The following is a 55675-nucleotide window of genomic DNA, read 5'->3' as shown; positions in this document are numbered from 1 at the left end:
GGCAGATACGGCCCCAGGCTGGGCGGTATGGCCGCCAGCAGCCCGCGCGACATGGCCTCGACCATGCCCGTGCCGGACAGGATGCCGGTGAAGATGCCGGCCGCGAAGATCAGCGCCACCACGGCCAGGGCGTTGCCCGAGTATTCGGAGATGAGGTGCCGCTGGTGCGCCAGGTTCGGGTAGTTGATGACCATCGCGATGGCGAAGCCGATCATGAACAGCACCGGCAGCGGCAGCAGACCCATCACCAGGGTGACCATCAACGCGGTGGTGAGCGCGAAGTTCACCCACAGCAGCCTGGGGCGGCGCAGGTCGGCGGTTTCGGGGCCGGCCATGGTGGGCAGGTGCTCGCCGGTGCTTTCGTCGTCGCCCTGCGCGCCCTGCGCGCCCTGCGCGCCCGGCAGCGTCGCCTGCGCATTGCCGGGCAATGCCACGCGGCCCAGCCGGCGGCGCTCGCGCAGCCCCAGCCAGAAGGCGATGGCCATCAGGCTCAGGATGGCGATGCCCATGGCAGGCACCATCGGCACGAACACGTCGCCCGGGTCCACGTGCAGGGCGCTGGCGGCGCGGGCCGTGGGGCCGCCCCAGGGTGTGAGGTTCATGATGCCGCTGGCCAGCAAGGCCACGCAGGTGAGGTTGAGCGGGTTCATCTTCAGCCGCTTGTAGAGCGGCAGCATCGACGCGATGGTGATCATGTAGGTGGTCGAGCCGTCGCCATCGAGCGAGATCAGCAGCGCCAGCGCGGCCGATCCCATCACGATCTTGAGCGGGTCGCCCTTGACCAGCTTCAGGATGAAGCCGACCACCGGGTCGAACAGGCCCGCGTGGATCATCACGCCGAAATAGAGGATGGCGAACATCAGCATCACGCCGGTCGGCGCGATCTTGCGTATGCCTTCCAGCATCATCGCGCCCATCGTGGGGCCGAAGCCGCCCACCAGGGCGAAGACGATGGGGATGATGATGAGCGCGACCAGCGGCGAGAGGCGCCGGGTCATGATGAGCGTCATGAACGTCAGCACCATGCCGAATCCGAGCAGGGTCAGCAGCATGACGGGGTTCTCCGGGGCAGGGGCATGGGGATGTCTCCGTGATCTCTTGGATGCATTGCGGCGGGTGGTAAGCCCGGTGAGAAGGAATCTGCGCGGCCTGGCAATGCGGCCTGTGCCACGCGACGGGGGTGAACCTTATGAGTCGACCCTGTCGTGCACCTGTCATGGCGTGGGCCATAGGTGGATGTGCTGATGGGGTAAACCCGGGGGTGGCCGGCCATCCCTCCGGGCGATTGCGGCGATACTGCCGGCCTTCGCGCCCGCCTCAAGCCCACCCTCGCGTTCCGTCCGTCCGCCTCCAGCGCCCACCGCCATGCCCTGCCGCCCACTCGCCGTGACCCCGCCCGCCGCCTGCCGGCCGTCCTGCCCCGGGGCCTAACTGCCATGCGCATCCTGGTGGTGGAAGACGACACCGACCTGGCCGAGGCGGTGGTGCGCCGGCTGCGGCGCCAGGGCCATGCGGTGGACTGGCAGTCCAACGGCCGCGAGGCCTGCGAAGTGCTGGGCTATGCGCAGTTCGACCTGCTGCTGCTGGACATCGGCCTGCCCGGCATGGACGGCCTCGCGCTGCTGGCCCACCTGCGCCGGCAGGGCAACAAGACGCCGGTGCTGATGCTCACCGCCCGCTCCGACATCGAAGACCGCGTGAACGCGCTGGACGAGGGCGCCGACGACTACCTCGACAAACCCTTCGACTTCCGCGAGCTGGACGCGCGCTGCCGGGCGCTGCTGCGCCGCCCGCAGGGGCAGGCGGCGGGCCTCTGGACCGTGGGCGGCCTGGCCATCGACAGCGCGGCGCGCCGGGTGAGCCTGGGCGGGCAGGAACTGGACCTGCCGCACCGCGAATTCAGCCTGCTGGAGATCCTGGTCGGCCGGCTCGGGCGGGCGGTCAGCAAGGACGAGATCGCCGGGCGGCTCTTCGACTTCGATGACGACGTGGGCCTGAACGCCATCGAGGTGTATGTGGGCCGACTGCGCCGCAAGCTGGCCGGCAGCCAGCTGCAGATCACCACGGTGCGCAGCGTGGGCTACCGCGCCGACGTGGTGGCGGTGGTGGCGGTGGCGCCCGCCAACCCGGCCGGGGCCCCGCGGGCACCTTCCCCATCCCCCGATGGCCACGCAGGCTGACCCCGCCGGGCCGGTGGCGAGACCGCCGGGGCCGGCCCCGGTGCGCACGCTGCCCGCCGTGCGCCGCACGCTGCTCACCGCCATCGCCACGCTGTTCGCGCTGGCCACGGTGGTGCTCTTCTTCGCGGCGCGCAGCTACGGCCAGAGCGCGGCCGACCGGTCCTACGACCACCTGCTGCGCGCCTCGGCCCTGTCCATGGCCGACAGCGTGGCCTTCGTGCAGGGGCGCTGGCAGGTCGATCTGCCCTACGCCGCGCTCGACCTGCTGGCCATGGCGCCGCAGGACCGGGCCTTCTACCGCATCGCCGGGCCGGACGACGCGCCCATCACCGGCTATGCCGACCTGCCCCGGCCGCCGGCCGCGAACGCCGCCCAGGCCCCGGCGGGTGATGCCGACGGCCTGCAGCCCGTGTTCTTCACCGCCCCCTATCGCGGCGCCGAGGCGCGCTTCGTGGTCGTGCCCCGCGCCATCGCGGGCGGGCCGGGCTCGGGCCGCTTCTGGGTGCAGGTGGGCCAGACGCGGGAGGCGCGCGACGCGCTGGCGGGCGACATCGTCTGGCGCGCCACCGCCGCCATCGCCGCGCTGATGGCCTGCGTCTTCGGCCTGCTGTGGCTGGGGGTGGACCGCGCCCTGCGCCCGCTGGCGCAACTGCAGCGCGAACTGCTGGAGCGGGATGCGGGCGACCTGCGCCCCGTGGCCAGCGCCGTGCCGCGCGAGCTGGCCCAGGTGGTGGGCGCGCTCAACGGCTTTATGGGGCGGCTCGCGCTCAACCTCGACGCGCTGCGCACCTTCATCGCCGAGGCCGCCCACCAGATGCGCACGCCGCTGGCGGCGCTCATCGCCCAGGCGCAGGAAGGGCTGGACGACGACGACCCGCGCGCCCAGCGGCGCAGCCTGCAGGCCGTGGAGCGCAACGCGCTGCGCCTGCGCCGGCTGCTCAACCAGCTGCTGAGCGACGCCAGCGTGACGCACCAGGGCCAGTTGCGACGCTTCGCCCCGGTCGATCTGCTGGCAGTGGCCCGCGAGGCGTTGCGCGACGTGGTGCCGCGTGCCGAGCCGCAGCCGCTGGTGCGGCTGTGGCAGGCCACCGATTTGCTATCGAAAGAGGAGCTGGTGGCGCAGTATCCATCGGCGCTGGAGGCCAAAAGTGCGCAGAATGCGGGCCCTCCGGCGTGGGTGCGCGGCGATGCGCTGATGCTGCGCGAGGCGATCAAGAACCTGGTGGACAACGCGCTCAAGTACGGCGTGCCGCCGGGGCAGGGCGAGGCCGCGCCGGCGGCTCGGCTCGTGGTGGACGTCACCCTGCGGGCGGGCAAGGGCAGCTGGCGCCTGGAAGTGGCCGACCGCGGCCCCGGCGTGCCCGAGGACCAGCAGGCGCAGGTGTTCGAGCGCTTCGTGCGCGGCCCGGGCGCGGCGCCCGGGGGCGCGGGCCTGGGGCTGGCCATCGTGCAGCGCGTGGTGGCCGGCCACGGCGGCCGCATCAACGCCGGGGGGCGCATCGGCGGCGGCTGGTGCATCGCGTTCACCCTGCCGGCCGTGCCGGCCCTGCCCGAAGCCAGCGCGCCCGGGCTGCCGATGGAGCCATCCCGATGACCCCGCTGCACCCCCGCCGCCAGCTCCTGCGCGGCCTGGGCGCCCTGGCGCTGGCCCCCTCCGGGATGGCCGTCGCGCCCGCCCGGGCCGCGCTGCCCGCGGCCGCCGAGGAGGCCATGCACGGCACGACGGTCACGCGGGGCGACGGTGCCATCGTCACCTTCTTTCCGCCGGCGTCGGGCCGGCAGCGGGCCTTGCTCGGCATCGACTGCGCCACCGAAACCGCGCTCTTCGCCCCGGCGATCCGCGACTTCCAGCGCCGCGTGCCGGGCCTGGCCGTGCGCTGCGCCGACCGCCAGAGCCTGGACATCCACGCCCAGGCGCTGGCCCGGGCCGAAGGCCGGCTGCGCGGTGCGGCGCCGCCGCTGGCGGCCGCCGAGGGCGCGCCCGACCTGCTCATCAGCAGCAGCCTGGACCTGCAGACCCAGCTGGCCAACGACGGCCATGTGCTGGCGCACCCCTCCGCGCTGGCGCGCGGCCTGCCCGCCGGCGCCCACTGGCGGCACGACGTGTTCAGCCTGGGCGCCGACGCCGTGGTGATGGTTTACCACCCGCGCCTGCTGTCGCCCGGCCAGGTGCCGCGCACCCGGGGCCAGCTGCTGGCGCTGCTGCGCGACCCGGGGCAGCCGCTCGCCGGGCGCATCGGCACCTACGACGCCACCCGCAGCGGCCTGGGCTACCTGCTGGCGACGCAGGACGCCCGCCACGACAGCACCGCCGGCGTGCTGCTGGCCGCGATGGGCGCGAGCCGGGTGCGGCTGGGCGACCACATCGAGCCGATGCTGGACGCGCTGGAGCGCGGCGAGCTGGCGCTGGTCTACAACGTGCCGGCGTCTTACGCGCAGGCGCGCATCGCGGCGGGCTCGCCCCTGCGGCTCGCGGTGCCGCAGGACTACACCCTGCTCACCACCCGCTCGGCCGTCATCCCCGCCACGGCGCCGAACCCGCAGCTCGCCCGGCCGTTCCTCGACTACCTGATCTCTCCCGAGGGGCAGGCGGTGCTGGCGCGCGACACCCGGCTCATCCCCATCCGCGAGGCAGTGGCCGCCGGCACGGCCGGGCGCACGTCCGGCATCGACCCGCAGCTGCTGGGCGCGGGGCCCAGTTCATGGCGGCTGCTGGCGCCGGGCCTGGGTTTGCTGGTCTACCTGGACCCGCTCAAGCGCCAGCGCTTCCTGCGGGCCTGGGCGACCAGCATGGGCACTGGCTGAAGGGCGCGGGCCGCGGGGGATCGATGAGATAATCGAAGGTTTTCGCTCCCTTCCCTTTCACATTCCAAGACGCCGCCCGGCATGCGCTTTCGACAGCGCGGCAGGCCGCGCAGAAAGACCCGGATGAAAGTCTCCGAAATCCGCGCCAAGTTCCTCGACTTCTTCGCCGAGCGCGGCCACACGGTGGTGGCTTCTTCGTCGCTCGTGCCGGGCAACGACCCCACGCTGATGTTCACCAATTCGGGCATGGTCCAGTTCAAGGACGTGTTCCTCGGCACCGACAAGCGCCCCTACAACCGCGCCACGTCGGTGCAGGCCTGCCTGCGCGCCGGCGGCAAGCACAACGACCTCGAGAACGTGGGCTACACCGCCCGCCACCACACCTTCTTCGAGATGCTGGGCAACTGGAGCTTCGGCGACTACTTCAAGCGCGAAGCGCTGAAGTGGGCCTGGGAGCTGCTGACCAAGGTCTACGGCCTGCCGCCCGAGCGCCTGCTGGCCACCGTCTACCAGGAAGACGACGAGGCCTACGACATCTGGACGAAGGAAATCGGCCTGCCGCCCGAGCGCGTGATCCGCATCGGCGACAACAAGGGCGGGCGCTACAAGTCCGACAACTTCTGGATGATGGCCGACACCGGCCCCTGCGGCCCCTGCTCCGAGATCTTCTACGACCACGGCCCGCACATCCCCGGTGGCCCTCCGGGCAGCCCCGACGAGGACGGCGACCGCTTCATCGAGATCTGGAACAACGTGTTCATGCAGTTCGACATGAAGGAAGACGGCAGCGTCACGCCGCTGCCCGCGCCCTGCGTGGACACCGGCATGGGCCTGGAGCGCCTGGCCGCCATCCTGCAGCACGTGCACAGCAACTACGAGATCGACATCTTCGCCGCGCTCATCCAGGCCGCCGCGCGCGAGACGCACACCACCGACCTGGCGAATCCGTCGCTCAAGGTCATCGCCGACCACATCCGGGCCACCTCGTTCCTCATCAGCGACGGCGTCATCCCCAGCAACGAAGGCCGCGGCTACGTGCAGCGCCGCATCGTGCGCCGCGCCATCCGCCACGGCTACAAGCTGGGCCAGAAGACGCCGTTCTTCCACAAGCTGGTGAAGGACCTGGCCGAGCAGATGGGCGAGGCCTACCCCAAGCTGCGCGAGCAGCAGCAGCGCATCACCGAGGTGCTGAAGGCCGAGGAAGAGCGCTTCTTCGAGACGCTGGCCAACGGCATGGACATCCTGGACGCGGCGCTCGCCGGTGGCGCCAAGGTCCTGCCGGGCGACGTGGCCTTCAAGCTGCACGACACCTACGGCTTCCCGCTCGACCTGTCGGCCGACGTGTGCCGCGAGCGCGGTGTGACCGTGGACGAAGAGGGCTTCAAGACCGCCATGGAGCGCCAGAAGGCCCAGGCCCGCGCCGCCGGCAAGTTCAAGATGGATCGCGCGCTGGAATACGTGGGCGACGTCAACCGCTTCACGGGCTATGAACAGCTGAAGGAAGCGGCCAAGGTCGTGGCGCTCTACGTCAACGGCACCAGCGTGACGTCGCTCAAGGCTGGCGACGACGCGGTGGTGGTGCTGGACACCACGCCCTTCTACGCCGAAAGCGGCGGCCAGGTGGGCGACGTGGGCGTCATCAGCGGCACCGCCGGGTCGGCGGCGCACTTCGCGGTGGGCGACACGGTCAAGATCCGTGCCGACGTGTTCGGCCACCATGGCACGCTCGAATCGGGCACCCTGAGCGTGGGCGACGCAGTGCAGGCCGAGGTCAACACGCAGCTGCGGGCCTCCACCGTGCGCAACCACTCCGCCACCCACCTGATGCACAAGGCGCTGCGCGAGGTGCTGGGCGAGCACGTGCAGCAAAGGGGCAGCCTGGTGACGCCCGAGCGCACCCGCTTCGACTTCGCGCACGGCGCGTCGGTCACCGAGGCGCAGATCCGCGACATCGAGCGCCGCGTGAACGCCGAGATCCTCGCCAACACGCCCACCGGCGCGAACGTGATGGACATCGAGTCGGCCCAGAAGTCGGGCGCGATGATGCTGTTCGGCGAGAAGTACGGCGAGACCGTGCGCGTGCTCGACATCGGCAGCAGCCGCGAACTCTGCGGCGGCACCCACGTGCAGCGCACCGGCGACATCGGTCTCTTCAAGGTGGTGGCGGAAGGCGGCGTGGCTGCCGGCGTGCGCCGCATCGAGGCGGTGACGGGCGAGAACGCGCTGGCCTACCTGCAGAACCTCGAATCCACGGTCAACAAGGCCGCCGGCGCCCTGAAGGCCCCCGCGACGGAGCTGACGGGCCGCATCGGCCAGACGCTGGAGCAGGTGCGCGCGCTGGAAAAGGAGATCGCCGCGCTCAAGGGCAAGCTGGCCTCCAGCCAGGGCGATGAGCTGATGCTGCAGGCCACCGAGATCAACGGCGTGAAGGTGCTCGCCGCCCGCCTGGAAGGCGCCGACGCCAGGACGCTGCGCGACACCATGGACAAGCTCAAGGACAAGCTCAAGAGCGCCGCCATCGTGCTGGCCGCCGTCGACGGCGACAAGGTGCAGCTGGCCGCCGGCGTCACCGCCGATGCGATGGGCCGGGTCAAGGCCGGCGAGCTGGTCAACTTCGTGGCCAGCCAGGTCGGCGGCAAGGGCGGCGGCAAGGCCGACATGGCCATGGCCGGCGGCACAGACGCGGCCGCGCTGCCCGGGGCGCTGGCCTCGGTGCAGGGCTGGCTGGCCGAGCGACTCTGATCCTTCGCGGCCCCGGCCGCAATGACGAAGGCCCGCGCATGCGGGCCTTCGTCATTGCAGCGGCGAAACAGGCGTGCCGCCGTCAGAACAGCTCGACGTCGTCGTGCGCCACCTTGGTGTGCAGGTGGCCTTGTTCGATCAGCTCGTCGTAGAACAGCACCTGGTCGCGCCCATGCCCCTTGGCGTGGTAGAGCGCCTGATCGGCCTGGCCCAGGATCTCCACCGGCGCGCCCCGCGCCGTGCTGGCGAACCCCACGCTCACCGTCACCTGGCCCACCTGCGGGAAGTGGTATTCCTTCACCGCCAGCCGGAAGCGGTTGAAGATCTTGCGCGCGGTGGTCAGCGTGGTGGACCGCAGCAGCACCACGAATTCCTCGCCGCCGAAGCGGAAGATGCGGTCCTGCGCACGGAACGAGCTGCGCAAGATGTTGGCGATGAGGATCAGCACTTCATCGCCGTAGAGGTGGCCGAAGCGGTCGTTGACCTGCTTGAAGTGGTCGATGTCCACCACCGCAAGCCACTGCTGCAGCGGCTCGGCCGGGGCGGCGGCATCGCCCTCGGCCGCCAGCTCGGTTCCGGCGGCGGGCGCCGCCACCTGCCGCGTGAACTGCTCGTCGAAGGTCTTGCGGTTGAGCAGCCCGGTCAGCGCGTCGCGCTCGCTGTAGTCCAGCAGGCTCTGGTAGTTCTGGTAGACGTGGAAGACGCTCTTGATCACGTCCAGCTTGTGGGCCGAGAACGGCCGGGACTGGGTGATCTCCAGGCAGGTGTGGACCTCCTCGTGCATCCACACCGGGAGCCACAGCGTGTAGATGCCCTTTTGCGGCGAATGCAGCGCGGTGGCGGCCCGGTCGGCGATGCATTGCTGCAGCGCCGGAAATTCCGTCAGCGGCTGGCGCCTCGGGTCGGTCTGCGCCACGTGCGACTGGGGCGACACCAGCTGCCCCTGTTCCACCCACGTGCGGGGCCGCACGTGCAGTGCGCCATCGGCCTGGAACACCTCCAGCGCCCGCACTTCCTTCACCGTGGGCAGCTTCTGCAGGGTGGAGAGCACCGACACCTCGAGCCGAAGGTGATCGCGATGGCCCGTCATCTCGACCAGGTTTTCCAGAATGGGCTTCATGAGGCGGAGATGTGCGGGTGAGGGAGTGAAGGAGAAAGTGCGCGGCTCAACGGGGGCGGGTGAACACCACGTCCCACACGCCGTGCCCGAGCCGCAGGCCGCGGTTCTCGAACTTGGTCAGCGGGCGGTAGTCCGGCTGCGGCGCGAAGCCCTCCGCCGTGTTCGCCAGCAGGGGCTCGGCCGACAGCACCTGCAGCATCTGCTCGGCATAGGGCTGCCAGTCGGTCGCGCAGTGCAGGTAGCCGCCCGGCTTGAGCCGCGCGGCCAGCTTGGCCACCAGCGGCGGCTGGATCAGGCGGCGCTTGTTGTGCTTCTTCTTGTGCCAGGGGTCGGGGAAGAAGATGTGGATGCCGTCCAGCGACGCCGGCGCCAGCATGTGGTCGATCACCTCGACCGCGTCGTGCTGCAGGATGCGGATGTTCTCGATGCCGTGCTCGCCGATGCGCTTGAGCAGCGCGCCCACGCCGGGCTCGTGCACCTCGCAGCAGAGGAAGTTGTCCTGCGGCCTCACCCGGGCGATGTGGGCCGTGGCCTCGCCCATGCCGAAGCCGATCTCCAGAATCAGCGGGGCCTCGCGCCCGAAGGCCTGGGCGGCGTCGAGCGGCGCGGCGCGGTAGCCGAGCAGGAAGCGGGGCCCGAGGTCCTCGAACGCCTTGGCCTGGCCGGTGGTGGTGCGGCCGGCGCGGCGCACGAAGCTCTTGATGGTCTTGGGATGGGCCACGCCGGCGGGCGCGGCGCCCGGCGCTGCCGAAGCCCCGGCCGATGCATCGGCGGACAGGGCGGCCTGCGCGGCAGGATCGGGCAGGGTGCCGGGCTGGGCGGCGTCGGAAAGGGGATGGGGAGTTTCTGTCACGGTGAACGATTGTAGATTCGCCGCCACGCTGTGACCCACTCCGCGAGCGCATCTCCGATGCAGGAACTGGCGTCGGCGCCACAGTCGCCCACCCGCGCGGCCGGCAGGCCCAGCGCCCGCGCCGCCGCATCCAGCGCCCGCAGCGGCCGGGTGGTGTCGATGGCCGGGGCGCCGTGCTGCTTGGAAAGCTTCTCGCCGTCGGCGGCCCGCACCAGCGGCGCATGCAGGTAGACCGGGGCGGGCAGGCCCAGGGCGGCCTGCAGCAGCCGCTGGCGCGGCGTGTTGTCGGCCAGGTCTTCGCCGCGCACGATGTGGGTCACGCCCTGGTCGGCGTCGTCCACCACCACGGCCAGCTGGTAGGCCCAGAGGCCGTCTGCGCGGCGCAGCACGAAGTCGCCCACCTGGCGGGCGACGTCCTGCGATTGCGCGCCCAGCCGCCGGTCGTGCCAGCGCACGCCGTCGTTTGCTATAATATTGGTAGCATCAGGCCCGGATGCGGCAAGCGCGGGCGGCTGATTTTGCTGAAAACGGGTGGCCGCGAAGCGCCAGGAGCGCGCCGCCCGCCCGCCCAACCCGTGGCGGCAGATGCCGGGGTAGGGCAGTTCGCTGTGGCGGTGGCGGGCATGGCCGGCGGCTTCCAGCGCGGCTTCGATGTCGCGGCGCGAGCAGGCGCAGGGGTAGGCAAGCTGCCGTGCCAGCAGGCGGTCCAGCGCGGCCTGGTAGAGCGCGCCGCGTGCCGACTGCCAGACCGGCGCCGCGTCGGGCACCAGGCCGCAGGCGGCCAGCTGCGCGAGGATGGTCTCGCCCGCGCCGGGCACGCAGCGCGGGGTGTCGACGTCTTCGATCCGCACCAGCCAGCGGCCGCCCGGCGCCGCGCGGGCGTCCAGCCAGCTGGCCAGGGCCGCCACCAGCGAACCCGCATGCAGCGGGCCGGTGGGCGAGGGGGCGAACCGGCCGACGTAGGGGCGGGCGGGCGCGGGCCCCGGGTGCGAAGGCGATGGTGGCGGCAAGGCGGTGGGTGGGTGCTCAGCCGCCGGTGGCCTGCAGCGCCAGCTCGAGGCCGGAGACGAAGGCGTCTTCCAGCCGGTGGCCGAGGCACCAGTCGCCACAGGCGCCGATGCCGGAGGCCGCGTCCCAGAGATGGGTCTGGCCCAGCGGCTGGGTGGTCTGGGCATAGCGCCAGCGGCGCACCTCGGCAAAGGTGGGTTCCGCGCGGATGCCGGTGATCTCGGCAAAGCCCTTGAGCAGCTTGGCCAGCACCCGGCCGGCATCGTCTTCCAGGTGTTCGGCCGACCACTGCGGGCTGGCCTGCACCGTCCAGCGCTCGACCTGCGAGCGTCCGGGCTTGGACGATTCGCGTGCCAGCCAGGCGATGCGGTGGTGGGTGCTGCGCGCTGCGTTCCACTGCGGCCCGAGCGTGGTCAGGCCCGGGCGTACGGCCTGGGCGAAGGCGAGCATCAGCGTCCAGCACGGGGCGATGGCGACCGGCGCCAGCGCCTGGGTGAGCGGCAGCCCGATGGCCGAATGCTGCAGCAAGGCGCGGGCCGGCACGGCCGGCTGGCTCAGCAGCACCGCGTCGAAGCCGGCATGCACGTGCACGGAGCCGTCGAGCGCTTCGGTGCGCAGCTGCCAGGCGCCCGGCTTGAGCGGGTCGGCCTCGATGCGCATCACCTGGGTACCGGTCAGCAGGCGGCCGTCCTGCAGCAGCGGCCGGGCCCAGGCGTGTACCAGTGATTCCATGGCCGGCGCGGCCACCCAGTGCGCCTCGCCGGGCGGGGGCGACGCGGCGGCGACGCGGCCCGCGGCGTCGAGCACGCGCACGGTGTTGGCGCTCCAGGGGCGGCACAGTCCCGGCACCGTCTCCAGCGCGAGGCGAAAGCGGGCGTCGCGCACGGTGAAGTATTGCGCGCCGGAGTCGAAGCCGCCGAAGGGCGAATCCAGCGCCGTGGTGCGCCCGCCGGCGCGGGACGATTTCTCGAACACCACCACGTCGTGGCCCGCCTGCGCCAGCGTGCGGGCGCAGGCCACGCCGGCCATGCCCGCGCCGATCAAGGCGAAGCGCCGGCGGGACGGTGTGGCGAGGGTTGCGTCTGCGGTGCCGGTGGCGCTGGCAGGCGCGGTGGCCTTCGCGGTGGTCGTAGTGGGTAAGCCGCCGGTTCGAAGGCGGCGCTGGGATCGGGGAACGGCAGAACGCATGGCAAACCCTTTCGTTGGAACAGGACACAGGCGCGCCTGCCACTCTACACGCGCCGGAGCACGCGGGCCGGCTGGTTACGGATGCTGATGGTTTTCCATGAGCGCCCGGCGCGTGGCGGGCTTGCGCAGCTGTTCCAGCCACCACTGCAGCGCCCGGCCGGGTGCCGAATGCCCGGGCCCGCCCCAGGCGTAGTGCAGCTGCACCATGCGCGCCGGCCGGGCGACGGCCCGGGCCACCAGCCGGCCGTCCGCGACATACGGGCGCGCCATGGCCTCGGGCAGGAAGCCGCCGCCCAGGCCGCGCAGCTGGGCGTGGATCTTGGCCTGCATGGAGTCCACCGTCAGCACGTCCTGGCCGCCCAGGATGCCCATGGTCACGCTGCCCTTTTCGGCGGAATCGGCCACCGCCACCAGCCGGTGGGCGCGCATCACGGCGTCGCTGATCGGCTCCTCGGCCTTGGCGAGCGGGTGGTGGGGCGCCACCACGAACTGGAACAGCATGTCGCCCAGCAGTTCCTGCTGCAGCCCGGCCACGGTGCCGGGGTTCACGGCCACGCCCAGCGCCAGGTCGGCGCGGCCCGAGGTGAGCGCCTCCAGCGTGCCCGAGAGGATGCCTTCATGCAGCTTCAGGCGGGTGGGCGGCGACTGCGCGTAGAACGCCTCCACCAGCTCCATCATGGTGCTCGGCGAGATGACCCCGTCCACCGACAGAGTGAGCTGCGGCTCCCAGCCGATGCCCACCCGCCGCACGCGGTGGGCCACGGCGGCCACGTCGCTCAAGAGGCGCGCTCCCTCGCGCAGCAGTTCGGCGCCGGCCTCGGTGGGGCGGGCCTGCCTGGCGCTGCGGTCGAACAGCAGCACGTCGAGCGCCTCCTCGATCTGCCGCACGCGGTAGGTGAGGGCGCTGGGCACCAGCCCCAGGTGGCGGGCCGCCGCCGCGAAGCTGCCCAGCTCGGCGATCACCTGGAGCATGGCCAGGTGGTCGGGTGTGAGGCAGTCGCGGGCTTTTTGCATGGAGGACACGGCCCGATGCTAAGCCAAGGCTGCGGCCGCGCCCGGCCCGGGCGGCGGGCCCACCGCAGCCAGGCCCCGGCAGTCCCTGATTCAACCGCTTTGAATGGTCAGTTCAAGCTGCCCGTCATGCAGGCATTGCGCGCCTGGGCTACGCTGCGCCTCTTGCGGCGGCCGCACCGGGGTGGTGGGGCCGGGCCGGGCGAGCCGGCCGGCCGCAGTCCCTTGTCCATCATTCTCCCCAGCGCTTCAACGAAGGAATCTCTCCATGGCCCAGATCGTCGTCGTCTTCCATTCCGGCTACGGCCACACCCAGCGCGTCGCGCAGCACGTGGCCGAGGGGGCGGGCGCCAGCCTGCTGGCCATCGACGCGGAAGGCGAGCTGCCCGAAGGCGGCTGGGACCAGCTCGCGGCCGCCGACGCGATCATCCTGGGCACGCCCACCTACATGGCAGGACCGAGCTGGCAGTTCAAGAAATTTGCCGACGCCTCGTCCAAGGTGTGGTTCAGCCGGGGTTGGCAGGACAAGCTCTTCGCCGGCTTCACCAACAGCGCCAGCCTGAACGGCGACAAGGTGCTGACGCTGGCCTACCTGCAGACGCTGGCGTCCCAGCACGGCGGGCTGTGGATCAGCCTGGGACAGCTGCCCTCCAACCACAAGGCGGCGACCCGCAACGACGCCAACAACCTCGGCGGCTCGGTGGGCCTGCTGGTGCAGTCGCCCTCGGACGCGAGCGCCGCCGAAATCCCGCAGGGCGACCTCGACACCGCCCGCCTCTTCGGCCAGCGCGTGGCGGCCATCGCCGCGCGCCTGGCCCGCTGAAGGCGGCGCACCCATGGCGCCCCCTTCGCCTGCCGACAACCGCCTGCGCCTGACCGGGCACGAGAAGGACCTGGGCAGTGGCTTCACCGTGCGCCGGCTGCTGCCCGCGCTGCAGCTGCGCTCGGTGGGCCCCTTCGTGTTCTTCGACCATTTCGGGCCGGTGACGGTGGAGCCCGCCGACCAGTACGACGTGCGGCCCCATCCGCACATCGGGCTTGCGACGGTGACCTACCTGTTCGAGGGCGCCATCGAGCACCGCGACAGCCTGGGCTCGGACCAGGTTATCGAGCCGGGCGCCATCAACTGGATGTCGGCCGGCCGGGGCATCGTGCACTCCGAGCGGCGGCCCCAGGCGCTGGCCGCCGCCCGCTACGTCAACCACGGCATCCAGCTCTGGGCGGCGCTGCCGGCGGCGCAGGAGGAGTCCGAACCGTCCTTCGTGCACACGCCGGCGGCGGACATTCCGCAGTGGCAGGACGGCGACGCGGTGGTGCGGGTGCTGGTGGGCGAAGCGTTCGGCCTGCGGTCGCCCGTCGCCACGCTGGCGCCGGCCCTGTACCTGGACGTGCGGCTGCCCGCCGGCGCCGGGCTGGAGCTGCCCTCGCTTGCGCCCCAGATGGCCGTCTACCCGGTGGATGGCGACCTGCTGCTGGGCGACGAACGGCTGGCCCGCCAGACGCTGGCCACGCTGGAGCCCGGGCAGGCGACGCGGCTGGCCGCCACCGACGCGCCGGTGCGCTGCATCGTGATCGGCGGCGAACCGCTCGACGGGCCGCGCCACCTCTGGTGGAACTTCGTGTCCAGCCGCAAGGAGCGCATCGTGCAGGCCGCACACGACTGGGAGCGGCAGGCCATGGGCCATGTGCCGGATGAGACCGATTGGATACCGCTGCCCGAGCGGCGCTTCAAGCCGTGACGTGCCCTGCGCGCGAGGCGCAATTTCCAGGTAAAAAAGGCTTCCAGCGCCCGTCCGATGGGCGCGTGGTGCTCACTTTTCGATAGCGTCGCGTTCGGGATGGGCGCTGAGGTCGGGGTCGAGTACCCGGCGCTCGTCGAAGACGAAGCACCCGCCCTGGTAGTGCGCGCCGTCGGTCAGCTCGAAGTACTTGAGGATGCCGCCTTCCAGCTGGTAGACGTGTTCCAGCCCTTCTTCGCGCATCAGGATGGCGGCCTTCTCGCAGCGGATGCCGCCGGTGCAGAAGCTGACCACCGTCTTGCCCGCCAGTTCGTCCTTGCGGGCGCGCAGGGCGGGCGGGAATTCGGTGAACTTGTCGATGCGCCAGTCGATGGCGTTATGGAAGGTGCCGTGGTCCACCTCGAAGGCGTTGCGGGTGTCCAGCGTCACCACCGGCCGGCCTTCGTCGTCGTGGCCGTCGGTCAGCCAGCGGCGCAGCGTGGCGGGGTCCACGGCCGGTGCCCGCCCGCCCGCGGGGCGGATGGCGGGGTGGTCCATGCGGATGATCTCGCGCTTGACCTTCACCAGCATCTTGCGGAAGGGCTGCGTATCGGACCAGCTCTCCTTGGGCTCCAGCGACGCGAAGCGCTCGTCCTGCCGCAGCGCAGCAACGAAGGCCCGCACCGACTCCGCCGGGCCCGCCAGGAAGAGATTGATGCCTTCCTCGGCCAGCAGGATGGTGCCCTTCAGGTCCAGCGCCACGGCGCGCGCGTGCAGCGTGTCGCGCAGTGCCGGAGCATCGGGCAGGGGCACGAACAGGTAGCTGGAGATGTTGAGGACGTGGTTCACGGCAAAAGGGGCGCGGAAGCGAAAAAGGGCCAGGTCCGCCGGCGCGCGGCGCTAGGGAGCGGGCCCCGGCCGGACGGTTCAGCCGGCGGCGGGAACCAGCAGGGTGGATTCGATCTTGTTGGCCAGCTGCGCGATGGCCAGCGCGGCCGGGCAGCCGGGCATCTGCATCAGCAGCAGCTGCCGGCGCATGACGGCGTCGCGCACCGAGGTGTCGGCCGGAATGTCGCCCATGTGCAAGAGGCGCATCGGCCGGCCCGATTCGGTGGTGACGAAGCGGTCGAGCACCTGCTGCAGCTGGCTGGTGATGGCGCGGCCGTCGCCCGGGCGGGCGGCTTGGTTGACCACCAGGCGCACGTGCTGGCGCTTTTGCTGGGTGGCCATCACCTTGATGGCGGCGTAGGCGTCGGTCAGCGAGGTGGGCTCGGGCGTGGCGACGATCAGCACCTCGGAGGCGAGCGAGATCGAGAACAGCACCACGTCGGAGATGCCGGCGCCGGTGTCCAGCAGGATGACGTCGTAGCGCGGCGCCAGTTGCTGGATCACGTTCATGAACTGGTTGCGCACCTCGGGCGTGAGCCGGGAGTACTCGACCATGCCGGAGCCGGCCAGCACGACGGAGAAGCCGCCGGGCGCGTCGATGACGGCCTCGTCCAGCTGCGCCTTGCCGGTGAAGACGTCGTGCAGCGTGATCTTGGGGTGCAGGTTGAGCACCACGTCGAGGTTGGCCAGGCCCAGGTCGGCATCGAGCACCAGCACGCGCTGGCCCCGGCGGGTGAGGGCCGCCGCCAGGTTGGCGGACACGAAGGTCTTGCCCACGCCGCCCTTGCCGCTGGTGATGGCGATGATGCGGGCGCCCGGCGGCGCCTTGGCGGGTGTGGGTGCAGCGCCCGTCACCGGGGTGCTTCTGGAGGACAGCGCGTCGGTCATCTCGGGGCTTTCAGTAGGCGCTGCCATGGGTGGAATCCAGCGGAGGAGGCAGGTCGCCCCAACCGGAGGGAGTGTATAGCGGCCCGAACAAGAGGCTCTTTTCTTCGGCGGTCACGGTACTGTCGGGCTGTTCTTCAATGCTGACGCGGTTGCGTCCGGCCATCTTGGCCTGGTAGAGCTGGCTGTCGGCGCGCTCGGTCCACAGCAGGGTGGTGCTGCGGATCCACTGCAGCGCGAAGGCGCCGCCGATGCTGATCGTCACGCGCAATTCCACCGTCGGAGAGATGCGGATGGGCGTGGCCTCGACCGCGCGGCGGATGCGTTCGGCCACGACCAGGCCGAAACCGGCCTGGCAGGCGGGCAGCACCACGGCGAACTCCTCGCCGCCGTAGCGTGCTAGCGTGTCCATGGGCCGCACCGACGTATCGAGCGTGCGGGCCACGGACTGCAGCACGATGTCGCCGGCCAGGTGGCCGTAGGTGTCGTTGACGCGCTTGAAATTGTCGATGTCCAGCATCAGCAGCAGCGCGGCCTCGCCCGAACGGGCGACCCGGTCGATCTCCCGCTCGAGCACCGTCCGGAAGTGGCGGCGGTTGGCCAGCCCGGTCAGGGGGTCCTTCAGCGACAGCTCGCACAGGCCGTCGATCAGCGCCTGCAGGTAATGCTGGGGCGTGTCAGACTGCAGCGCGGCCTCCGAACCTAGCGACTGCGCCACGAGCGCATGGGCGGTCGAGAGGCGCAGGTCTTGCAAAAGAACGGAGTGGGGCGGTGCAGTTTCAGTCACAAAATGCAACAAGCGGGTCTTGTTCGAGTGTATCAGCGCGGACCGCGTTCGCGCTCGTGCGGGGGATCAGGCCGCCGTGGAAATCGGCGGTTCCCCCAACGCCGCCAGCGCCCCGAGCACGGTCAGCGCCTCGGCATCGGTGCGGTACATCGCCAGGTGGGGGCCGGCTTCCAGCAGCCCGGCGCGGCGCAGCACCTGGTCGGCCGGCAGCTTCAGGCCGCTCACGTGCAGCACGCCGCCCCGGCCCTGCATCAGCAGCTTCAGGCGGGCGAAGGTTTCCACGCCCGTCACGTCCACCCGGTTGATGGGCAGGGCAAAAAGGCAAAGATGCCGCACGTCGGGGTGCTGGGCCAGGTGGTCCGCCACCCGGCGCTCGAGCGCCGCGGCCGACGCGAAGTCGAGCTCCGCGTCCATGCGCAGCGCCAGCAGGTGCGGCGCGAGCGGCGGCAGCTGCCACAGGTGCCGGTCGCGCAGGCTGCCGTCCGGGTGCATGCCGACCTCGATGATGCGCGGGTGCAGCCGCTGGTAGAGGAAATGCGCGAGGCTCATGAACATGCCCGCCAGCACGCCCCAGTACATGCGCGGCGCGGTGGCCAGCGTCAGCGCGAAGGTGATGCCGCCGATGGCCGCCTCCACCCGCGAGATGCGCGCCAGCCGCCACATGCCGGCCGGCTTGATGAGCCCCGTCACCGCCGTGACCACCACCGCCGCCAGCACCGATTGCGGCACGTGGTAGAGCGCGGGCGTGAGCCAGAGCAGCACCGCCAGCACGAGGAGCAGCGCGAAGAGCGTCGCCCAGCCGCTGCGCGCGCCGGCATACAGGTTGATGGCCGAGCGCGAAAACGAGGCGCTGGTGGCGAAGCTGCCGCACAGGCCGGAGCTGACCTTGGCCATGCCGTGGGCGATCAGGTCCTGGTTCTCGTTCCAGCGCGTGCCGCCCCGGCCGTGCTCCACCTTGGCGCTGGAGGCGGTCTCCAGAAAGCTCACCAGCGTGACCACCAGCACCGGCAGCAGGAGCCCGCCGAATTCGTCCCACGACAGCCAGCCCGGCCAGTAGGGCGAGGGCAACCCGGCGGGCAGGTGGCCGACCACCGCGCCCTGCCGGTCGGCATAGCCCATGGCCCAGCTGGCCAGGGCCGCCAGGCCCACCACCACGATCGCCGCGGGAAAGCTCGACCGCCAGCGCCGCGCCCCGATGAGCAACGCCAGGCTGCCCAGGCCGAACGCCAGCGCGACCGGATCGAAATGGTGGATAGACGGGTTGACCGCCAGGGCGTGCCAGGTGGTGCGCAGACCCAGCAGAGCCGGCAGCTGCGAGGCGAGGATCAACAGCGCCGCCGCCTGGGTGAAGCCGTTCAGCACGGGCGAGGTGACCAGGTTGAGCAGCCAGCCGAAGCGGGCAGCGCCCAGCACCACCTGCACGAGGCCCGACAGGATGGCCATCCACGCGGCGAGCGCCACCCAGTGGGCGCTGCCCGGCTGCGCCATGCCGCTGAGCGAGGCGCCGATCAGCAGGCTGGTGAGCGCGGTCGGCCCCACCCCCAGGCGGGTGGACGAACTCCACAACACCGCCACCAGCGCCGGCAGCAGCGAGGCGTAGATGCCCGTCACCAGCGGCATGCCCGCCAGCGCGGCGTAGGCCACCCCCTGCGGTACCAGCATGAGGCCGACCGTCATGCCGGCCCAGAAGTCCGCCCGCAGCAGGGCGCGATCCGGCCTGGGCCAGGCGAGGAAGGGGAACCAGCGTTGCAGCGACGCGGCGCGGGAAAAGCTCATGGCCCCGATTGTCGCGCCCTCGCCGTGCCGAACCGGGCGACACGCCTGGCGATGGTGCCGGCGGCTGCCAACCCACGCTGACAAACGGGCGCCCGGCTTGTCCTACGGCGTGTTCGGCCGGCTCCGACCGGCGTGGCGCGGTGTGCGCTCTACAGTCAGCCCCATCTTCTTTTCCAGCGAACCCAAGGAGACGCCCATGACCCGCACCCCTACCGCTTACCCCGCCACTTCCGCCCTGCGCATGCTGGGCGTGGCCTCCGCCGTCGCGCTGACGCTGGGCCTGGCGGCGTGCGACCGCAACAGCGCCGACCAGACCGCGGGCCAGAAGCTCGATGCCGCCGTGGCCAAGACCGAGGCGGCCGCCGGCGAGGCGCAAAAGAAGATGGAAGCCGTCGCCAGCGAGGCCAGCGCGGCCACGCGTTCCGCCGCTGCCAACGCCGCCGCCGTGATGGACGACGCCGGCATCACCGCCAAGGTGTCCGCGGGCCTGGCCAAGGACGAGGAGCTGAGCGCGGTCAAGATCGACGTGGACACCCGCAACGGCATCGTGACGCTCAACGGCCCGGTCAAGAACGCGGTCGCCAAGGAGCGTGCCGAAACCATCGCCCGCAACGTGCAGGGCGTGAACAGCGTGGTCAATCAGCTCACGGTGACCGCAGGCTGAGCGCTGATTGCATGGGCGGCAGCCGCTGCCGCCCCGGCGCCGGCCCCAGAGCGCACGTGGCGGTGGCCGGCGCTACCATCGCCGCATGACCTTTTCCGTTCCTGACACTTCGGTGCGGCCTGAGGGTGAAGCCCCGGGGCTGACCACCCGGCTCGTTCACCACGCCTACCAACCGCCAGCCGGCTTCGCCGCCCCGCAGCCGCCCGTCTACAAGGCCTCGACCGTCATCTTTCCCACCGTCGCCGCCATGCGCGCACGCGAGTGGAAGGACAAGACGAGCTACACCTACGGCCTGCACGGCACTCCCACCACATACCAGCTGGAAGAGCGCCTGGCGACACTCGAAGGCGGCGCGCAGTGCCTGCTGGTGCCCAGCGGCCTGGCCGCCATCGCCAACGTGTCGCTGGCGCTGCTGCGCACTGGCGATGAAGTGCTGATTCCCGACAACGCCTACGGTCCCAGCAAGGCGCTGGCCGAGGTCGAGCTGCGGCATTACGGCATTCGCCACACCGTCTACGACCCGATGGACCTGGCCGACCTGGCGGCGCGCATCACGCCCGCCACGCGGCTGGTGTGGCTGGAGGCGCCGGGCTCCGTGACGATGGAATTCCCCGACCTGGCCGAGCAGGTGCGCATCTGCCGGGCGCGGGGCGTGGTCGCCGCGCTCGACAACACCTGGGGCGCGGGCCTGGCGTTCGCTCCGTTCGACCTGGCACCGGGCAGCGAGCCGCTGGGCGTGGACATCTCGGTGCATGCCCTGACCAAATACCCCAGCGGCGGCGGCGACGTGCTGATGGGCAGCATCACCACGCGCGACCAGGCCCTGCACCTGCGCATCAAGCTGGCGCACATGCGCCTGGGCCTGGGCGTGGGCGCCAACGACGTCGAGGCGCTGCTGCGTTCGCTGCCCAGCACGGCGCTGCGCTATGCGGCCCACGACCGCGCCGCACGCGAGCTGGCCCGCTGGCTGCAATCGCAGCCGGCCGTGGTGCAGGTGCTGCACCCGGCGCTGCCCGGCTCGCCCGGCCACGAGCACTGGCAGGCGCTCTGCGGCCCACACCAGGGCGTCCAGGGCGCCCAGGGCGGCCAGGGCCTAGCAGCGGGACTCTTCAGCATGGTGATCGACGAGCGCTTCGGGCAGGACGCGGTGGACGCCTTCTGCGATGGGCTGCGCCTCTTCAAGCTGGGCTACAGCTGGGGCGGGCCGATGAGCCTGGTCGTGCCCTACGAGCTGGCCAGCATGCGCGAGCGGCCCACGCCCCACCTGAAGCCCGGCACCGTGGTGCGCTTTTCCATCGGGCTGGAGGACGTCGAGGACCTGCGGGCCGATCTGGCGCAGGCGCTCCTCGGCGCGTTCGGCGGCGCTTGAAGGCGCCCGGGCCCGAACTGGTACATTGGTCTGTCACTTATCGAAAGAGGAACCATCTTGGCAACACCCAACTACGGATACGAAAAACGCCAGCGCGAACTCGCCAAGAAAAAGAAGAAAGAGGAAAAGCTGCAGGCCAAGTCGCAACGCAAGTCGGACGAACCGCAGGCTGACGGCGCGGCCGATCAGAATGCGCCCGCCAGCGACGACGCCGGCACGCCTGCCGGTCAGTGAATGCTTGCCCGCCGCGCCTGGCGGGCACTTTTGAAAAAGCTGCTGCGGGTTACCGCAGCAGCTTTTTCAATTCCGGCCACACATTGGCCAGCATGATCGGCTGCGCCTCGGCCCGGGGGTGGATACGGTCGGGCTGGAAGAGGGCGGTCGGGTCCTTCGCGTCGGCGACGCCGGCCAGCAGGAACGGCACCAGCGCCGTCTTTTCGGTCGCCGCCACGGCCGGAAACACCGCGCCGAAGCGGCGCCCGTAATCGCCGCCGTAGTTGGGCGGCACCTGCATGCCCACCAGCAGCACCTTGGCGCCGGCCTTGCGGGCCGCCTGCGCCATGAAGGCCAGGTTGTCCTCGGTGCCCTTGAGCGGCAGGCCGCGCAGCGCGTCGTTGCCGCCCAGCTCGATCACCACGTGGGTGGGCCGGTGCTGCGCCAGCAGCGCCGGCAGGCGGGCACGGCCTCCGGAGGTCGTGTCGCCGCTCACGCTGGCGTTGATCACCCGGGCGGGCAACTTTTCATCGGCCAGTTTCTTCTCGAGCAGCGCCACCCAGCCGGTGCCGCGTGCGAGGCCGTATTCGGCGCTGAGCGAATCGCCCACCACCAGGATCACCGGCGTGCCCGCACCGCCGGCGGCGGAAGGAGCCTGCGCCGCGGCGGGCAGGGCGCAAAGCCCCGCCGCGGCGAGCAGTGCCGCGGCCGCGATAAAGTCACGTCGATCTGTCCTGCGAATCGTTCGAATCACTGCCGAAAACCTTTCATGTCCGAATCCACCCCTGCGCCCGCTGCCGCCGCGTCCGTGCCCGCCACGCCCATCATCTCGGTCGAGCATGTGGTCAAGTCCGTGACGGATTCCACGGGCACGCTCGACATTCTGCGGGATATCGATTTCCGGCTGGCGCCGAGGGAAACGGCCGCCATCGTGGGCGCGTCCGGCTCGGGCAAGAGCACGCTGCTGTCCATCATCGCGGGGCTGGACACGCCCACCAGCGGCACCGTGCGGCTCGACGGCCAGGATCTCTTCGCCATGGACGAGGACGAGCGCGCCGCGCTGCGCGCCCGCAAGGTGGGCTTCGTGTTCCAGAGCTTCCAGCTCATGGGCAACCTCACGGCGCTGGAGAACGTGATGCTCCCGCTGGAGCTGGCCGACCGGCGCGATGCGCGCCCGCTGGCCACCGACATGCTGGCCCGCGTGGGCCTGGGCCAGCGGCTGTCGCACTACCCGCGCGTGCTGTCGGGCGGCGAGCAGCAGCGCGTGGCGCTGGCCCGGGCCTTCGTGGTGCAGCCGGCCGTGCTGCTGGCCGACGAGCCCACCGGCAGCCTCGACTTCGCCACCGGCGAGACCATCATGCGGCTGATGTTCGAGCTGAACCGCGAACTCGGCACGACGCTGGTGCTGGTGACGCACGACCGCGCCATCGCCCAGCAGTGCGACCGGCGCATCACCATCGACGCGGGACGGCTCGTGGAGGGCTGATTCGACGGTGTTTCAGGCCTCCAGCGCCCGCCAGATATGCACATGCAGCTATCGAATGAGTAGCAAGCCGGCGGCGCAGGCGCCACGCGGATAATCCTGGCATGTCCAGCCCCAAAGTTCTCTTCGGCTTTCACGCCGTCGGCGTGCGCCTGAAGACCGCGCCCCAATCCATCATCGAGATCTACTACGAGGCCACGCGGCGCGACGCCCGCATGCGCCAGTTCCTCGACCGTGCCCGCGAGGCCGGCGCCCGCCTGATCGAGGCTGACAGCGACCGCATCGCCAAGCTGGCCGGCAGCCACGGCCACCAGGGCGTCGCCGCGCGGGTGGAAACGCTCAAGCAGGCCACCTCGCTCGACGAACTGCTGGAAGACCTGGAAGCCGCCGGCATCGAGCAGCCGCTGCTGCTGGTGCTCGACGGCGTGACCGACCCGCACAACCTGGGCGCCTGCCTGCGCGTGGCCGACGGCGCCGGCGCGCACGCGGTCATCGCGCCCAAGGACCATGCCGTCGGCATCAACGCCACCGTGGCCAAGGTGGCCAGCGGCGCGGCCGAGACCATGCCCTACTTCATGGTGACCAACCTGTCGCGCACGCTGGGCGAACTGAAGGAGCGCAACATCTGGTGCATCGGCACCAGCGACGACGCGCCCAGGACCATCTACCAGGTGGACCTGAAAGGCCCCGTGGCGCTGGTGCTGGGCGCCGAGGGCGACGGCATGCGCCAGCTCACGCGCAAGAACTGCGACGAGCTGGTGTCCATCCCCATGAAGGGCGCGGTGGAAAGCCTGAACGTGTCGGTGGCGAGCGGCGTGTGCCTCTACGAGGCGCTGCGCCAGCGCGGCTGAACGGCGCCGATCGGCCAGTCAGCCGGCCGGCCGGCTCGTCCACCCATACCACGCAGCCCCGCACACCGCCAGCCACACCAGCACCACCAGCGCGGCCCCGGCCTTGCTGACGGGTTTGCTGCGCCTAGCGGCCATCCAGTCGTCGGCCTGGCGGCGGCATTCGGCCAGAACGTCTGCCGGCAGCAGACGGATGGTGAGCCAGATCAGGCCTGGCAGCAGCAACACGTCGTCGACGTAGCCCAGCACCGGCACGAAGTCCGGAATGAGGTCGATGGGGCTCAATGCGTAGGCCACGACGAACCAGCCCAGTGCCTTGGCGTACCACGGGGTGCGCTCGTTCCTGCCCGCGAACCACAACGTGACCCCGTCACGCTTGATTCGCCTGGCCCAGTCCTTCAAGGAGGTGCTAGTGCCCATGGAGCGTCGCCTGCGCGTGCGTGTTCATCCAAGCCGTTCCTCTTTCGCGTGTTCATCCAAGCCGCTCCTCTTTCAAAAAAGACGCCGTGGAGCCCGCCCCATCGTCGCGAGCGGGCCGGTGGCTCAGCGGCGCGCAGGGCGTCACACCCAGCCCAGCGCGCCCAGCAGGGCGCCGGCCCCCAGCAGCCAGAGCAGATGCACCCGCGTGCGCCAGACCAGAACGGTGGTGACGAGCGTCACGCACCAGAGCCGCCAGTCGCGCGCGATGTCGCCGTGCGCGCTGGCCAGCACCCATGCCGTGGCCAGCAGCAGGCCGATCACGACCGGTGCCATGCCCAGCTTGAAGGCGCGCACCGAGCGGCGTTCGCGGTTGCGGTGCGCCCAACGGGTGGCGAACCAGGTCAGCAGGCTGCTGGGCAGCATGACGCCCAGCATGCATATCGCCACGCCCAGCGCACCGGCCGTCCAGCCGGCCACGCTCGCGCCGCCGGCGTTCAGGCCGATGTTCCAGCCCAGCAGGGCGATGAACAGCACGTTCGGCCCCGGGGCCGATTGCGCCAGGGCGATGGACGCGCTGAACTGCGCATCCGTCAGCCAGCCCTGCTGGCCGACCAGGTAGCGGTGCATCTCCGGCGCGGTGGCGATGGCCCCGCCCACGGCCAGCAGCGACAGCGACAGGTAATAGACGAACAGGTTCAGCCAGTCGGCGGGCTGCAGGTGCAGCACGAGGGGGGTCATGGCCGGGCGCTCCCGGCGCGGGCGGGCGCCAGGCTGCGCCAGCTCAAAGCGCAGGCCGCGCCGCCCACCACCAGCAGGATCCAGGCGAGCGGCACGCGCAGCACCGCCATCGCGACGAAGGTGGCCAGCGCCAGCGCGCCGCAGACCCAGCGCCCCAGCGGGTGGCGCGCCAGCGGCGCCGCCAGCTTGCAGCCTACGCCCGCCACCAGCCCGGCCGCCACGGCGCCCATGCCGCGCAGCGCGCCCGCCACGGCCGGCAGGGTCGAAAAGCTGGCATAGGCCAGCGCCAGGGCCAGCACCAGCAGGAGCGGCACCAGCAGCATCCCGGCCACGGCCACCAGCGCGCCGCGCAGGCCGAAATGCCGGTCGCCGATCATGATGGCCAGGTTGACCACGTTCGGGCCGGGCAGGATCTGCGCGACCGCCCAGTCCTCGATGAACTCCTCGTTGCTCATCCAGCGGCGCTTTTCCACCAGCTCGCGCTGCACCACGGCCAGCACGCCGCCGAAGCCCTGCAGCGCCAGCCAGGTGAAGGCCCGGAACAGGGCGGAAAGCGACTGCGGCGCGGCCAGGGGTGGCTCGGCCGCATGCGGAGCCGGCGCAAGGCCGGAGGGCGGGGTGGGCGAAGGCATGGGCCCTGATGTTAGGGCCAAGCCCGCGCCGGCCGAGGCGCGTCAGCCCGCCTTTTTCTGCAGCGAGAAGACGATGCTGGAGAAGTCGAGCGCGCCGTGCCCTGCCAGGCTGTGCGACGCATAGAGGTTGCGGGCCAGCCCGCCCAGCGGCGTCGCGGCCTTCACGGCCATGGCGTTCTCCTGCGCCAGGCCCAGGTCCTTGAGCATCAGGTCGGTGCCGAAGCCGCCGGCGTACTGCTTGCTGGCGGGTGCGGCTTCCATCACGCCGGGCCAGGGGTTGTACTTCTCCAGTGCCCAGTTGCCGCCCGAGCTGCGGCGCATGATCTCGCTCAGCACCTTCGGGTCCAGGCCGTTGGCCACCCCCAGGGCGATGGCCTCGCTGGTGCCGGCCATCAGGATGCCCAGCAGCATGTTGTTGCAGATCTTGGCCGTCTGGCCCGCGCCCACCGCGCCCGCATGGAAGACGTTGGCGCCCATCTTCTCCAGCAAGGGGCGGGCGCGCTCCAGGTCGGTCGCCTCCGCGCCGACCATGAAGGTGAGCGTGCCGGCGATGGCGCCGCCCGTGCCGCCCGACACCGGCGCGTCGATGAAGGCGACGCCCCGGGCCCGGGCCGCCTCGGCCACCTTGCGCGACGTGGCCGCGGCGATGGTCGAGCAGTCGATCACCAGCGTGCCGGCGGGCAGCAGCGGCAGCAGGGCGGGCTGCGCCGCGCTGCCGAGGAACAGGGCGTCCACATGCTGACTGGCCGGCAGCATGCTGATCACCGCCTCGGCCCCCGCCGCGCAGGCGGCGGCGTCGGCGGCGATGCGCACGCCGTCCGCCGCCAGCTTGTCGCGGGCGGACTGGGAAAGGTCGAACGCGGTCACTTCGTGCCCCGCCTTGTGCAGATTCAGCGCCATGGGGCCGCCCATGTTGCCCAGGCCGATGAATGCGATTTTCATGGTGTCGTCTCCGTTGGTGGTTGGTCTACGAAAAATGCCAAAAATGGGTGATGCTATTTTTTTGATAGCTGTATGCCCAGGTCGGATAAGCGCCGGGGCCTGAAATGACTGTACGAACTGTCCGCGTTCACCGTGCCGGCGGCGGGCTGCGTGCGCATCAGTCGTCCGCCTCGAAGATGCTGTGGCGCCCGGCCCGGGCGGGGGAGGGCACCGGCGCAGGCGCCGGGCCGCGCCTGCGGCGTGGCGAGGCCTTGGCGCGCGGGTTGTAGGCCAGGGCTTCATCGAGCCAGAACGTCCACTGCGCCCGCGTGGCGTAGCCGTTCGGCTCCACCCAGAAGTAGCCCTGCATGCCGCCGCTGGGCGACAGCTCCCGCGTGCCCTGCATCTCCTGGAACTCGCCGTGCCGCTCGGGCGGCAGGCGCACCAGCAGCTCGCCCTCCTTCACGCCGATGCAGAGCTTGCCGTCCACGAAGAACGCCCAGCAGCCGAACAGCCGGCGCTCCTCGACGTCGCCGCGGTGCGCCAGCGCGGCGCCCACGGCGGCGATCAGCTGCAGGGTGGCGTCGGCCAGGGTGTCGGGGAAGGGGCGGGCAGGCACTTACACGCACTCCATGGCGCGGTGCGGAGGGGCGGGCAGGCGCAGCTCGACGCCATCGCCGCCCGCAATGGGGCCGCCCTGCAGCACCACCGCCATCACACCGGTCTTGCGCACCAGGTTGCCGGCGGCGTCCCGGTCCAGGGTGGCGGCCATCAGCCCGCGCTGGAAGCGGTCGATCTGGCTGCAGGGGTTGCGCAGGCCGGTGAGCTCCAGCACCGGTCCCTGGGCGAAGTGCAGGCGCGTGCCCACGGGCAGGGCGATCAGGTCGTCCCACCGCAGGCCGGGGGCGCTTTGCAGCGTGACGTTCTCGCCCAGCTCGCCCGCGGCCACGACGAAGCCGCGCTCCAGCAGGTGGTCCAGCAGCGCGGCGCTGATGAGGTGCACCTGCCGCAGGTTCGGCTGGTCGGGTTGGACCTTGGCCCGCGAACGGTGCTGCACCGTGCGGCCGTGATGGGCGTCGCCCACCACGCCCAGTCCTGCTTCCAGCACGATGGAGGGCACCGGCTCCTTGGAGAAGCGATGCTCGCTGTCGCGGTGCACCGCCAGCACCGTGGTTTGCAGTGGAGGGCTCATCGAGGATCCAGTCGAAAAGGTATCAAAACAGGCTTGAGCGCCCGTATTTACTGGGCCTGATGCTATTGAGTTCATAGCTCCTGACGTCAACGGATGGCCTGCGGCGCATCGGCCTCCAGCATGCGGCGGGCGATGATGACCCGCATGATCTCGTTCGTGCCTTCCAGGATCTGGTGCACGCGGGCATCGCGCAGCAGGCGCTCCAGCGGGTATTCGCGGATGTAGCCGTAGCCGCCGTGCAGCTGCAGCGCCTCGTTCACCACCGTGAAGCCGGCGTCGGTGGCGAAGCGCTTGGCCATGGCGCAGTAGGTGGAGGCGTCGCGCGCGCCCGCGTCCAGCTTGGCGGCAGCCAGCCGCACCATCTGGCGCGCTGCGACCAGCTCGGTCGCCATGTCGGCCAGCTTGAACTGCAGCGCCTGGAAGCTCGCCAGCGTCTTGCCGAACTGTTTGCGGTCCTGCAGGTACTGCTGCGCCGCCTGCAGCGCGCCTTGCGCAGCGCCCACCGAGCAGGTGGCGATGTTTATGCGCCCGCCGTCCAGCCCCTTCATGGCGATCTTGAAGCCCTCGCCCTCGGCGCCCAGCAGGTGGTCGGCCGGGATGCGCGCGTTGTCGAAGCTGATGGTGCGGGTGGGCTGGCTGTTCCAGCCCATCTTCTCTTCCTTCTTGCCGTAGTGGATGCCGGGCGTGTCGGCCGGCACGGCGAAGGCGCTGATGCCGCCGGCGCCGGAATCGGGCCCGCCCGTGCGGGCCATGAGCACTAGCACGTCGGTGGCGCCGGCGCCGCTGATGAAGGCTTTCGATCCGTTGATGACGTATTCGTCGCCGTCGCGCTCGGCCCGGGTCTTGAGCGAGGCCGCGTCCGAGCCGGCGCCGGGTTCCGTCAGGCAATAGCTGGCGAGCTTTTCGCCGCTGGCGAGCAGCGGGCCCCAGTGGCCGCGCACCGCGTCGGTGGCCCAGGTGCCGAGCATCCACGTCGCCATGTTGTGGATGGTGATGAAGGCAGTGGTGGAGGGGTCGACGGCGGCCATCTCCTCGAACACCAGCGTGGCGTCGAGCCGGGGCAGGGCGAGGCCGCCCGCGTTCTCGGGCGCATAGAGGCCGCAGAAACCCAGCTCTCCGGCCTTGGCGATGGCCGCGCGCGGGAAGGTGCCCGCCGCGTCCCACTCGGCCGCATGCGGCGCCAGTTCGGCCTGGGCGAACGCCCGGGCGGTATCGGCGAAGGCGCGTTGTTCCTCGGTCAGCTCGAAATCCATGGTGCTTGTCTCTCCGGCTTGTCGTTGTGGGGGGCGCTCATCCCGCATCGCCCATGGCTCATTGCGGCCGGGCGGAGGGGTGGTCCAGCGTCAGCCACCGCATCAGGCCCCGGCGGCGCGCTTCGGTCTCTGCGGTCAGGCACTCGTGATAGAGCCGCGGCCCTTCGGGCTGGGCCTCCGCGCCGCGCGTGGCCTGCTTGCAGCGTGTGACGCGCTCGCGCTGCCAGGCCGACTGCTCCTGCCGCAGCTGCGGCCGCTCGTGGGCGGACAGCGCCCGCATCACGTCGCCGTAGAGGATGGCAATGGCGGTATCGGCCTGCTGCCAGGCCTGCACGGCGCAGGCGTTGGTCTCGGCCACGGTGCCGCCGGCCTGGCAGGCGGCGCCCGCCTGGGCGTGGGCGTGGGCCGCGCACAGCAGCACCACGAGGCCGATCGCCGGCCTGGCGAGCCAGGGCGACGGGTACGTGCTCTTGAAAGGGTTCATCCCCTGCTTGTACCACCGCGCCCGGGCCCGGCCCGGGTCGGCGCGTCACTTCAGGCTGATGGTCGTGTTCACGCCGTGGGAAACGGTGCTGTCGTCGAACCACCGCGCCGTCACCGTCTTGGTCTGCGTGTAGAACAGCACCACCTGCTTGCCGTACGGGCCCAGGTCGCCCAGCTTGGAGGCGCGCGAGCCGGAGAACGAGAACAGGGGCACCGGCACGGGGATCGGCACGTTGATGCCCACCTGGCCCACGTCGATCTCCTCCTGGAACTTGCGTGCCGCCGCGCCCGACTGCGTGAAGATGGCGGTGCCGTTTCCGTTCGGGTTGGCGTTGATGAAGCGAATGGCTTCATCGATGTCCGCCGCCGCGCCCAGGCAGAGCACGGGGCCGAAGATTTCCTGGTCGTAGATGCTCATGCCGGGCTTCACGCCGCTGAACACCGTGGGGCCGACGAAGTTGCCGCTTTCGTACCCAGGCACCTGCGGCTTGCGGCCGTCCAGTTCCAGCGTGGCGCCGTCGGCGATGCCGCGCTCGATGAGGCTCTCGACGCGTTCCTTGGCCGCGCACGAGACCAGCGGGCCCACGTCCGTGCCTTTTTCCGTGCCGCCGCTCACCTTGAGCGTCTTCGCCTTGGCGACCAGGTCGGGAATCCACTGCTGCGCCTCGCCCACCAGCACCACCACCGACAGCGCCATGCAGCGCTGGCCGGCCGCGCCGAAGGCCGCGCCCGCCAGGGCGTTGAGCGTCTGCTCCTTGTTCGCGTCGGGCAGCACGATGGCGTGGTTCTTCGCGCCCATCATGCATTGCACCCGCTTGCCGTTCAGGCTGGCGCGGTTGTAGACGTGCGTGCCGACCTTGGTCGAGCCCACGAAGCTGATCGCCTTGATGTCCGGGTGGTCGCAGATCGCGTTCACCGCGTCCTCGCCGCCGTGCACCACGTTCAGCACGCCGGGCGGAATGCCGGCCTCCAGCGCCAGTTCACAGAGGCGCATGGTGACCATCGGGTCCTGCTCGGAGGGCTTGAGCACGAAAGTGTTGCCCGTGGCGATGGCCATCGGGAACATCCAGAGCGGGATCATCGCCGGGAAGTTGAACGGCGTGATGCCCGCGCACACGCCCAGCGGCTGCATCAGCGTATAGGTGTCGACACCGCTCGCCACGTTGTTGGCCAGCTCGCCCAGCTGCAGGTTGCCGATGGCGCTGGCGTGCTCCACCACCTCCAGGCCACGGAACACGTCGCCTTCCGCATCGGGCAGGGTCTTGCCCTGCTCGGCCGTCAGCATCGCGGCCAGCTCGCCCATGTTCTCGCGGATCAGCTGCTGCAATTTGAGGAAGATGCGCGAGCGCGCGCCGATCGGCGTCTTCTTCCAGGTCTTGAACGCTTCCTTGGCCGATGCGACGGCCGCGTCGATCTCATCCGGCGTGGCGAAGGGCACGCGGGCCAGCACCTCTTGCGTGGCGGGATTCACCACGTTGCGCCACTGCGTGGTCTTGGATTCGACGAGCTGGCCGCCGATCAGCAGCTTGACGGTGGGCGCCAGCACGGCGGTGGACTGGGGTGCGTTCATGGGCGGTGTCTCCGTTGGAATAGGTTGTGGGTGGCCGCAGAGGAAGGGCCGGCGAACGGTGCATCGTAGTTGTGCGAAATTGCTGGGGCAATACACAATCACGCACTCCGGCTTTGCGTTTTTGCACGGATCAACGAGGCACCATGGACTGGGACAACCTGCGCTATTTTCTGGAACTGGCCCGTTCGGGCACGCTGGCCGCTGCCGCCCGCCGCACCGGGGTCGAGCACACGACGGTGGCGCGCCGCATCCAGGCGCTGGAAAAGCAGATGGGCGCGACGCTGTTCGCCCGCGAGGCCGGCGGCCACCGCCTGACCGAGGCAGGCCGCCAGCTGCTCCCCGCCGTCGAGGCCATGGAAACGGCCGTGCTGGGCGTGAACCACGCCGCGCCCGACCCCCGCGGCGGCCCGACCGGCGTGGTCCGCGTGGGGGCGACGGAGGGTTTCGGCACCCTGGTGCTGGCGCCGCACCTGGCACGGCTCACGCAGCAGTACCCGGGCCTCGCCATCGACCTGCTGGCGCTGCCGCGCATGCTGCACCTGAGCCGGCGCGAGGCCGACATCGTCATCTCGCTGGAGCGGCCCACGCGCGGATCCGTCATCGTCACCCGGCTGGCGGACTATGCGCTGCACCTCTACGGCCAGCGCGAATACCTGGCCCGCCGCCCGCTGATCCGCACCCGGGACGACCTGCGCCACCATGCCTTCGTGAGCTATGTGGACGACCTGCTCTTCACCAAGGAGCTGCAGTTCCTCGACGCATTGCACCCGCCCGAGCGCTTCGCGTTCCGCAGCACCAGCATCACCGCGCAGTACGAGGCCGTGCGCGCCGGGGCAGGGCTGGCGGTGCTGCCCGCCTTCATCGCCGACAAGGACCCGGTGCTGTCTCGGGTGCTGGGCGAGGAAGCGACTTTCACCCGCACGTTCTGGATGAGCATGCCCGCGGAGGCCAAGCACCAGGCGCGGTTTCAGGCGGTGTGGGGGGCGCTGAAGGAAGTGGCGGCGCAGATGCCATAAGGGTCTGGCGCGCTCGCTGCCCGTGGCCGTGTCGGCTACTGCACCCCCCGTTGTTCGCGGACACGCTTCAAGCCTCGGCTTGAAACCATCTGCCAATTGCTGGAAAGCGTCGTTGGCTCATGCACCAAGTGACACAGCTCCAAGCGCTTGACTGGGCTGGGCGTGTCCGAGGCCACCCTGCGGCTGGCTCTGTCGCCGGCAGCGTCACACCAGCAGCTGCAGCAGCCGATGCGGCTGCAGCGGCTTGCCCAGGTGGGCGTCGAAGCCGGCGGCCAGGGCGCGCTCGCGGTCCTGCGGGCGGGCGAAGGCGGTGAGGGCGACCGAGCGCAGCCGTGTGGTGCGGCCGGCGGCGGCCTCCCGTTCGCGGACGGCCGCGATCAGCTGGTAGCCGTCCTTGCCGGGCAGGCCGATGTCGCTGACCAGCAGGTCGGGCCACCGGCGGTCGATCTCCCGCAGGGCGTCGTCGTAGTTGTCCACCGAGCGCACACGTGCGCCCTGGTCCGTGAGCACGATGTTCAGCATTTCGCTGGTGTCCACGTTGTCCTCCACCACCAGGATGTCCTTGTCCTGCAGGCGCAGGCCGTTGCCGTCGTCGATGAGGCCGGCTTCGGACCCCTGGGTGTCCGCCCCTGCGGCCTGCTCGTCCGGGGCCACCAGCAGGTGCGCGCGCATGGTGGTGCCGTGACCGAGTCCGGCGCTTTCGGCCTGGATCGCGCCGCCGTGCAGCTCGACCAGGTGCCTGACGATGGAGAGCCCCAGGCCCAGGCCGCCATGCAGGCGGTTGTTGGGCGGGCCGCTCTGCGTGAAGCGGCCGAAAAGGTGGGGCAGGAATTCCGGGGCGATGCCCATGCCTTCGTCCTGCACCACCATGTGCAGCTCGTCCCCATCGCGCGAGAGCGACAGGCGCACGGTGCTGCCGGCTTCGGAGAACTTGATCGAGTTGGTCACCAGGTTCCAGACGATCTGCTGGAAGCGGGTGGCGTCCAGCCAGGCGGGCGTGCTGGCGTTGTGCCGCTCCAGCATGATGTTCACCTTCTTGGCGTCCGCCGTCTCGCGAACGGCGTCCAGCGAGATCAGCGCCAGCTCGACCGGGTCGGCCCACTCGCGGTGCAGGCGCAGCTTGCCTGAGGCGAGGCGCGACACGTCGAGGATGTCCGAGATGATGCGGCTTTGCGCCTGCACGCCGCGTTCGATGGCGCTGATGCCGCGCGCCAGCATGTCGGGCGTGACGCCCGGGCGCTTGAGCATGTGCGCCCAGCCGGTAATGAGCGTGAGCGGCGTGCGCAGCTCGTGCGAGAGCACCGCGACGAAGTCGTCCTTGGTGCGGCTGTGGCGCTCGGCCAGTACGCGGGCGGCCTGTTCGCGCTCGAGCACCTCCTCGCGGCGGCGTTCGAATTCGATGCGTTCGGACAGGTCCCGCGCGATGCCGATGCGCACGCCCGGCTCCACCGCGTCCGACATGCTCCAGTCCAGCAGCAGCTCCTGGCCGTCGGCCCGCAGCAGCGGCAATTCGCCGTGCCAGGCGGCGGCGGTGGGCGCGGCGGTGCGCTCGCGCACGAACTCCTGCCAGGCGGGTGCCGCGAGCGACGCCACCGCCTGGCCCACCAGCGCCGTGCGCGGGCGCTGCAGCAGGCTGCAGGCGGCGGGGTTCACGTCGGTGAAATGGCCGCTCTCGTCGATCAGCATCATGGCGACGGGCGCCTGGTCGTAGATCACGCTGAAGCGGGTCTGGCTGCTGCGCAGGCGGTCTTCGGCCATGCGCGCGCGAATGAGCGCCTGCAGCGTCGCGATGAGCAGCGGCGGCTCCACCGGATGTACCATGTAGGCGTCGGCGCCCGCGTTCAAGCCGGCCACGCGGTGCTCGCTCTGCACGTAGGCGGCCGACAGGTGCACCACCGGGATGAGGCTGGTGCGCGGGTTGCCGCGCAGGGCGCGGCAGACGTCGAAGCCGCTCATGTCCGGAAGGTGCACGTCCAGCACCACGGCGGCCACGCCGCCCTGGGCCATGCTGATGGCGGCGCCGCCGCTGTCGGCCTCTTCGGTCAGGAAGCCGGCGGCGCGGATCACCCGCGCGGTGGAATAGCGGGTGGCGGGGTTGTCGTCCACGACCAGCACGGTGTGCCGGCCGCGGTCGATGGTGGGAGCGATGATTCCGGAAAGCGGCATGCTGGTGGCTGTCTCTGGGCGTGTCATGCCGACGCGGGCTGATCGGTCTGCCGCGGCGGCACGGCGGGTGCATCGGCGCTGCCGGCGGTGGTGTGGGCGGAGGTGCCGGCGGACCCGGCTGGCTCGCCACCCTGCAGCCGCACCGGCACGGTCACGGCGAACTCGGAGCCCGCGCCCAGGGTGCTGTTCACCGACACGTGGCCGCCCAGGAGCGTGGCCAGCTGCCGCGACAGCGCCAGCCCCAGGCCGGAGCCGCGCAGCCGCTTCTGGATGGGCGAGCCCACCTGCGAGAAATCGTTGAAGAGCGAGCCGAGATGTTCGGGCGCGATGCCGATGCCCGTGTCGGCCACGGCGAAGCGCACCCGGTCGCCGTCTTCCAGCCGCACCGACACCCGCACCTCGCCCTGGGGCGTGAACTTGAGCGCGTTGGAGATAAAGTTGCGCAGGATCTGCGAGAGCTTGCGGTCGTCGGTGTAGAGGCGCGGCAGGCCCACCGGCTCTTCGAAAACGAGGTTGAGCTGGTGGTTGTCCAGCACCGGCTTGAACATGCCGCGCAGCGCGGAAAAGAGATCGACCATCTCGAACCATTCGGCCGAGATGTCGAGGCGGCCGGCCTCGATGCGGGCCAGGTCGAGCAGGTCGTCCACCATGTCGGAGAACTCCTCGGCCGTGCCCTGCACGAAGCGCACCTGCACCTCCTGCTCGGGCGTGAGCGGCCCGTCCACCCGGTCCAGCAGCAGCCGTGTGATGCTGCGGATGGCGCCGATGGGCGTTCGGAACTCGTGGCTCATGTACGAGAGGAAGCGGCTCTTGAGCTCGGTCGCCTCCTTCAATTGCGTGGCCTGCTCGTCGAGTTCCGCATAGAGCGCGACCACGCCCCGGTTGGTTTCTTCGAGTTCGGCGCGCAGGGCCTCGGCTTCGGCGCGGCTTTGGTCCAGCAGGGCGCGCAGCGCGGCGGCGTCCAGGCCTTCGCCGTCGACTGCGGCGGCAGGGGCGGCGGCGGGAGTGTGGGGCAGGGGTTGGTCGATCACGACGGTTCCTCTTGTTTCAGTACCACCACGGTGGCGTCGTCTCGGCCGCGCAGCTGGTTCCACACCAGGGCAGCGGCCAGGAGGGCCGGGTCGCGCGGCATCAATGGCGCCAGCGCGGAAGCGGGCCAGCGGGACGCGATGCCGTCGGTATGCACCAGCATCATGGCATGGGCCGGCAGCTCCTGCGTGCTGGGCTCGGCCCGCCGCAGCTGCACGCCGGCCGTGCCATGCGGGGTGAGCATGCCCTTGTCGTACACCCCCGACATGACCCGGCCGAGGATGTTGCCCGCACCGGTGAAGCGCAGCGGCTCGCCGGGGTCGGCCCGCAGCAGGAAGAGCGCCGCGCCCCGCGTGCCGCCCAGGCCACGGTCCAGCGCTTGCAGCAGCGCCGGCAACGGGGCGAAAGGGTCTTGCGCGAAGCGGGCCAGGGCCGCGTCGGACGCCGCCGCCGCCTCCGGCCCATGGCCCAGGCCGTCGCTGACCAGCAGCGTCAGGCGGTCGTGGCGGGGGCGGGCGGTGAGGGAGCCTTCGCCGGCCGGGACGCCTTCCAGCGCCAGCGCCCAGCCGTCGCCGCACACGGTTTCGCCCGGTGCGGCCAGGCGCACCGCGCCCAGCCGGACGCCCAGCGCCGGCTGCGCCACGCCCTCGGGCCGCACCCGGGCCAGCACCAGCGTGCCCTGGGGGGAGGAATGCACGTCGAAGTCGCTGGCCATGCGGCGCACGGCGCCCAGGCCCGTGCCCGGCGACCCGGAACCGGTGGAGACGCCGTCGGTCAGCGACCGCTGCACGTCGACCATGCCCGGGCCCTTGTCCAGCGCGATCACCTCCACCTCGCGCCAGGCCGGCTTGAAGGCGATCCACAACTGGCCCTGCACCGCGTGGCGCAGCAGGTTGGTGCCCAGCTCGGTCACCACCAGCGACAGGCGTCCGGCGTCCTCGTCGGGCCAGCCCCAGTCGGCGATGGCCTGCGCGCAGTGGCGCCGCGCCTCGCCCACGCAGGTGGCGTCGCCCATGGCGAACGCACGGTGCGACCAGCCGGTGATCACTTCCACTTGGTGATGCTCACGCAGGTGCCCTGGCCCGGGGCGGAATCGATCATGAAGTCGTTGACCAGGCGCTTGCTGCCGGGAAGCCCCAGGCCCATGCCGGACTTGGAGGTGTAGCCGTCGGTCATGGCCATGGCGATGTCGGCGATGCCGGGCCCTTCGTCCTCGAAGTGCAGGCGCAGGCCCTGGCGCATGCCGGCCTCCACCAGCTCCCACCGCATGCGGCCGCCGCCGCCGTGGATGAGCGTGTTGCGCGACAGCTCGCTGGCGGCGGTGACCATCTTGGTCTGGTCCACCAGCGACAGCTTCAGCGTCTGGCACAGCGTTCGCACCGTCTGCCTGGCGGCGACGATGTGCTGCTCGGAGGCGAGCGGCAGCGTCCCCGCGCGCTCAGCGGACACCGTGGGCCTCCGCCTCGCTGCGGCGCAGCAGCTCCATGCCGCGCTCGACGTTCAGCGCGGTCTTCACACCATCGAGCGACAGGCCCAGCTCCACCAGCGTGATCGCCACGGCCGGCTGCATGCCGACCACCACCGTGGTGGCCGACAGGATGCGGGCGATGCCCGAAATGCTCGCCAGCATGCGGCCGACGAAGGAATCAACGATCTCCAGCGCCGAGATGTCGATCATCACGCCGCTGGCGCCGGTCTGCGCGATGCGCTCGGCCAGATCGTCCTGCAGCGCCATGGCGGTCTGGTCCTGCATGTCCACCTGAATGGTGACCAGCAGCGTCTTGCCCATGCGAAGAATTGGAACGCGGTCCATGGTGTTGCCCCTAGCCTCTCGTGGTGGCGCTGTCGGTCAGTCGGCGCGGCGGGCGACGTGCCAGCCGGTGCGGTGCAGCGCCACGCGCAGGGCGTCGGCCAGCGTGGCCTTGGTGCCTATGCCGTCCAGGTCGATGCCCAGGTGCACGATGGTCTGCGCGATCTGCGGGCGGATGCCGCTGATGATGCAGTCCGCGCCCATCAGGCGGATGGCGGTGACGGTCTTGAGCAGATGCTGCGCGACCAGCGTGTCGACCGTGGGCACGCCCGTGATGTCGATGATGGCCAGTTCGGCCTCGGTCTCGACGATGCGCTGCAGCAGCGTTTCCATCACCACCTGGGTGCGGTTGCTGTCCAGGGTGCCGATCATCGGCACCGCCAGCACGCCGTCCCAGAGCTTGACGACCGGGGTGGACAACTCCAGCAGCTCTTCCTGCTGGCGCACGATGATTTCCTCGCGCACCTGCTGGAAGCTCGTGACCGTGTGCTGCGCCATGCGATCCACCAGCACCGTGGCCGACCAGATGGCGTCCATCAGCTCCTGCGGCTGGGCCATCAGCCGCTTTTGCAGCGCCGAGAACAGCGGGCGCTTGAGCGCCAGCACGAACACGCTGGTGGCGCCCGCGTTCTGGCCCTGGGCCGCACGTGCCCGGGAGAAATCGCTCAGCACCTGCTGCAGGCCGGCCCACTCACGGCCGCCGAAATTGCCGGGCTGAGCCCCTGCGTCGAGGGCGCGGGAGAGCGCGGTCAGGATCTCGGAGGCCTCGCCCTGCGCGCTGCGGCCGAGGCCCGCATCGCTGGCGCGGGCTTCGCCCAGCCACAACTGCAGCAACGCGGCCGGGTCTTCTGTGCGCAGGACGTCTTGGATGTGCGTGGTCATAAATAAAGAAAAGCAAAGGAGGAGGGGGCTGCGGCGGGGTGGCGGCCTGCCACGCGCCCCGCGCCGGGAAGGAGAACCACGCTGCCTAGACAGGCGGGACGATTGTAGGACGCGTAACCAAGCGTTTCTGCCGGGAGAAGCCGCCGACATGGGCGGATAAACCCTTTCTGTTCCCCCTATCGGAAAGCGCCGCTTCTCCTAAGCTGGCGGCTTCTCGCCGGCGGCCCGTTGTGCCGCCGGCTTCATCTCGCTCGAGGAGGCCGCACGCCATGACTCCCCTGATTTCCGGCATCGCTTCGGTGGCATCGCTGCTGCTCAACGTCAGCAAGGCATCGGCCAGCGCCAGCCCTTCGGCCGACGAGGCGGCGGTCAAAGAGACCCCCGCGCCGTCGTCGCGCGTGACCCTGAGCGCGCAGGCGCAGCAGGCCATGCTGGCCGCGGGGCAGGGCGTGCGGGTCGACGCGCTGCCGTCGGGCGTGTCGCCGGCCGATGCGCGGCGGTCGGTCTCCACCGCCGACTTCCGCGAGTTGCTGGGCCAGTTCGGCGCCACCGAAAGCGAGCAGGCCACGCTAGCGGCCGGCTTCGACGCCGACAAGGACGGCAGCGTCAGCGCCGACGAATTCCTGCAGGGCCTGGCCCGGGCGGGAGCGGCGGCGGATCCGGCGGCCGGGGCTACCACTGCGGGCCCGGGCGGCGAAGCGTTCACGCAGTCGCTGCTGCAACTGCTCGACCGCCAGGGGCAGGCCAACGGCGTGGTGAGCCAGGCCGAGCTGGCCGGGCTCACCACGGCGTTCGCCGGCGTGCAGGCGCTGCGCAGGGGGTGACGGCGGCGGCGCGCCGCGTGCCGGCCCCGCCCACGCAAAAACGGCGCCCTGGGCGCCGTTTCCACCAGCAGCGGGCGGCTCGGGCCGCCCCGCCGGACTTGCATCAGATCCTGCCCATCAGCAGCAGCACCAGCAGGATCACCACCACCAGGCCGACGCCGCCGCTGGGACCGTAACCCCACGAACGGCTGTGACCCCAGGTCGGCAGCACACCCACCAGGATGAGGATGAGGACGATGAGCAGCAGCAGGGAGATCGACATGGTTGGTTCCTTCGTTGTTGTGATTCAGCCCGCTGCGCAGGACGACGCTGCGGGTCGGCGACATGCCTGGCTGCATTCTTCAAGCCGCTGGCATGCGGGTTCGCAGGCGGCGCACGGACGCCCCTGTCAGGCTTTTCCGACAGGCCGCGTGGGGCGCGGCGGAGCGGGGTCGGATGGGGCGGGCCGGGTTTGCTATGAAATAAATAGCTGCATACGCTTTTAATGCAAGCGCTGGCGGCCGATTTGACCCTCGAAGGGGTCGCAGGCCCGTGGCGGCCGGTGGTCCCGCAGTTGCGGATCGCGCCTCGGGCCTGGGAGGGCGCGTCAGTCCTCTTCGGTCTCGCCCAAGAAGCCACCGCTCTGGTGGCCCCAGAGGCGGGCATAGACACCGCCCCGCGCCAGCAGTTGCGCGTGCGTGCCTTCCTCGATCACGCGGCCGGCGTCCAGCACGATCAGCCGGTCCATCGCCGCGATGGTCGAGAGGCGGTGGGCGATGGCGATCACGGTCTTGCCCTGCATCAGTCCGTCCAGGCTTTGCTGGATCGCGGCCTCCACCTCGGAGTCGAGTGCGCTGGTGGCCTCGTCCAGCAGGAGGATCGGCGCGTCCTTCAGCATCACCCGGGCGATGGCCACCCGCTGGCGCTGGCCGCCCGAGAGCTTGACGCCGCGCTCGCCCACCTGGGCGTCGTAGCCGCTGCGGCCCTGCAGGTCGGTCAGCGACTCGATGAAGCCGGTCGCCTCGGCCCGGCGGGCGGCGGCGTGCAGGTCGGCCTCGGTCGCGTCCGGCCGGCCGTAGAGGATGTTGTCGCGCATCGAGCGGTGCAGCAGGGAGGTGTCCTGCGTCACCATGCCGATGTGCTGGCGCAGGCTGTCCTGCGTGACGTGGGCGATGTCCTGACCGTCGATCAGGATGCGCCCGCCCTGCACGTCGTGAAAGCGCAGCAGCAGGTTCACCAGCGTGGACTTGCCCGCGCCCGAACGGCCGATGAGGCCGATCTTCTCGCCCGGGCGGATGGTGAGCGTCAGGTCGTCGATGACCGGCCTGCTGTCTTGGTAGCCGAAGCGCACGTTCTCGAACCGCACCTCGCCCTGCGTCACCTGCAGCGGGCGGGCGTGCGGCGCATCCAGCACCGTGCGCGGCTTGGTCAGGGTGTTGATGCCGTCCTGGATAGTGCCCACGCTTTCGAACAGGGTGGTCATCTCCCACATCACCCAGTGCGCGTGGCCCGACACCCGCAGCGCCATGGCGGTGACCGCGGCCACCGCGCCTGCGCCCACCTCGCCCCGCGACCAGAGCCAGAGCGCCATGCCGCCCGCGCCCAGCATCATGGCGACGACGAGGGTGTGGTTGACGATCTCGAAGCGGCTCACCAGCCGCATCTGCGCATAGCCCGTCTGCTTGAACGCGTCCATGGCCGAGCGGGCGAATTCCGCCTCGCGCCGCGTGTGCGAGAAGAGCTTCACGGTGGCGATGTTGGTGTAGGCGTCGGTGATGCGCCCGGTCATCACCGAGCGCGCGTCGGCCTGCGCCTTGCCGACGCGGCCCAGCCGGGGCACGAAGTACCAGCAGGCGAGCCCGTAGCAGACGATCCAGACCGCGAAGGGCACCAGCAGCCGCGGGTCGAACCCGGCGGCCAGCGCCAGGATGGTGACCAGGTACACGCCCATGCCGATCATCACGTCGGTGGTGGTGAAGATCATGTCGCGCACGGCCAGCGCGGTCTGCATGATCTTGGTGGTGATGCGGCCGGCGAATTCGTCGGCGTAGAAGGCCATGCTCTGGCCCAGCATCAGCCGGTGGAAGTTCCAGCGCAGGCGCAGGGGGAAGTTGATGGCCAGCGCCTGGTGCTTCACACCCGTCTGCACGGCCACCAGGCCGATGCTGGCCACCAGCATGGCGACGATCCAACCCAGCAGCGTGCCGCGTTCCTGCCAGAACTGCGCGGGCGCCGTGTCGCCGATCCAGTCCACCAGCCGGCCCAGCACGGCGAAGAGCAGGGCTTCGTACACCGCGATGGCGGCCGACATGCCGGCCATGGCCGCCACGTAGCCGCGCACACCCCGCGTGCCGGCCCAGACGAACGCCATGAAATCCTTCGGCGGAACGACCGGCTCGCCGGCGGGGTAGGGGGGGACGCGGTTTTCGAAGTAGCGGAACAACACGGTGCAAGGACTCCTGGGCAGCCGGCGATGGTACGGCGGGGCGGGGCGGCGCGTCGGGCGCGCCGGTCAAAGCCCTATGGAGACGCCGCGGCGGGCGGCCTATGGAGACGCCACGGCGGGCGGCCTATGGAGACGCCACGGCGGGCGGCCTATGGAGACGCCACGGCGGGCGGATACACCACCGTGATGCGCGGCACCTGCTTCACGCCCGGCTGACGGGCCAGGAAGTCGGCCAGGAAGTGGGTCAGGCTCTTTTCGCAGAGCGCCACCACGGCCGGGTCGGCCGCCATGGCCGCGCCCTGGGCCTGCGCCCGGCGCGCGGCCTCTTGCTGCAGGCGGATGACGGCGGCCTTCTCGTCGGTCAGCAGCCCGCCCGACAGCACCCGGTGGCGCAACTGCGTCACCGCCGGCGTCGCCACCAGGGCGGGGCGGGCCAGGTGCACTTCCAGGCCCCGGGGCGTGTCCTTCAAGGTGTAGCTGCCCGGGCGCAGGTCCCAGCCGAAGGCGTATTCGGCGGTATAGGAGATCGCCACCACGCCGGCCGAGGCAAAGCCCAGAACCGACTTTTCCACGATCTGCGTGGTGCTCTCCTCGCGCACCACGGTCGCCGTCAGCAGCTTCATCTGCTCGGCCAGCGTGCTCTGCCCGGCGGCCAGATAGGTCGTGTAGCGGGTGTAGCCCAGCAGCTCGCCTTGCGTGGTGACCACCTGCCGCTGCAGCGCCGCCACCTCGCCCATCGCCGCACGCAGCCGCGACTGCATCCACCAGCCGCCCGCCAGCGCGGCCAGCAGGGCCAGCGCCAGCGTGGTGACGAGCAGGGAGGCGTTGCGCGGTCTCATCGACGTCTTTTTGCTATTGAAATGATAGCTGTATGCGCTGGTGTATCAAGCGCCCGGGGCACATTCGGGCTCACAAAGGCAGCACGGCCGCCGCCACGGTGGCCACGCCCAGTGCCAGATTCACGCCCACCCAGGTGCGGATCGACGCCAGCGCGCGCCCGCCCGCCGCCCAGTCGCCGGCCTCGGTCGCCACGCGCAGCCGCTTGTACAGCGCGAAGCGGATGTGGCCGAAGATGGCGATCATGACCAGCCCGAGCGTGGCCATCACCGTCCACGACAGCGGCATGGCGAAGGAGCCGCCGACCTGCACGGTGGCCTTGGCCACGCGGCCGATCATCCAGAGGCCCGAGGCCAGAACCGCGGTCGCCGCCACGGCCACGGCCGTGAAGAACCGCCGCAGCACGGCCTGCATCAACGGCACGCGCACGGCGGGCTCCAGCGCCATCGCGGCCGGCCGCAGGAACCAGTGCGCGAAGACCATGCCGCCGATCCAGACGATGGCGGCCAGGAGGTGGGCGAGCTTGAGCAGGGCGTAGAGCATGGGTGGGGCGTGGGCGTGACGGTGGGCGCCACCTTAACAGCAGCCCTGGGGGCGGCCCGAATCCCCGTCCTTCGACGGTGATTTTGGGTGCAACTGGTCGCGGATCCTGGGGCCTCGCCAAGCCCGATCTGCCAGATGGGGTGGGAACGGTTCATGCTTGGTGTTGCAGCGCAACATCTCGAAAACCTGCAGGAGGGCACCATGCTGGATCGCACCAAGACCGAGTTTTCCCATATCAAGACCGAAGACGTCGCGTGGAAGGGGGGCGGGTTGCGCGACTTCTTCCTCTACCGCGACCTCGGCATCGCCGGGGCGACGCATGGCAAGGTGATCGCGCACCTGGTCAAGGCCAACATGGCACCGGAAACGGGCACGGGCTGGCACCGGCATGAGGCGGAATTCCAGATCGTCATCATGACCAAGGGCTGGGCGCGCTTCATGTACGAGGACAAGGAAACCCTGGTGCAGGCCGGCGACGTGGTGCACCAGCGCCCCGGCATCCGCCATTACCTGTTCGACTACTCGCCCGACATGGAGTACCTGGAGATCGTCTCGCCCGCCGACTTCAAGAGCGTGGACGTCGATCCGGTGTGTGACGTGCCCGCGCCCACGCCCTGGAAGTGACCGCTTGGCCGGGGCCGTGCGCAGGGCGCCGGGGCAGGGCTTTGCGAACCCGGACCTGCCTGTGCGCGCTGGCCTCTCCCCCTGAATGCGGTGTGGTGCAGCGATGAAAACCGTCAAAACTCCGCTTCGAGTTCGTCGATCTCGTCGGGCTCCTGCATCGCGGCGGCCACCCATTCCTGCATGGCGGGCAGCGCCATGATGCGTGCGCAGTACGCCGCGCACTCGGCATCGAGCGCCACGTCGTACGTCCGGAAGCGCGTCACCACGGGTGCGTACATCGCGTCGGCCATGCAAGGCTTGGCGCCGAAGAGGTAAGGCCCGCCATACGCCTGCAGGCATTCCCGCCAGATCGCCACCACCCGGTCGATGTCGGACTGCGCCCGGGACCACACCTTGAAGCCCTTGAAGTGCGCCTTGAGGTTCATGGGCAGCGAGCCGCGCATCGCGCTGAAGCCCGAATGCATCTCGCCGCACACCGCCCGGCAGTGCGCCCGGGCCTTGATGTCGGCGGGCAGCAGGCCGGCCTTGGGCTTGATCTCGTGCAGGTACTCGCCGATGGCCAGGGTGTCCCACACCTTCATGCCGTTGTGCTGGAGCGCCGGCACCAGCATGCTCGACGACAGCAGCAGGATCTCCGCCTTCATCGCGGCGTCGTCGGGCGGAATGACGTGCTCGTCGAAGTCCAGACCCGAAAACCGAGCCATCAGCCAGCCGCGCAATGCCCATGCGCCGTAGTTCTTGCTGCTGATCGTGAGAACCGCCTTGGTGGCCATCGATACGCTCCTGGTGAGACCGGAAGAACCGCCCACGGACCGTCACGCGGCCGCGGGGAAGGTGCGGCGTTCCAGCAAGCGCCATGCCAGTGCCGGTGGCCACCGCCTCGCAGGCGATTTGCCGAGTGGCCTGGAGACTGGCCCGTAATTTGCCTTAGCGCTGCCATCCACGACACGGCGTTGTTTGACGCAAGACTTCCATGCTGTATCACGCCTACCAGCTCCAGTCCGACCTGACGTCCCCATTGCGCCTCCTGGCGCAGGGCGGCAGCGCGGCCCTGTCCACCCAGCTGGCCTGCGCAGGCCTCTTCACGCAGTTCGCCGGCCCGGGCCGGCTGCCCGTGCCCCGGGGCGCCGCCAGCCTCCGCAAGACCGCTGCAGCGCTGGAGGTGTTCTCGCGCATGCGCCTCACCCACAGCCGGCCCGGATACGGCATCCGCTCGGTGGTGTCGAGCGGGCAGGAGGTGCCGGTGACGGAGGAGGTGGCCATGAAGACCCCGTTCGGCACCCTGCTGCACTTCCGCAAGGACATGCCCCCGGGCAGCCCCAGCCAGCCGCCGGTGCTGCTGGTGGCGCCGCTGTCGGGCCACTTCGCCACGCTGCTGCGCGACACCCTGCGCACGCTGCTGCAGGACCACGACGTCTACATCACCGACTGGCACAACGCCCGCGACGTGGGCCTCGCGCAGGGCGCCTTCGGGCTGGACGACTACATCGGCCACATGATCCGGTTCCTGCAGGCCATGGGCCCGGGCGCCCATGTGGTGGCCGTGTGCCAGCCCTGCGTGGCCGCGCTGGCCGCCACCGCCGTGATGGCCGAGGACGACGACCCCGCCCAGCCGCGCAGCCTGACCCTGATGGCCGGGCCGGTGGACTGCCGCGTCAACCCCACCAGCGTCAACACCCTGGCCACCAGCAAGCCCATCGAATGGTTCGCCAGCAACCTCATCAGCCACGTGCCGCTGCCCCACGCCGGCTTCATGCGCCGCGTGTACCCCGGCTTCCTGCAGCTCACCGCCTTCATGAGCATGAACCTGGAGCGCCACAAGAAGTCCTTTCAGGACATGTACCAGCATCTCGCGGACGGCAACCACGAGGCGGCCGGCACCATCGCCCAGTTCTACGACGAGTACCTGGCCGTCAATGACCTGCCTGCCGAGTTCTACCTGGAGACGGTGGAAAAGGTCTTCCAGACCTTCGACCTGCCCCGTGGCGTGCTGAGCTACCGGGGGCGCACCATCGTTCCGGCGGCCATCCGCCGCACGGCCCTGCTCACCGTGGAAGGCGAGAGCGACGACATCTGCTCCGTCGGCCAGACCGTGGCGGCGCAGGACCTGTGCAAGAGCATCCGCCCCTACATGAAGACCCACCACGTGCAGGTGGGGGTGGGGCACTACGGCGTCTTCAGCGGCCGCAAGTGGAACCAGCAGATCTACCCGCGGGTGCGGGAGGTGATCCACGCCAGCATGGGCTGATGCCCGGCGGCCCGGCCAGCGCCCCCCGGCCGCAGCCTGCGGTGCGGAATCCCCTCTCTGCGGCATGCTATTGAAAAAATAGCTGTAGGCGTCCTATGCATCAGCGGTTGACGCCGCTTTCATGCCCAGGCCGGGCGGGACGGGGCCGTCCCTCGCACAGGTGTGGCCTCGCCGTGGTTGGCATAATGCAAATCAATCCTATTTTCACCACACTGCTCATGGCCACCAGTGATGTCCCGCGCCTTCAGATCGTCTCGCGCATCGCCGCCGGAATGCTGGGCGGCTACGCCTTCACCTGGGGGTTCATCGCGCTATCGATCGGGCTGCTGTTCGCGGCGCGCCTGGAGTTCCACGACGCCGAGGCCCTGGCGACGATCCTGGGCTTCATCGTCTTCCTGGCGGCCTTTCTCTGGGCCTTCGGTGCGGCCAGCGTCGGGCGCGTGTGGCTGGTGCTGGCTGGCGGCGGCGCGCTGATGGCCGGCGCGGCATCGCTCGTGCAGAGCGCCATTCTCTGACGCTGGCATGCCCGGTGCGCGGCCAGCGCCCTGGGTCGACGACATGCCGTGATCCGGCAAAGGAATTCTTGCGATGTTCAACAACTTCCGGCTCTCCATGGCCTGGCTGCACACCTGGTTCGGCCTGGTGATGGGCTTCGTGCTGATGGTGGTGTTCTTCTTCGGCGCGCTCTCGGTGTTCGACCGCGAGATCGACCGCTGGGCCATCCCGCAGACCCGCTTCGAGCCGCAGCCCATGCCGTCCTTCGACCGCATGCTGCGGCCGATCTTCGAGTCGATGCAGCCCGATGCCGCCAACGTCGAGCAGGCGCGCAGCCGCGTCAACGGCCCGATGGCCAAGGAGTTCCCGGTCAAGAGCTGGGGCGCCTACACCACCCACCGCGACCCGGTGCTCGGCATCTTCGCGGGCTTCGAGCTGCCCAACGCCAAGGATCCGGAGGACACCGTGTGGGGCCTGCGCACGGTGGATCCGCGCAACGGCCAGACGCTGCCGGACGACCACCTGAAGATCGGCAGCCAGTTCTTCTACCCGCTGCACTACAGCCTGAACCTGAACTGGATGAACTTCGGCATCTGGATCGTCGGCTTCGCCGCCCTCATCATGCTGGTGGCGCTGGTGAGCGGCGTGGTCATGCACCGCAAGATCTTCCGCGAGCTGTTCACCTTCCGCCCCAAGAAGCACACGCAGCGCAGCGCGCTCGACCTGCACAACCTCACGGGCGTGGTGGCGCTGCCGTTCCACTTCATCTTCGCCTTCTCGGGCCTGGTGATCTTCGGCGCCACCTACTACTTTCCCGTCACGCACACGCAGCTGCATCCGCTGCACGAGCTGCATGAAAAGCACGAGGCCGAGGAAACCGGCCTGCCGCACGAGCGCGCCGGCGTGGCCGGGCCACTGGCGTCGGTCGACGCCATGGTGGCCGAGGCGCAGCGCCGCTGGGCAGAGGCCGGCAAGGCGGGCGACGTGGGCTTCCTGAACGTGCAGCACGTGGGCGACGCCAACAGCTACGTCAGCATCTACCGTGCCGGCACCGACCGCATCGCGCTGGTGGGCGACGGCATCCACTTCAAGGGCGCGACGGGCGAGGTGCTGCGCGTGGACCCACCGCTCACCGCCGTCGCCAGCGTCAACACGTTCCTCACCGGGCTGCACCTGCAGCACTTCCGCCACTGGCTGCTGCGCTGGCTCTACGTGCTGGGTGGTCTTTCGGGCTGCGTCTGCATCGCCACCGGCTTCATCTTCTTCGTCGAAAAGCGCAAGCGCCAGCACGCCAGGCAGGGCGCCAGCGGCGCGCGCTGGGTCGATGGCTTCGCCGTCGCCACCGTGACCGGCATGGTGGTGGCCGCGCTCGCCATGCTCATCGCCAATCGCCTGCTGCCCGAGCAGATGCCGGCGGGCTGGGCCGGCAAGGGCGACTGGGAGCGCTATGCCTTCTGGGGCGCCTGGGTGCTGGCCTTCCTGCACGGCCTCTGGCGCACCGCGCCGGTCGCCCAGGCGCGCATGGCGCCGGCCTGGCGCGAGCAGTGCTGGGCCATCGCGGTGCTGGCCGTGGCGGCGGTGCTGCTGAACTGGGTCACCACCGGCGACCACCTGCTGCGCACCATCGGCGCCGGCTACTGGCCCGTCGCCGGCCTGGACCTGGCCATCCTGGCCAGCGCCGCCATCGCCGTGCTGGCGGCTTGCCGCCTCAAGCGCCGCACCGATGCCGCTCCGCTGGCGGATGCGGCGCAAGACCCCGGCCACCAGGGCGCCACCGGCCGGCATCCGGAGACCGCCCGTGCCTGAAGCGCTGTTCTACATCCTGGCGCTCGCCGCCAGCACCGCCGGGCTGGCCTGGCTGGCCCTGTCCATGGACGTGCACTGGGAGCAGGTGCGGGGCGAGCGCGACCCGCTGCCCCGGTCCACCGCCGTGCGCCTGCGCTGGCTGGGGGCGGCGTTCCTGGCGGCGTCGCTGGCCCTGTGCATAGCGGTGGACCATCCATCGATGGCGTCGCTGGTGTGGTGCATGTCGCTGGCGGGCGGCGCGCTGGCGATCGCCTTCACGCTCACCTGGAAGGCGCGCTGGCTGCGGCCGCTGGTGGGCTGGGCGGGGCGCGGCGGCGCGGCCTGACCGGCAGGGCCCCCAGGCCCGTCCGCCTTCTTTGCGGCCCGCGGGCCGCGGCGTGGGCGTGAGCGCGCTTTCCGGGCCCCGCGGCGCCGACTCGCCGGCGCGGGGTGCAAATGCCGCTATCCTTGTCCGCTTCCTACCCTCTGGATGCGCCGCCGCCAGCCGCCACGCTGCGGTGGCGCCGTCCGCATCCCCGGCCCGCTCCCTTCTCTCTCTCCGATGACGGTCCCCGTCCCCCAGCGCACCCCGCAGCGGCAATGGTTGCCGGGCGCCATCGTCGCCCTGGCGGGCCTGCTGGCCAGCGCCGCGCTGTGGCACCAGCAGGTGGCGTCCACCCAGGCCATCGCCGACGTCCGCATCACGCAGGAGGCCCGCTCGTTCGCCGAGGCGCTCGAGTTGCGCCTGGGCGCCCATGTGGAGCTGCTCTACGGGCTGCGCACCCTGTTCACGATGAACCCGCAGCTCAGCCGGCACGACTTCGAGCGGGTGGCGCGCGACATCGACCTCTCGCGCTACCACGCCGGGGTGCGCAACCTGACCTTCGTGCGCTACGTGCCGGCCCAAGAGCGCGAGGCCTTCGAGGCCCGTGCCCGGGCAGAAGACACGTCCGCGGCCTTTTCCATCCACCCGCCGGCCGTGCGGCCCGCGTACTACGTGGTCGAGTTCCTCTGGCCCATCGACGGCAATGCGCAGGTGCTGGGCCTGGACATCGCCTCGCAGCCCGCCAACGCCGAGGCCTTCCTGCGTGCCCGCGACACGGGCCTGGCGGTGGCGTCCGCGCCGTTCGACCTGCTGCAGCTGAAGGAGCAGCGCGTGGGCGTCACCCTGCGCGTGCCGGTGTTCGCGGATGGCGCGGGCAGTGGAGCGCACCGCTTCGTCGGGGCGCTCGGCGCCACGCTGCACATCTCCGCGCTGGTCGAGAGCATGCGCCGCGAGGGGTACCTCAACGGCATGAGGCTGGGCATCGACGACGTCGGGCTGGCCGGCGCCCCCCGGCTCGGCGCGCCGGCCGTCCTGCTGCCGCTGCAGGGCAGTGCGCCGGCCGCCGCATCGCCTTCGGCGCACGCGCCGCGCTACGAGCGCGAGGTGCAGATCGGCGGCCGCGTCTGGCGCCTGGCCTTCTACCCCGAGCGCGACTTCCTCTCCCATTCCGAGCAGCAGCTGCCCCGCCTGCTGGGGCTGGGCGGCGTGCTGGTCACCCTGCTGCTGACGGCGCTGGTCACGCTGCTGGTGCGCCGGCGCATGCAGGCGCTCCACCAGGCGCAGGCCGCGTCAGACGAGCGCAACGACAGCGAGGAGCGTTTTCGCACCGTGTTCAGCCAGGCGGCGGTCGGCGTGTCGCAGACCCGCTCCGGCACGGGCGAGCTGGTGCGCGTGAACCAGAAGCTCAGCGACATCGTGGGCTATTCCGTCGAGGAACTGCAGCGCATGCGCTTCCAGGACATCACCCACCCCGACGACCTGGACAAGGACCTGGACCTCACGCGGCGCATGCACCAGGGCGAGATGCAGGAGTTCCGCCTCGAGAAGCGCTACGTGCGCAAGGACGGCACCATCGCCTGGGTGGACGTGACGGTGGCGCTGATGCGCTCGTCGGCGGGCGACGCCACCCTGCACACCGCCGTCATCCAGGACATCACCGAACGCAAGGAGATGGAGCAGGCGCTGCGCAAGAGCGAGCAGCGCCTGCGCGACATCCTCAACCGCATGCCCGTGGGCGTGTGCCTGGTGCAGGCGGACGGGGCCATTGCCTTTCGCAACCAGCATTACCACCAGATCTGCGGCTACGACGAAGCGGAGACGCCCGACGTGGAGGCCTGGTGGCTCCGGCTGTTCCCGGACCCGGCCCGGCGCGCGGACGCCCGAGCCCGCTGGCGGTCCGCCCAGGCCGACGCCGTGCGCAACGACGGCGCCATCCGGGCGGGCGAATACCTCATCACCAGCAAGGACGGGCAGGTGCGCACGGTGGAGACCTCGGGCGTGGTGCTCGACGGCGGGCATCTGGTCACCATGGTCGACCTGAGCCAGCGCAAGGCCGACGAAGAGGAGATCCGCTACCTCGCCTACTACGACCCGCTCACCAGCCTGCCCAACCGGCGCCTGCTGGTGGACCGGCTGCAGCAGGCCCTGGCCGTGAGCGCCCGGCGCCACCGCTGCGGCGCGCTGCTGATGCTGGACCTGGACAATTTCAAGACGCTGAACGAAACCCGCGGGCACGACAAGGGCGACCTGCTGCTGCGCGAGGTGGCACTGCGCCTGCGCGGTTGCGTCAAGGGCGAGGACACCGTGGCGCGCCACGGCGGCGACGAATTCGTGGTGGTGCTGGAGGACCTGGACGAGAACCCGCAGGAGGCCGCCGCCCGCGCCGAGGAAGTCGGCCAGCGCATCCTCTCGGCCCTGCGCCAGCCCTTCATGCTCGACGGCGAGCCGCACCACAGCACGCTCAGCCTGGGCGTGACCGTGTTCGAAGGCCAGCGCGAGTCGGCCGACGAGCTCATCAAGCGCGGCGACCTGGCCATGTACCAGGCCAAGGCGGCGGGGCGCAACACGCTGCAGTTCTACGACCCCCAGATGCAGGCCCTGGTGGCGGCGCGTGCGGCGCTGGAGTCCGACATGCGCGCCGGGCTGCAGCAGGGGCAGTTCGAGCTGTTCTACCAGCCGCAGGTGGTGCACGGCCGCATCACCGGCGCAGAGGCGCTGCTGCGGTGGCGGCACCCGCAGCGCGGGTTCGTGTCGCCGGCCGAATTCATTCCGCTCGCGGAAGACACCGGCCTCATCCTGCCGCTGGGCGGCTGGGTGCTGCGCGCCGCATGCGAGCGCCTGACCCAGTGGGCGCAGCGCCCGGGCCTGGCGCACCTCGGCCTGTCGGTGAACGTGAGCGCGCGCGAATTCCACCAGAGCGGCTTCGTCGCCCAGGTGCTGGCCGCACTCGCCAGCACCGGCGCGGACGGCCGGCGCCTGAAGCTCGAGCTCACCGAGAGCCTGCTGCTGCAGGATGTGCAGGACACCATCGACAAGATGGCCCAGCTGCGGGCCTATGGCGTGGGCTTTTCGCTAGACGACTTCGGCACCGGGTACTCGTCGCTCGCCTACCTCAAGCGCCTGCCGCTCGACGAGCTCAAGATCGACCAGAGCTTCGTGCGCGACGTGCTGACCGACCCGAACGACGCCGCCATCGCCCGCACCATCGTGGCGCTGGGTACCAGCCTCGGGCTGCGGGTGATCGCCGAGGGGGTCGAGACCCCCGACCAGCGCGCCTTCCTCGAGCGCGTGCACTGCCATGCCTGGCAAGGCTATCTGCTGAGCGCACCGCTGGTCGGTCCGGCGTTCGAAGACCTGGTGCTGTCGCGCGGCCAGACGCCCGTGTGACGGCCGGGCGCAGACTCTTGCACCATGTCGCTGCTGCCTGAACTGCGCACCCTCGCGCTCTTCGTCGCCACGGCGCTGGCCGAGATCGTCGGCTGCTACCTGCCGTGGCTCTGGCTGCGCCAGGGCCGCAGCGCCTGGTTGCTGGTGCCGGCGGCGCTCAGCCTGGCGCTGTTCGCCTGGCTGCTCACCCTGCACCCGGCGGCGGCGGGGCGCGTCTACGCGGCCTACGGCGGCGTGTACGTGGCCGTGGCGCTGGCCTGGCTGTGGGCCGTGGACGGCGTGCGGCCCGGCCTCTGGGACTGGCTGGGCGTGGCCGTCACGCTGGCGGGCATGGCCATCATCGCCTTCGCGCCCCGCCCGGGCTGAGGGGCTGAACCGACGCGGGGCGGGGCAGGGCGGCCGGCAGGCCCGGTCGCGGCGCGCCGTCTGACTATTGTTTTCATAGCTGCCCGCGCTTGATGGACAAGCGCTGCAGCCCGTTTCGGGCCTGGAAGGGGAATGCGGGGCCGCCTGCGGCGCCACGGTATCATCGGCGGCTTGCCCGTGGCGCGCCACTGCGCGCCTGCCCGCCCGGGCCGATCCATCGCCACCTCCGACTACCTGTGCGCCTCAACTCCATCAAACTCGCCGGCTTCAAGTCGTTCGCCGAGCCCACCAACTTCATGCTGCCCGGGCAGCTGGTGGGCGTGGTCGGGCCGAACGGCTGCGGCAAGTCCAACATCATGGACGCGGTGCGCTGGGTGCTGGGCGAGAGCAAGGCGAGCGAGCTGCGCGGCGAATCGATGCAGGACGTCATCTTCAGCGGCACCACCAGCCGCAAGCAGGCCAGCCGCGCCAGCGTGGAGCTGGTGTTCGACAACGCCGACCACCGCGCCGGCGGCCAGTGGAGCCAGTACGGCGAGATCGCCGTCAAGCGCGTGCTCACCCGCGACGGCAACAGCAGCTACTACATCAACAACCAGGCCGTGCGCCGCCGCGACGTGCAGGACGTGTTCCTGGGCACGGGCCTGGGGCCCCGGGCCTACGCCATCATCGGCCAGGGCACCATCAGCCGGATCATCGAGTCTCGGCCCGAAGAGCTGCGCCTTTTCCTCGAAGAGGCCGCGGGCGTCTCCAAGTACAAGGAGCGCCGCCGCGAGACCGAGAACCGCCTCTCGGGCACGGCCGAGAACCTCACGCGGGTGGAAGACATCCTGCGCGAGCTGAACGCCAACCTGGAGCGGCTGGAAAAGCAGGCCGAGGTGGCCGCCAAGTACAACGCGCTGCAGGCGGACGTGACGCTCAAGCAGCACCAGCTGTGGTTCTTGAAGCGCGCCGACGCCGAGGCCGAGCAGAACCGGGTGCGCACCGAGGGCCTGCAGGCCGTGAACGACCTGGAATCGCGCATGGCCGACCTGCGCGCCGTCGAAGCCGACCTGGAGACCATCCGCCAGGCGCACTACACGGCCGGCGACCTGGTCAACCAGGCGCAGGGGCGGCTCTATGAAGCCACCGCCGAGGTCGGCAAGCTCGAGGCCGAGATCCGCTACGTGGTCGAAGGCCGCCAGCGGGTGGAGGCGCGCCTCGTGCAGCTCGCCGAGCAGATCGCGCAGTGGTCGGCCCGCAAGGACGACGCCGAGGCCGAGATGGAGAACCTGGCCGCGGGCGGGGTGGACGCCGAGGAACGCGCCGAACTGCTGGCCGCCCAGGTCGAAGAGCAGGCCCAGCTGATGCCCGACCTGGAAGACGCCCTGCGCCGCGCCCAGCAGGCCGCCACCGAACAGCGCGCCGCCGTGGTGCAGGTGCAGCAGCAGATCGGCGTGCTGGCCGCCGAGCAGCGCAGCATCGACGAGCAGAGCCGGCAGCTGGACGTGCGCGAGGAGCGCCTGCTCACCGACCGCAACGCGCTGGCCGCGCCGGACGAAACCCGTCTGGAACAACTGCGCGAAGAGCTGGAGGCCGCGCAGGAAGCCGCCGAGATGGCCGAGGCCCGCCATGCCGAGCTGCAGGACGCCGTGCCCCAGCTAGACGAAGACCGCCGCACGCGGCAGCAGGCCGTCAACACCGAGAGCGCACGGCAGGCCGACCTGTCCGCCCGGCTGGAGGCGCTCAAGGCGCTGCAGGAAAAGGTCAAGACCGACGGCAAGCTGCAGCCCTGGCTCGCCCGCCACGGCCTGGACGGCCTGCAGGGCCTCTGGAGCCGCATCCACATCGAGCCCGGCTGGGAGAACGCGCTGGAAGCCGCGCTGCGCGAGCGCCTGGGCGCGCTCGAAGTCGGCCGGCTGGAGATGGTGCGCGGCTTCCTCGGCGCCGGCGGCACCGACGCGCCGCCCGCCCGGCTGGCCTTCTACAGCCCGGCGGGCGCCGAGGCGGCGGCGGGCGGCAACGCACTTGCATCGCCGCTGTCGGCCCTGCTGCGGGTGAGCGACGGCGGCCTGCGCGCTGTGCTGGTGGACTGGCTGCAGGGCTGCAGCACCGCGCCCTCGCTGGAAGACGCCCTCGCGCGCCGCGCCCAGGCGCAGCTACAGCCGGGCGAAGTGGTCTATGTGCCCAGCGGCCACGCCGTCAGCGCGCATGGCGTCACCTTCTACGCGCCCGACTCCGAACAGTCCGGCCTGCTGGCCAGGGCGCAGGAGATCGAGCACCTCGAAAAGGAAGTGGGCGCCCAGCAGCTCATCGCCGAAGAGTCCCGCACGGCGCTGGTGCGGGCCGAATCGGCCTATGCCGATGCCTCGCAGCGCCTGGTGGCCGCCCGCCGCGAGGCGGCCGAGACGCAGACCCGCGCCCACGCGCTGCAGGTGGAGACCCTGCGCCTCTCGCAATTGGCCGAGCAGACCCGCGCCCGCAGCCAGCAGATCGGCGCAGACCTGGCCGAGGTGCAGGCGCAGCTGGCCGACCTGCAGGAGCGCCGCGTCACCGCCGAGGCCCGGTTCGAGGAACTCGACCTGCAGCTGGCCGACAGCCAGGAGCGCCACGCCCAGCTCGATGAGCGCGTGATCGACGCCGAGCGCAAGCTGGCCGAATGCCGCGAGCAGCAGCGCACGCTGGAGCGCCAGGCGCAGGAAGCCACCTTCTCCCAGCGCAGCCTGGAGGCGCGCCGCGCCGAGCTGGCCCGCACCATCGACACGGCGCGCCAGCAGGCCACAGCCCTGGCCGATGAAGACCAGCGCGCCCGCGACGAAATGGGGCGCCTGTCGGCCGCTGCCGCGCAGGGCGGGCTGCAGCAGGCGCTCGACCTGAAGATGGAGCGCGAAAAGGCCCTGGGCGCCCAGCGCAGCGAGTACGACGACCTCACCGCCCGGCTGCGCGCCAGCGACGAGCGCCGCATGCAGCTGGAGCGCGCCCTCGACCCGCTGCGCCAGCGCATCACCGACTTCCAGCTCAAGGAGCAGGCTGCGCGCCTGGGCCTGGAGCAATACACCACGCTGCTGGCCGACGCGCAGGCCGACCTGGCGGCGGTGGCGCAGTCCATCGCCGAAGGCAACGTGCGCGCCACCGGCCTGCAGGGCGAGATCGACCGGCTGCACCGCGAGATCGCCGCCCTGGGCGCCGTCAACCTGGCCGCGCTGGACGAGTTGAACCTCGCCCGCGAGCGCAAGACCTTCCTCGACGCCCAGATGGCCGACCTGACCGAAGCCATGCAGACGCTGGAGGACGCGATCCGCAAGATCGACGGCGAGACGCGGCAGCTGCTCTCGGGCACCTTCGACACGGTGAACGGCCATTTCGGCCGCATGTTCCCCGAGCTGTTCGGCGGCGGGCAGGCGCGGCTCATCATCACCGGCGACGAGATCCTGGATTCGGGCGTGCAGGTGATGGCCCAGCCGCCCGGCAAGAAGAACCAGACCATCCACCTGCTGTCGGGTGGCGAGAAGGCGCTGACGGCCATCGCCCTGGTGTTCGCCATCTTCCAGCTGAACCCGGCGCCGTTCTGCCTGCTGGACGAGGTCGACGCCCCGCTGGACGACGCCAATACCGAACGCTATGCCAAGCTGGTGTCCAGCATGGCCAAGGGAACGCAGTTTCTCTTCATCAGCCACAACAAGATCGCGATGGAAATGGCCGAGCAACTCATCGGCGTGACCATGCAGGAGCAGGGCGTCTCGCGCATCGTGGCGGTGGACATGGAGTCCGCGCTGTCGATGGCCGACGCCTGATCCGTTCTTGCCCCGTACCTTTCCTTGAAGACCGTCCTTCCACCATGAGCACTTTCCAACTCGGTCTCATCATCGCCGGCGGCGTCGTGCTGGCGGTCATCGTCGCCTACAACGCCTGGGTCACGCAGCGCAACGCGCCCAAGCGGCCCCGGCCCCAGGAGGACGGCCCGGCGGCCGAACCCGCCCTGCGCCAGGAGCCGGCCTTCGACGGGCTGGGCGCCGTCGTGCCGGGCGGCGACGGGGGGCCGGCGGGCACCGAGCCCTCGCTCGACAGCCACGCGGTCGATCTGCAGGACGCCATCGCCATGCCCGTGCCGCCGGCCGAGCGCCGGGGCGGGCTCGACCCGCTGGTCGATGCCATCGCCCCCATGGTGGCCGAGCAGGTGGTCTCGGGCG

Annotated in this window: 53 protein-coding genes (2 of these 53 running past the window's edge); 22 read left to right on the top strand and 31 right to left on the bottom strand. The window is 70.8% G+C overall.

What is annotated here, in order from left to right; genetic code table 11:
* Positions 1–1052 carry the 5' portion of a CitMHS family transporter gene (locus ABWV53_RS07700; protein WP_353364574.1) on the bottom strand. 331 nt of this gene lie to the left of the window's left edge, so the window shows 1052 of its 1383 coding nt (coding positions 1–1052); it begins with the start codon at positions 1050–1052; the stop codon falls past the left edge of the window.
* A 384-nt stretch (positions 1053–1436) separates the two neighbouring features.
* On the opposite strand from ABWV53_RS07700, the gene ABWV53_RS07695 reads away from it, so the two are divergent.
* From ABWV53_RS07695 to alaS, 4 genes are all read left to right on the top strand, one after another.
* Positions 1437–2180 carry a response regulator transcription factor gene (locus tag ABWV53_RS07695; RefSeq protein ID WP_353364572.1) on the top strand — a complete coding sequence of 248 codons (744 nt, stop codon included), beginning with the start codon at positions 1437–1439 and terminating at the stop codon, positions 2178–2180.
* Positions 2164–3774 (top strand): sensor histidine kinase N-terminal domain-containing protein, encoded by a 1611-nt coding sequence (locus tag ABWV53_RS07690; protein ID WP_353364570.1) that lies wholly within the window; start codon positions 2164–2166, stop codon positions 3772–3774. Before ABWV53_RS07695 ends, ABWV53_RS07690 begins: the two co-directional genes overlap by 17 nt.
* Entirely contained in the window at positions 3771–4985 is a 1215-nt protein-coding gene (locus ABWV53_RS07685; RefSeq protein WP_353364568.1) for an ABC transporter substrate-binding protein, read from the top strand. The genes ABWV53_RS07690 and ABWV53_RS07685 overlap by 4 nt, the downstream gene beginning before the upstream one ends.
* A gap of 123 nt (positions 4986–5108) precedes the next feature.
* Entirely contained in the window at positions 5109–7727 is a 2619-nt protein-coding gene (gene alaS / locus ABWV53_RS07680) for an alanine--tRNA ligase (protein WP_353364566.1), read from the top strand.
* A gap of 82 nt (positions 7728–7809) precedes the next feature.
* Here the strand turns inward: alaS and ABWV53_RS07675 are convergent, their stop codons facing one another.
* From ABWV53_RS07675 to ABWV53_RS07655, 5 genes are all read right to left on the bottom strand, one after another.
* Positions 7810–8847, bottom strand: coding sequence for a GGDEF domain-containing protein (locus ABWV53_RS07675; protein ID WP_353364564.1), 1038 nt, complete (start codon positions 8845–8847; stop codon positions 7810–7812).
* A gap of 46 nt (positions 8848–8893) precedes the next feature.
* A complete protein-coding gene (gene trmB, locus ABWV53_RS07670) occupies positions 8894–9652 on the bottom strand; it encodes a tRNA (guanosine(46)-N7)-methyltransferase TrmB (protein ID WP_502903886.1) in 759 nt (252 codons plus the stop codon).
* 44 nt (positions 9653–9696) lie between these two features.
* Positions 9697–10710 carry a tRNA glutamyl-Q(34) synthetase GluQRS gene (gene gluQRS / locus ABWV53_RS07665; protein WP_353364562.1) on the bottom strand — a complete coding sequence of 338 codons (1014 nt, stop codon included), beginning with the start codon at positions 10708–10710 and terminating at the stop codon, positions 9697–9699.
* Positions 10711–10726: 16 nt separating this feature from the next.
* On the bottom strand, positions 10727–11896 hold the full coding sequence (locus ABWV53_RS07660; protein ID WP_353364560.1) for an NAD(P)/FAD-dependent oxidoreductase: 1170 nt from the start codon (positions 11894–11896) through the stop codon (positions 10727–10729).
* Positions 11897–11971: 75 nt separating this feature from the next.
* Positions 11972–12910 (bottom strand): LysR family transcriptional regulator, encoded by a 939-nt coding sequence (locus ABWV53_RS07655; RefSeq protein WP_353364558.1) that lies wholly within the window; start codon positions 12908–12910, stop codon positions 11972–11974.
* Between the two features lie 265 nt (positions 12911–13175).
* Between ABWV53_RS07655 and ABWV53_RS07650 the strand changes: the two genes are divergently transcribed.
* On the top strand, positions 13176–13730 hold the full coding sequence (locus tag ABWV53_RS07650; RefSeq protein WP_353364556.1) for a flavodoxin family protein: 555 nt from the start codon (positions 13176–13178) through the stop codon (positions 13728–13730).
* 13 nt (positions 13731–13743) lie between these two features.
* Positions 13744–14646: a pirin family protein gene (locus ABWV53_RS07645; RefSeq protein WP_353364554.1), complete on the top strand. Its 903-nt coding sequence runs from the start codon at positions 13744–13746 to the stop codon at positions 14644–14646.
* Positions 14647–14718: 72 nt separating this feature from the next.
* Here ABWV53_RS07645 and ABWV53_RS07640 read toward each other — a convergent pair whose 3' ends face one another.
* The 4 genes from ABWV53_RS07640 to ABWV53_RS07625 all read right to left on the bottom strand — a co-directional run bounded on the left by ABWV53_RS07640 (position 14719) and on the right by ABWV53_RS07625 (position 18961).
* Complete coding sequence (locus tag ABWV53_RS07640) at positions 14719–15474, bottom strand: sulfurtransferase (protein WP_353364552.1); 756 nt, start codon at positions 15472–15474, stop codon at positions 14719–14721.
* Between the two features lie 78 nt (positions 15475–15552).
* Positions 15553–16401, bottom strand: coding sequence for a MinD/ParA family protein (locus tag ABWV53_RS07635; protein WP_353366665.1), 849 nt, complete (start codon positions 16399–16401; stop codon positions 15553–15555).
* 10 nt (positions 16402–16411) lie between these two features.
* Positions 16412–17185 carry a GGDEF domain-containing protein gene (locus ABWV53_RS07630; RefSeq protein WP_353364550.1) on the bottom strand — a complete coding sequence of 258 codons (774 nt, stop codon included), beginning with the start codon at positions 17183–17185 and terminating at the stop codon, positions 16412–16414.
* 66 nt (positions 17186–17251) lie between these two features.
* A complete protein-coding gene (locus tag ABWV53_RS07625; protein ID WP_353364548.1) occupies positions 17252–18961 on the bottom strand; it encodes a SulP family inorganic anion transporter in 1710 nt (569 codons plus the stop codon).
* Between the two features lie 196 nt (positions 18962–19157).
* Here ABWV53_RS07625 and ABWV53_RS07620 point away from each other — a divergent pair, with 196 nt between their 5' ends.
* The 3 genes from ABWV53_RS07620 (at position 19158) to ABWV53_RS07610 (ending at position 21228) form a co-directional block, all read left to right on the top strand.
* Positions 19158–19625, top strand: a complete 468-nt coding sequence (locus tag ABWV53_RS07620; RefSeq protein ID WP_353364546.1) for a BON domain-containing protein — start codon at positions 19158–19160, stop codon at positions 19623–19625.
* A gap of 85 nt (positions 19626–19710) precedes the next feature.
* Positions 19711–20994, top strand: coding sequence for a PLP-dependent transferase (locus tag ABWV53_RS07615; protein ID WP_353364544.1), 1284 nt, complete (start codon positions 19711–19713; stop codon positions 20992–20994).
* A gap of 57 nt (positions 20995–21051) precedes the next feature.
* A complete protein-coding gene (locus ABWV53_RS07610; protein ID WP_200933038.1) occupies positions 21052–21228 on the top strand; it encodes a hypothetical protein in 177 nt (58 codons plus the stop codon).
* Positions 21229–21277: 49 nt separating this feature from the next.
* Here the strand turns inward: ABWV53_RS07610 and ABWV53_RS07605 are convergent, their stop codons facing one another.
* Positions 21278–21961, bottom strand: coding sequence for an arylesterase (locus tag ABWV53_RS07605; RefSeq protein WP_353364542.1), 684 nt, complete (start codon positions 21959–21961; stop codon positions 21278–21280).
* A gap of 15 nt (positions 21962–21976) precedes the next feature.
* Between ABWV53_RS07605 and ABWV53_RS07600 the strand changes: the two genes are divergently transcribed.
* Positions 21977–22693 (top strand): ABC transporter ATP-binding protein, encoded by a 717-nt coding sequence (locus ABWV53_RS07600; RefSeq protein WP_353364540.1) that lies wholly within the window; start codon positions 21977–21979, stop codon positions 22691–22693.
* 101 nt (positions 22694–22794) lie between these two features.
* A complete protein-coding gene (rlmB, locus tag ABWV53_RS07595) occupies positions 22795–23541 on the top strand; it encodes a 23S rRNA (guanosine(2251)-2'-O)-methyltransferase RlmB (RefSeq protein WP_056664044.1) in 747 nt (248 codons plus the stop codon).
* Positions 23542–23559: 18 nt separating this feature from the next.
* Here the strand turns inward: rlmB and ABWV53_RS07590 are convergent, their stop codons facing one another.
* The 9 genes from ABWV53_RS07590 to ABWV53_RS07550 form a co-directional block, all read right to left on the bottom strand.
* Complete coding sequence (locus ABWV53_RS07590; protein ID WP_353364537.1) at positions 23560–23958, bottom strand: YkvA family protein; 399 nt, start codon at positions 23956–23958, stop codon at positions 23560–23562.
* A 141-nt stretch (positions 23959–24099) separates the two neighbouring features.
* Complete coding sequence (locus ABWV53_RS07585) at positions 24100–24696, bottom strand: chromate transporter (RefSeq protein ID WP_353364535.1); 597 nt, start codon at positions 24694–24696, stop codon at positions 24100–24102.
* A complete protein-coding gene (locus ABWV53_RS07580) occupies positions 24693–25328 on the bottom strand; it encodes a chromate transporter (protein ID WP_353364533.1) in 636 nt (211 codons plus the stop codon). Before ABWV53_RS07580 ends, ABWV53_RS07585 begins: the two co-directional genes overlap by 4 nt.
* A 42-nt stretch (positions 25329–25370) precedes the next feature.
* Positions 25371–26270, bottom strand: coding sequence for a 3-hydroxyisobutyrate dehydrogenase (gene mmsB / locus ABWV53_RS07575; RefSeq protein WP_353364531.1), 900 nt, complete (start codon positions 26268–26270; stop codon positions 25371–25373).
* 157 nt (positions 26271–26427) lie between these two features.
* Entirely contained in the window at positions 26428–26868 is a 441-nt protein-coding gene (locus ABWV53_RS07570; RefSeq protein ID WP_353364529.1) for a TfoX/Sxy family protein, read from the bottom strand.
* Positions 26869–27441: an MOSC domain-containing protein gene (locus ABWV53_RS07565; protein WP_353364527.1), complete on the bottom strand. Its 573-nt coding sequence runs from the start codon at positions 27439–27441 to the stop codon at positions 26869–26871. It abuts the gene before it with no gap.
* An 86-nt stretch (positions 27442–27527) separates the two neighbouring features.
* A complete protein-coding gene (locus ABWV53_RS07560; RefSeq protein WP_353364525.1) occupies positions 27528–28694 on the bottom strand; it encodes an acyl-CoA dehydrogenase family protein in 1167 nt (388 codons plus the stop codon).
* Positions 28695–28752: 58 nt separating this feature from the next.
* Positions 28753–29178, bottom strand: coding sequence for a lysozyme inhibitor LprI family protein (locus ABWV53_RS07555; RefSeq protein WP_353364523.1), 426 nt, complete (start codon positions 29176–29178; stop codon positions 28753–28755).
* 45 nt (positions 29179–29223) lie between these two features.
* Positions 29224–30747: a CoA-acylating methylmalonate-semialdehyde dehydrogenase gene (locus ABWV53_RS07550; RefSeq protein ID WP_353364521.1), complete on the bottom strand. Its 1524-nt coding sequence runs from the start codon at positions 30745–30747 to the stop codon at positions 29224–29226.
* Between the two features lie 143 nt (positions 30748–30890).
* Between ABWV53_RS07550 and ABWV53_RS07545 the strand changes: the two genes are divergently transcribed.
* Positions 30891–31763: a LysR family transcriptional regulator gene (locus ABWV53_RS07545; protein ID WP_353364519.1), complete on the top strand. Its 873-nt coding sequence runs from the start codon at positions 30891–30893 to the stop codon at positions 31761–31763.
* A gap of 204 nt (positions 31764–31967) precedes the next feature.
* Here the strand turns inward: ABWV53_RS07545 and ABWV53_RS07540 are convergent, their stop codons facing one another.
* The 6 genes from ABWV53_RS07540 to ABWV53_RS07515 all read right to left on the bottom strand — a co-directional run bounded on the left by ABWV53_RS07540 (position 31968) and on the right by ABWV53_RS07515 (position 37650).
* Positions 31968–33929: a hybrid sensor histidine kinase/response regulator gene (locus ABWV53_RS07540; RefSeq protein ID WP_353364517.1), complete on the bottom strand. Its 1962-nt coding sequence runs from the start codon at positions 33927–33929 to the stop codon at positions 31968–31970.
* A gap of 23 nt (positions 33930–33952) precedes the next feature.
* Positions 33953–34879: a sensor histidine kinase gene (locus tag ABWV53_RS07535; protein ID WP_502903885.1), complete on the bottom strand. Its 927-nt coding sequence runs from the start codon at positions 34877–34879 to the stop codon at positions 33953–33955.
* Positions 34880–34956: 77 nt separating this feature from the next.
* Positions 34957–36012 (bottom strand): ATP-binding protein, encoded by a 1056-nt coding sequence (locus ABWV53_RS07530; protein ID WP_353364515.1) that lies wholly within the window; start codon positions 36010–36012, stop codon positions 34957–34959.
* Positions 36003–36407 (bottom strand): anti-sigma regulatory factor, encoded by a 405-nt coding sequence (locus ABWV53_RS07525; protein WP_353364513.1) that lies wholly within the window; start codon positions 36405–36407, stop codon positions 36003–36005. Before ABWV53_RS07525 ends, ABWV53_RS07530 begins: the two co-directional genes overlap by 10 nt.
* Positions 36397–36771 (bottom strand): STAS domain-containing protein, encoded by a 375-nt coding sequence (locus ABWV53_RS07520; RefSeq protein WP_353364511.1) that lies wholly within the window; start codon positions 36769–36771, stop codon positions 36397–36399. The genes ABWV53_RS07525 and ABWV53_RS07520 overlap by 11 nt, the downstream gene beginning before the upstream one ends.
* Before the next feature lie 36 nt (positions 36772–36807).
* Positions 36808–37650, bottom strand: a complete 843-nt coding sequence (locus ABWV53_RS07515; RefSeq protein WP_353364509.1) for an STAS domain-containing protein — start codon at positions 37648–37650, stop codon at positions 36808–36810.
* A 269-nt stretch (positions 37651–37919) separates the two neighbouring features.
* Here ABWV53_RS07515 and ABWV53_RS07510 point away from each other — a divergent pair, with 269 nt between their 5' ends.
* Positions 37920–38474 carry an EF-hand domain-containing protein gene (locus tag ABWV53_RS07510; RefSeq protein ID WP_353364507.1) on the top strand — a complete coding sequence of 185 codons (555 nt, stop codon included), beginning with the start codon at positions 37920–37922 and terminating at the stop codon, positions 38472–38474.
* A 103-nt stretch (positions 38475–38577) separates the two neighbouring features.
* Here the strand turns inward: ABWV53_RS07510 and ABWV53_RS07505 are convergent, their stop codons facing one another.
* The 4 genes from ABWV53_RS07505 to ABWV53_RS07490 form a co-directional block, all read right to left on the bottom strand.
* Complete coding sequence (locus tag ABWV53_RS07505) at positions 38578–38736, bottom strand: DUF3309 family protein (protein ID WP_353364505.1); 159 nt, start codon at positions 38734–38736, stop codon at positions 38578–38580.
* 324 nt (positions 38737–39060) lie between these two features.
* Positions 39061–40896 carry an ABC transporter ATP-binding protein gene (locus tag ABWV53_RS07500; protein ID WP_353366663.1) on the bottom strand — a complete coding sequence of 612 codons (1836 nt, stop codon included), beginning with the start codon at positions 40894–40896 and terminating at the stop codon, positions 39061–39063.
* A gap of 152 nt (positions 40897–41048) precedes the next feature.
* On the bottom strand, positions 41049–41738 hold the full coding sequence (locus ABWV53_RS07495) for a hypothetical protein (RefSeq protein ID WP_353364503.1): 690 nt from the start codon (positions 41736–41738) through the stop codon (positions 41049–41051).
* Between the two features lie 70 nt (positions 41739–41808).
* Positions 41809–42279 carry a CopD family protein gene (locus ABWV53_RS07490; RefSeq protein WP_353364501.1) on the bottom strand — a complete coding sequence of 157 codons (471 nt, stop codon included), beginning with the start codon at positions 42277–42279 and terminating at the stop codon, positions 41809–41811.
* 201 nt (positions 42280–42480) lie between these two features.
* On the opposite strand from ABWV53_RS07490, the gene ABWV53_RS07485 reads away from it, so the two are divergent.
* On the top strand, positions 42481–42903 hold the full coding sequence (locus tag ABWV53_RS07485) for a cupin domain-containing protein (RefSeq protein WP_353364499.1): 423 nt from the start codon (positions 42481–42483) through the stop codon (positions 42901–42903).
* Between the two features lie 113 nt (positions 42904–43016).
* On the opposite strand, the gene ABWV53_RS07480 is transcribed toward ABWV53_RS07485, so the two are convergent.
* Complete coding sequence (locus ABWV53_RS07480; protein ID WP_353364497.1) at positions 43017–43676, bottom strand: glutathione S-transferase; 660 nt, start codon at positions 43674–43676, stop codon at positions 43017–43019.
* Between the two features lie 200 nt (positions 43677–43876).
* On the opposite strand from ABWV53_RS07480, the gene ABWV53_RS07475 reads away from it, so the two are divergent.
* The 8 genes from ABWV53_RS07475 to ABWV53_RS07440 all read left to right on the top strand — a co-directional run.
* Positions 43877–45151: a polyhydroxyalkanoate depolymerase gene (locus ABWV53_RS07475; protein ID WP_353364495.1), complete on the top strand. Its 1275-nt coding sequence runs from the start codon at positions 43877–43879 to the stop codon at positions 45149–45151.
* A gap of 218 nt (positions 45152–45369) precedes the next feature.
* Entirely contained in the window at positions 45370–45666 is a 297-nt protein-coding gene (locus tag ABWV53_RS07470; RefSeq protein ID WP_353364493.1) for an iron uptake protein, read from the top strand.
* A 73-nt stretch (positions 45667–45739) separates the two neighbouring features.
* Positions 45740–47452, top strand: coding sequence for a PepSY-associated TM helix domain-containing protein (locus tag ABWV53_RS07465; protein ID WP_353364491.1), 1713 nt, complete (start codon positions 45740–45742; stop codon positions 47450–47452).
* Entirely contained in the window at positions 47445–47777 is a 333-nt protein-coding gene (locus ABWV53_RS07460) for a DUF3325 domain-containing protein (protein WP_353364489.1), read from the top strand. The genes ABWV53_RS07465 and ABWV53_RS07460 overlap by 8 nt, the downstream gene beginning before the upstream one ends.
* Before the next feature lie 216 nt (positions 47778–47993).
* A complete protein-coding gene (locus tag ABWV53_RS07455; RefSeq protein ID WP_353364487.1) occupies positions 47994–51143 on the top strand; it encodes a bifunctional diguanylate cyclase/phosphodiesterase in 3150 nt (1049 codons plus the stop codon).
* Between the two features lie 30 nt (positions 51144–51173).
* On the top strand, positions 51174–51509 hold the full coding sequence (locus ABWV53_RS07450; RefSeq protein WP_353366662.1) for a YnfA family protein: 336 nt from the start codon (positions 51174–51176) through the stop codon (positions 51507–51509).
* 236 nt (positions 51510–51745) lie between these two features.
* A complete protein-coding gene (gene smc, locus ABWV53_RS07445; protein ID WP_353364485.1) occupies positions 51746–55279 on the top strand; it encodes a chromosome segregation protein SMC in 3534 nt (1177 codons plus the stop codon).
* A 44-nt stretch (positions 55280–55323) separates the two neighbouring features.
* Positions 55324–55675 carry the start of a cell division protein FtsZ gene (locus ABWV53_RS07440; protein ID WP_353364483.1) on the top strand. Its footprint extends 758 nt past the window's final position, so only the first 352 of its 1110 coding nucleotides appear in the window; the start codon lies at positions 55324–55326; its stop codon lies beyond the right edge, outside the window.

Origin of the sequence: Acidovorax sp. FG27, from assembly GCF_040365715.1 — a bacterium.
Classification (GTDB): Bacteria; Pseudomonadota; Gammaproteobacteria; order Burkholderiales; family Burkholderiaceae_C; genus Paracidovorax.
The sequence above is the reverse complement of the archived record's forward strand: the minus strand, read 5'-3'. Positions and strand labels throughout refer to the sequence as shown.

Bases quoted from the DNA above. Each gene is read 5' to 3' on its own strand.
- ABWV53_RS07505 (WP_353364505.1), bottom strand. From the start codon at position 38,736: ATGTCGATCTCCCTGCTGCTGCTCATCGTCCTCATCCTCATCCTGGTG.
- alaS (WP_353364566.1), top strand. From the start codon at position 5,109: ATGAAAGTCTCCGAAATCCGCGCCAAGTTCCTCGACTTCTTCGCCGAG.
- ABWV53_RS07470 (WP_353364493.1), top strand. From the start codon at position 45,370: ATGGCCACCAGTGATGTCCCGCGCCTTCAGATCGTCTCGCGCATCGCC.
- ABWV53_RS07615 (WP_353364544.1), top strand. From the start codon at position 19,711: ATGACCTTTTCCGTTCCTGACACTTCGGTGCGGCCTGAGGGTGAAGCC.
- ABWV53_RS07480 (WP_353364497.1), bottom strand. From the start codon at position 43,676: ATGGCCACCAAGGCGGTTCTCACGATCAGCAGCAAGAACTACGGCGCA.
- ABWV53_RS07590 (WP_353364537.1), bottom strand. From the start codon at position 23,958: ATGGGCACTAGCACCTCCTTGAAGGACTGGGCCAGGCGAATCAAGCGT.
- ABWV53_RS07675 (WP_353364564.1), bottom strand. From the start codon at position 8,847: ATGAAGCCCATTCTGGAAAACCTGGTCGAGATGACGGGCCATCGCGAT.
- ABWV53_RS07685 (WP_353364568.1), top strand. From the start codon at position 3,771: ATGACCCCGCTGCACCCCCGCCGCCAGCTCCTGCGCGGCCTGGGCGCC.
- ABWV53_RS07495 (WP_353364503.1), bottom strand. From the start codon at position 41,738: ATGAGACCGCGCAACGCCTCCCTGCTCGTCACCACGCTGGCGCTGGCC.
- ABWV53_RS07510 (WP_353364507.1), top strand. From the start codon at position 37,920: ATGACTCCCCTGATTTCCGGCATCGCTTCGGTGGCATCGCTGCTGCTC.
- ABWV53_RS07560 (WP_353364525.1), bottom strand. From the start codon at position 28,694: ATGGATTTCGAGCTGACCGAGGAACAACGCGCCTTCGCCGATACCGCC.
- ABWV53_RS07635 (WP_353366665.1), bottom strand. From the start codon at position 16,401: ATGACCGACGCGCTGTCCTCCAGAAGCACCCCGGTGACGGGCGCTGCA.
- mmsB (WP_353364531.1), bottom strand. From the start codon at position 26,270: ATGAAAATCGCATTCATCGGCCTGGGCAACATGGGCGGCCCCATGGCG.
- ABWV53_RS07690 (WP_353364570.1), top strand. From the start codon at position 2,164: ATGGCCACGCAGGCTGACCCCGCCGGGCCGGTGGCGAGACCGCCGGGG.
- ABWV53_RS07475 (WP_353364495.1), top strand. From the start codon at position 43,877: ATGCTGTATCACGCCTACCAGCTCCAGTCCGACCTGACGTCCCCATTG.
- ABWV53_RS07650 (WP_353364556.1), top strand. From the start codon at position 13,176: ATGGCCCAGATCGTCGTCGTCTTCCATTCCGGCTACGGCCACACCCAG.
- ABWV53_RS07515 (WP_353364509.1), bottom strand. From the start codon at position 37,650: ATGACCACGCACATCCAAGACGTCCTGCGCACAGAAGACCCGGCCGCG.
- ABWV53_RS07520 (WP_353364511.1), bottom strand. From the start codon at position 36,771: ATGGACCGCGTTCCAATTCTTCGCATGGGCAAGACGCTGCTGGTCACC.
- ABWV53_RS07600 (WP_353364540.1), top strand. From the start codon at position 21,977: ATGTCCGAATCCACCCCTGCGCCCGCTGCCGCCGCGTCCGTGCCCGCC.
- ABWV53_RS07660 (WP_353364560.1), bottom strand. From the start codon at position 11,896: ATGCGTTCTGCCGTTCCCCGATCCCAGCGCCGCCTTCGAACCGGCGGC.
- ABWV53_RS07580 (WP_353364533.1), bottom strand. From the start codon at position 25,328: ATGCCTTCGCCCACCCCGCCCTCCGGCCTTGCGCCGGCTCCGCATGCG.
- ABWV53_RS07545 (WP_353364519.1), top strand. From the start codon at position 30,891: ATGGACTGGGACAACCTGCGCTATTTTCTGGAACTGGCCCGTTCGGGC.
- ABWV53_RS07625 (WP_353364548.1), bottom strand. From the start codon at position 18,961: ATGAGCTTTTCCCGCGCCGCGTCGCTGCAACGCTGGTTCCCCTTCCTC.
- ABWV53_RS07585 (WP_353364535.1), bottom strand. From the start codon at position 24,696: ATGACCCCCCTCGTGCTGCACCTGCAGCCCGCCGACTGGCTGAACCTG.
- ABWV53_RS07485 (WP_353364499.1), top strand. From the start codon at position 42,481: ATGCTGGATCGCACCAAGACCGAGTTTTCCCATATCAAGACCGAAGAC.
- ABWV53_RS07655 (WP_353364558.1), bottom strand. From the start codon at position 12,910: ATGCAAAAAGCCCGCGACTGCCTCACACCCGACCACCTGGCCATGCTC.
- ABWV53_RS07465 (WP_353364491.1), top strand. From the start codon at position 45,740: ATGTTCAACAACTTCCGGCTCTCCATGGCCTGGCTGCACACCTGGTTC.
- ABWV53_RS07490 (WP_353364501.1), bottom strand. From the start codon at position 42,279: ATGCTCTACGCCCTGCTCAAGCTCGCCCACCTCCTGGCCGCCATCGTC.
- ABWV53_RS07645 (WP_353364554.1), top strand. From the start codon at position 13,744: ATGGCGCCCCCTTCGCCTGCCGACAACCGCCTGCGCCTGACCGGGCAC.
- ABWV53_RS07455 (WP_353364487.1), top strand. From the start codon at position 47,994: ATGACGGTCCCCGTCCCCCAGCGCACCCCGCAGCGGCAATGGTTGCCG.
- ABWV53_RS07565 (WP_353364527.1), bottom strand. From the start codon at position 27,441: ATGAGCCCTCCACTGCAAACCACGGTGCTGGCGGTGCACCGCGACAGC.
- ABWV53_RS07620 (WP_353364546.1), top strand. From the start codon at position 19,158: ATGACCCGCACCCCTACCGCTTACCCCGCCACTTCCGCCCTGCGCATG.
- rlmB (WP_056664044.1), top strand. From the start codon at position 22,795: ATGTCCAGCCCCAAAGTTCTCTTCGGCTTTCACGCCGTCGGCGTGCGC.
- ABWV53_RS07555 (WP_353364523.1), bottom strand. From the start codon at position 29,178: ATGAACCCTTTCAAGAGCACGTACCCGTCGCCCTGGCTCGCCAGGCCG.
- ABWV53_RS07695 (WP_353364572.1), top strand. From the start codon at position 1,437: ATGCGCATCCTGGTGGTGGAAGACGACACCGACCTGGCCGAGGCGGTG.
- ABWV53_RS07550 (WP_353364521.1), bottom strand. From the start codon at position 30,747: ATGAACGCACCCCAGTCCACCGCCGTGCTGGCGCCCACCGTCAAGCTG.
- ABWV53_RS07540 (WP_353364517.1), bottom strand. From the start codon at position 33,929: ATGCCGCTTTCCGGAATCATCGCTCCCACCATCGACCGCGGCCGGCAC.